Raw genomic sequence first — 57,671 nt, 5'->3', positions numbered from 1 at the left:
TGGCATGACGCCACATACTATGGTCAATGATGCACCTATTACCATTGGCAAATGGTCACCGCGTAACTCGGATGGACGTTATCTTGGCATGATCCCGTTACGCCGTGCCCTTTATCTGTCACGTAATACAGTCTCAGTGCGCTTATTGCAGACGGTCGGAATTGAACGTACACGTCAGTTATTTATGGACTTTGGTTTACAGGACAGTCAGATTCCACGTAACTATACCATTGCCTTGGGTACGCCGCAGGTTCTTCCAATTCAGATGGCCACCGGTTATGCTACCTTTGCTAATGGCGGTTACCGAATTCAGCCGCACTTTATTACGCGTATTGAAGATGCCTATGGCAACACCATCTTTGAAGCCAAGCCTGAATATGCGTGCATTTCATGTATTAATGAAAAAGAAGAACCCGTTCAAGTCACTGACCCCATTACCGCCGATGATGAAGTAATTGCAATCAACAATACGACCTTGGGCCAGAAACCCGAGACCCCGAAAATTTCAGATGAAGACAGCAATTATCGTCAGGCAGAACGTATTTTAAAATCCAGCTCTGCCTATGACATGGCCAATATTCTACGTGATGTCATTCAGCATGGTACCGGTCGTGCCGCATTAAGAATTGGTCGTAGTGATATTGGTGGTAAAACCGGTACCACCAATGATGCCAAAGATGCCTGGTTTGCCGGCTTCAATGGCAAGCTGGTAACGGTTACCTGGGTCGGTTTTGACCAGCCGACGACTTTAGGTCGCCGTGAATATGGTGGTGTAGCAGCTTTACCGATCTGGACCGATTTTATGGGCAAGGCATTAAAAGGCCAACCGGAAGCCTGGGTACGTTTAGACCGTAATGCCAAGGCACCTGTAAATCGCAACAAGGTGGTTCAGGGTGAGGAGCCGCAAAATCATCCGGCTTCTCCACCTCTGGCGACAGCACTTTACCGCCCCGCTCCAGTTGTCGTGCCAAAACGTCAGCAAAATGATTTTGAGGATTTACCGGATCAGCCAACACGCTTACCAGGTAATGAATCTGTATCGCCAGAACAGCCGCTACAGCCGAACCGGGTAGACTCCCTGGAAAACCTGATCGAAGAAGTCCAGTAATCTGCTGCTATATAAAAATAAAAGCCCTCAGTTGAGGGCTTTTATATATTCAATTTTTATTTCTTCTGGAACAAGAAAATCTGGAACTGTGCCATCAGTTCAAACCGGTCATGTTGCTCCAGAGCCAGACGGCGTTCCGGTTTGGCTTTATAGGCATAAGGGGTCATGGCAATCAGGTTTTTTAAATCAGCCTGTGGCAAAATCATTGGTGCATCAATTACCTGCTCACGAACCAGATCAAATTCATCTTGCAGTTGCTCAACAAACTTTTGTGGCTCATGTGGTTTGACTTCTCCAAACAGTGCTTCACGCATGGCATATAAATGTTGTGGTGCCGGTGTTACCACCATCAGATAAGATTTTGGCTTTAATACCCGCAGGATTTCCTGTTTTGGAATCGGACTGAATAAACTGGTACAGAGATCAATCGATTCATCCAGTACTGGCAAGGTTGCCCCGGTTCCCACCACCCAAGTAATGTCTTTATTCAGTCTGGCAGCCACCTGAACTGCATTCTTGGCAATATCGACCCCCACACATTGCAGCACTTCAGCCTGCATGGCATTGGTGTAATAGCCTTCGCCACAGCCGATATCCAGCAGGTTTTCAATCCGTAAGTCTCGGATTTTCTCGACCACAGCCTGCTGTAGGGGCACATAATGACCTGCACTCAGGAATGCACGGCGCGCCTGTACCGATTCAGGTGTATCACCCGGATTTTTACTATGCTTATGCTGAACTACATGCAGATTCACATAACCTTGTTTGGCCACATCGTAGCTATGATGATTCTCACATCGCCATGTTCTTTCATTTAAGCTCAACTGCTGGCGACAGACTGGGCACATGAGTAAATTCATCATTTTCTCCAAAACAAAAAAGCCGGCATGCGCCGACTTTTTCTCATGCATTTCTTAGCGCAATTTTAAGGTCATTAGGCCCAAAACTACCAGCATAATCGTAATAATCCAGAAACGGATCACCACCTGGGTTTCACGCCAGCCTTTCTTTTCATAATGATGATGTAGCGGCGCCATCAGAAATACGCGTTTATTACGCATTCTTAATGAACCGATCTGCAAGAATACTGAAATCGCCTCAACCAGAAATACACCCGCCATAATCGCAAACACGATTTCCTGACGAACCATGACAGCAATGGTACCCAGCATCGCACCGAGGGATAAGGCTCCAACATCTCCCATAAATACCTGGGCCGGATGGGCGTTATACCAGAGAAATGCCAGACCGGCACCGATCATGGCTGCACAGATCACCACCAGCTCAGACGAGTATTTCACATAAGGAATATGCAGGTAGTTGGCGAAACGCACATCACCCGCGAGGTAAGCGAATACGCCCAAACCTGCAGCCACCAGTACAATCGGCATGATCGCCAGACCATCCAGACCATCGGTCAGGTTCACTGCATTGGATGCCCCATTAATCACGAAGTAAGTGAAAATAATGAAGCCAATACCCAATGGGATCACCGACAAAGGAATGGTTAGATCCTTAAAGAATGGAATCAGCAGGTCCAGCATATTGGCGGTATGCACCGGATTGGCCTGCTGCTGTGCAATCACATACAAGGCAATACCAGCACCCAACGAACCCACTGAAGTCCAGAAGAATTTTTTCTTCGCAGGCAAACCGGCATTGTCTTTATAACGGATCTTAATCCAGTCATCAGCCCAGCCCACGGCCCCAAAAATTACCATTACCGCCAGCACAATCCAGACATAAGGATTAGACAGGTCCGCCCAGAGCAAAGTCGAAATCCCGATGGATAACAGGATCAGCACCCCACCCATGGTCGGTGTGCCCATTTTCTTGGCATGATTTTCAGGAGCAAACGAACTGACCGCCTGACCATATTTCAGCGCCTGCAGTTTGCGGATCATGATCGGGCCCAAGACCAAACCAATGGTCATTGCCGTCAAGACACTTAGCAGAGCACGTAAAGTTAAATAACGAACTACCTGAAACGTGCTATCAAAGCCCGCCAGATGGTCAAATAGCCATAACAGCATTTAGAGTTTCTCCATCAATGCAGCCATCAATGTTTCCATATGGGTATAACGCGACCCTTTGAACAGCAAAGATATCGGCTGGGGATGATGTGTTTCAATCAAATCAATTAAAAACGGTAAGGCCTGCTCCTGATTCAGGAAAGCCTGCATTTTCTTACCATATTGCGTACTACGGGCACCTTCTTGTGCGGCAGGAGCGAATTCACCCACAGCCACCACAAAATTAATACCTTTTACCGAGACCAGATCCCGACCGAGCTTGTAATGCTCGATTGCGGCAGATGAACCGAGTTCACCAATATCGCCGGTGACCATCACCCGGATGCCTTGCTGCTGTGCTAACACTTCAGCCGCTGCTCGCATCGAGCCCGGATTGGCATTGTAGGTGTCATCAATAAATAAAAATTCTTTGTGCGGAATAAAGTTTAAGCGACCTTTGGCACCGACTGCCTGTTCCAGACCAGCCACGATATCATCAAGATTAATACCGATCGCCAAGGCAAATGCAGCGGCAGCTGTGGCATTTTCGATATTATGCTCGCCGGCAAATGGTAACTGAACTGTTGTCGCGCCTTGTGGAGTATTCAGTGTAAAGCTTGAAGATTGAGCTTCAAGCACCATATCGCTGGCATAGACCTCACCACCCGTACCAAAACTCAAGCTTTTTTCAGTTCTTACTGCGGCACGAATGGCTTCAGCAAAATCATCGGCAGCGGGAATAATCGAAGTCTCAGAGATATGCGCATAAATTTCGGATTTTGCACGACAAATTCCGTCACGGCCGCCAAATTCACCCAAGTGTGCAGTTCCGATATTAATGATTCCGGCTACATGCGGCTGCACCATGTTTGAAGTGTAATCAATTTCACCCTGATGACTTGCACCGAGTTCCATCACCGCATATTGATGTTCAGGACGCAGCTCCAGCAACATTACTGGCACACCAAGGTCATTATTCAAATTACCACGCGTCACCAAGGTCGGCGCAAGACGCGACAGGATGCTCCCCAGCATTTCTTTAGTCGTGGTTTTACCACTGCTGCCGGTCAAGGCAATCACTTTGAGCTGAGGATTCTGCTGACGGCGATAAGCCCCCAACAATCCCAATGCCAGACGGGTATCTTCTACCACCAGCTGGCAAATCTCAGCATCCACCGGCCGGCTGACAATGGCAATGTCACAACCTTGAGCCGCCACTTGCGCAATAAAGTCATGCGCGTCAAAACGCTCGCCTTTCAGCGCCAGAAAAGCATCACCTGATTCTGCATCACGTGAGTCGGTCAAAATTCGCTTGATCTGGCCTGCAGGCTTTTTATCATTCAGCCAGTAGCCTTGGGTGGCCTGCTGTAATTGTTCTATGCTCCACGGCTCCAGCGCCGCAGTACTTGTTGTTGAGGTATGCATATCTGAATCCTAATGCGCTGAATAGGCGGTATCTGTGTTGCAATGCTGGGCATCAATCGCAGCCTGCACTTCGATCACGTCATCAAACCAGTGACGTACGCCATCAATTTCCTGATAATTTTCGTGACCCTTCCCTGCAATCACCACAATATCACCCGCCTGCGCCTGTTTAACCGCAAACTTGATTGCTTCACGACGGTCATGAATTTCATGATAGGTTTTGCCGGAAAAATCGATGCAATTTTTCATATCAGCAAAAATTTGTGCCGGATCTTCGGTCCGCGGATTATCAGAAGTGAGAACTGCGATATCAGAACCCTCTAATGCAGCTTGGGTCATCAGTGGACGTTTACCGCGATCACGGTCGCCGCCACAGCCGAAGACTGCCCAGAGATTTTGCGAGACATGCCGTTTCAAGGTCACCAGAACCTGAGTCAGTGCATCCGGGGTATGGGCATAATCCACCACAAACAGACGTTCGTCATCACGCAGCACCTGCATCCGGCCCGGTGCACCTTTAAGCTGGGGCACAGTTGCAATCAAACTTTCCAAGTCAAATTCGGCCTGCTCAGCCATGATCAGACTGGCGACCAGATTTTCAATATTAAAATGACCCAGCAATGGACTGTTAACAATATATTCAGCAGAAGCAGTTTTTAGTATAAAGGTTGCACCTGAAATGCTGTACTGAATATCCTGAACCTGATAATCCGCTTTTTGCTTGGTGGAATAAGTCAAAATTTTAGGCTGTGCCGGATTATTTTTCGCAGCATCCAGCATGATCTGTGCATGTTCATCATCGATATTGATAACAGCCACTTTTAAAGATTCAAACCGGAATAAACCTGACTTTGCTGCTGCATAAGCTTGCAGTGTTCCGTGATAATCCAGATGGTCACGACTCAAATTGCTGTAACCCGCAATCTCGATATCACAACCATTCAAGCGGCCTTGTTCCAGACCATGCGAACTGGCTTCAATCGAGGCAAACTCCGCACCGGCCTGCGCATAGCCATGCAAGGCATTTTGCAGTTGCAAGGCATCCAGGGTGGTATGCGATGATGCTTCCAGATTTGGCAAAATTCCGTTACCTGTGGTACCCATCACTGCACAGGCTTTATCTTGCAGCATGATGAATTCAGCCACCAAGCGTGAAATCGTGGTTTTACCATTGGTGCCGGTAACTGCCAGAATTCGAGCAGCTTGAACAGGTTGAGTCGCTTGCAAATACTGCTTTTGCCACTGCCCCATCAGATAACGTACATCTGCCACTACCAGATTTGGAGATACCTCCAGCTCAGTTTCTGAAATCACGGCCAATGCACCCTGCTCTAAGGCTTTCTGGGCAAATTGAGCAGTTTTTTCCGGTTGAGACAGACTGGTCAGGGCAATAAAAATCTGTCCCGGTTTGACTTTACGACTATCCAGCTCGAAGCCCTGAAAGGTTTGCTTCATCCAGTCAGCGGCCTCATGAGAGGTGTAGATATCTTGAAATGTAATAGACATTGATCACCTATTTACTGGACTTTGGGAGTTTCTAAAGGTTTGTCCAAAGGGACATTCAGAAGACGCAGAGATTCCTGCATCACCCGGGCAAAGACCGGTGCAGATACAGTACCACCATAGTAGGTGCCCTGTGGGTTTTCTACCACCACCACCATGGCGATCCGTGGATCACTGACGGGTGCTACACCGGCAAATAAAGCCCGGTATTCATTGGTCGAATAACCTTTACGGTCAGCACGCAGCTTATGTGCAGTACCGGTTTTACCTGCCACGCGATAGCCTGGAATGGTGGCGCGTGTCGCCGTACCACCTGGCAAGGTTGCGGTTTCCATCATCATCAGCACCTGATCGGCAATATTGGCATCGATCATCTGTTCACCCTGCGGCTGTTCTTCCAGCTTATACAGGCTTAGCGGCATTTTTACGCCCTTATTGGCCAGCATGGCATAGGCATCAGCCAGCTGAAGTACCGTCGCATTCAGACCATAACCATAGGACATGGTCGCCACTTCTGACACATTCCATTTGCTAGGAGGCAGAATCAGACCGGCACTTTCACCCGGGAATTTCACCGCAGACCGCTGACCAAAACCCAAACGTTTATAGAAGGTCGGCAAGGTTTCATACGGCAGCGACAAGGCCAGTTTAGCCACACCAACGTTAGATGATTTCTGGATAATACCACCCAGGGTCAACTGACCGTAATTATGGGTATCACGAATGGTATGATTACCTACCCGCATACTACCCGGTGTCGTATTCACCACTGAATTCGCCGTATATTTGCCACTTTCCAGCGCCATTGCCACGGTCAGCGGCTTCATGGTCGAACCCGGTTCGAAGGAATCGACCGCCCCGCGGTTACGCATGGCATCCTTGTTAAGCAGGCTGTTTTTGTCATTCGGGTTATACGATGGCCATGAAGACAGCGCCAGAATTTCACCGGTTTTGACATCTACAGCAATCGCAGTCGCTGAACGGGCATTGTTGGCAACTCCAGCCGCAGTCAGCTCACGGTACATGATATATTGCAGACGCGAGTCGATACTTAAGGTAATATTTTCGCCGGGTTCAACTTCTTTAATCACTTCCGGTTCTTTAACCCGGTTGCCTTTCTTATCGCGAATGATCTGCTGCTCGCCATCCTTGCCGGAAAGACGGGAATTCAGCTGCATTTCCAGACCTTCAATCCCTATGCCCTCACTATTGGTCAGGCCAATAATCTGAGAGTTCGGCTGCGGCTGCGGATAATAGCGCTTATAGTTTTTCTCGGTATATACGCCCTGAAAATTACGCTTCATGATCAGTTCGGCCTGTTGTGGCGGAACTTCTTTTTTCAGGATCAGATAACGTGAACGCGGACGTTCTTGCATTTTTTTGCGCAGTTCTGCCCGATCCATACCGACTGCATCAGCCAGCTCATCCAGATTCAGGTTTTTATCCGGCAACTGGCGTTTGAGTTTACGGCTATTCGGTTCTTTTTCCAGCGCCAGCATGGTTTCATCATAGAGCTTTTTATTGTCAAAATAATCACGTGGATCAATCACAATTTTCATGATCGGAGTACTGATCGCCAATGGAATCCCATTACGGTCATAAATCACGCCACGCATCGCCTTGATGGTATTGGTTCTTAAAATATTGGCATTGGCTTTATTCTGCAAAAAATCTTTATTAATAATCTGCACATAGAAGGCACGGCAAATCAGTGTCACGAAACACAGCAACACCACCGCCCACATGATGTAAAAACGATTGATATAAACATTTGAGGCATTTTTGTCGGTGACCGATTGTTTTTTACGTACCGGTTGCTTCTTTCTCTTGTCTACCATGTCCGAACGCTAGCCTTATTTTTTCTCATCTGAAGTTTGTGGTAAGGAAATCACCACACTCTGTGAAACCGGAGGGGAATACATACGCAACTGTGTCACTGCACGCGTACCGATCTGTGCCGTCGCGCCAAAAGTTTGCTGTTCAATCAGCAAACGGCCCCACTCCGCATTGAGATCATCGCGCTCACGCAGATAAGTACTTAGCTTTCTGTTGTCCTGACGGTATTCAAACACCTGAAATACCACAAATACTGCACTGACAAAGACCATCAGTATCAGCATGAGATAAATTGCAACTTTTTTCAGCCACAATTTTTCTGTTTTTTTATCAACCACTTCCGTTTTCATGATCTGCCTATTAAGCTAAACGTTCTGCTACCCGGAGCCATGCGCTACGTGAACGGGGATTGGCTTTAACCTCCTCCTCACTGGCTTTAACACGAGAAACTTTCTTCAAACGTCGCGTATCTTTCTGTTGTTGTGGCATTCCCCAGCCTGAATCCTCTTCAAGCGTTGACTCTTTTTGAATAAATTGTTTAATCAAGCGGTCTTCCAGTGAATGGAAACTAATCACCGCCAAACACCCTTGCGGCTTCAAGATTTCTACCGCCTGAGGCAAGAATATTTCAATATCTTCTAATTCCTTATTAATAGCAATACGAATCGCCTGGAAAGTACGGGTCGCAGCATGCTTGTTTTTTTCCCATTTCGGGTGCGCTACTTTTACAATCTCGGCCAGCTTGGCCGTGGTATCAATATATCCGGCAGCCTTAATGGCCTTGGCAATACGGCGACTATAACGCTCTTCACCATATTTAAAAATGATATTCGCCAGCGCTTCTTCTTCAATTTGGGTCAGCCATTCTGCTGCCGTTGGACCTTGCGAGTTATCCATACGCATATCCAGCGGGCCATCTTTCATAAAACTGAAACCACGTTCAGCCTGATCCAGCTGCGGTGAAGAAACACCCAGATCCGCCATTACCCCATCAACTTGTTCAATAGCCAGTTCAGCCAATGCCTCTTTCAGATCAGCAAAGCTGGCATGGATAATTTTAAAACGTGAATCTTCTTGTTCGAGTTCGGCCGCCACCGCCAGTGCCTGTGGGTCTTTATCAAAGGCATAAACACGTGCATGTTCATCTAATTTAGACAGCAATAAACGCGTATGTCCGCCCCGGCCAAAGGTTCCATCCACATAAGTTCCCGTATTGCGACCCGCCAACAAGGCATCAATCGTTTCGTGAAGTAATACAGAAATATGTGACATAAAAACTCAATCAGTAGGGGGAAAAATTTAACTGCACATTATCACCCTGTTTGAGCAAAGCTCCAAACGACTTTTTGTAGATAAATATTACTTTCCATAGAGAAAACCGTTTTAGCATTTTCTGCCACAAAAAAAGCCTCCAGTTCAGGAGGCTTTTTTTATCAGCAAGATGACTTCGCAGATCAATTAACGCTTGCTGTTATAAATCTGGTCAAAAATTGCACCATTGGCAAAATGGGTTTTCTGTGCATTGGCCCAACCACCAAAGACCTCATCAATGGTAAAGGTTTTGATTTTCGGGAACTGTGCCGAATATTTGGCCAATACTTTTTCATTACGTGGACGATAGAAATGCTTAGCAGCCATTTCCTGACCCAATGGTGAATACAGGTAATTGATATAACCGGTTGCTAACCATTTATTGCCATTTTTATCTACGGTACGATCCACAATCGCTACTGAGGGTTCAGTCAAAATCGTAATCGATGGATAAACGATATCAAACTTGTCTTTACCCAAGGTTTTTTGCGTGACCAAGGCTTCATTTTCCCAGGTCAGTAATACATCGCCAATACCACGCTCAGCAAAGGTGGTCATTGAAGCCCGTGCAGCAGAATCCATTACTTTGACGTTCTTATAAAGCTTGCCAACAAAATCCTGCGCCTTGGCTTTGTTACCACCCGGCTGTTTCTCGGCATAACCCCATGCAGACAGATACACCCAACGCGGTAAGCCACCGGTTTTCGGGTTCGGGGTAATAATTTTCACCCCTGGCTTGGTCAAATCTTTCCAGTCCTTGATGCCTTTCGGGTTGCCCTTGCGGACCATGAATACAATCGTCGAGGTATAAGGTGCCGAGTTATGAGGAAATTCCTTTTGCCAGCCTGGTTGAATCTGACCAGATTTCACAATTTCTTCAATGTCATTGGCCAGCGCCAAAGTCACCACATCACCTTTCAAACCATCGACCACAGAACGTGCCTGTTTGCCCGAACCGCCATGTGACTGCTTGAAATTCACATCCAGACCAGTCCGGTTTTTCCAGTAAGCGCCGAATGATTTGTTAAATTCGTCGTAGAACTCGCGTGTGGCATCATAAGACACATTTAGAAATTGACGGTCTGCGGCTTGAGCGGCAGTTGCAGTCATGCCTAAACCGACCACCAATAAGGCAGCACTAAACAACGATTTGAATTGAGTTTTCATAGTAACAGGGAGTTTATCTTCATTGGTTATAACTATATGAAATAAAATCATTTATCGCAATTCACCCGCTACTGGTGCAACACGATAGAATGAAAGGTTTTTCTTGATTAGTATTTTGTTTTTAAAAGAAAAAGTTAATTATTATTCTACTTATCTCTAATATATAGAATTTTATGCATTAGATATAAAGAAAATGGATAATAACTTGACCATTTTCTTTATCTCATTCTAAACCGCTGTTTAGCTATCTTTTTTCATTATAAATCTGATCATAAATCGCCCCATTGATAAAATGCGTTTTTTGCGCTTTGGCCCAGCCGCCAAAGACTTTATCAATGGTGAAGGTCTGGATGTTCGGGAATTGGGCTGAATATTTAACAGCGACTTTGGCGTCCCGCGGACGGAAGAAATATTTCGCAGCCAGCTCCTGTCCTTTCGGTGAATATAAATAGTTTAAATAGCCTTTTGCCAGATGGGCCGTGCCATTTTTATTCACGTTTTTATCGACAATTGCCACCGATGGCTCGGCCAGAATTGAAATCGATGGATAGACGATGTCGTACTTGTCTTTACCCAAGCCTTGTGTTGCCAGCAAGGCTTCATTTTCCCAGGATAAAAGCACATCCCCGATACCGCGCTCGGCAAAAGTGGTCAGCGAACCACGCGCACCGGAGTCGAGTACTTTGACATTGCTATAGAGCTTTTTCACCAGCTCTTTGGCCTTAGCATCATTACCGCCAGGTTGTTTCAGTGCATAACCCCAAGCAGACAGGTAGATCCAGCGCGGTGCACCCCCGGTTTTGGGATTTGGGGTAATAATTTCTACGCCCGGTTTGGTTAGATCATTCCAGTCTTGAATTTGCTTTGGATTACTTTTACGTACTAGAAATACGATCGTAGAAGTATAAGGTGCCGAATTGCTCGGAAACTCTTTTTGCCAGCCTTTCTCGATTAAACCTGCTTTGACAATTTCTTCGATATCATTGGCCAATGCCAAGGTCACCACATCGGCCTGCAAACCGTCGACCACTGAACGTGCCTGCTTGCCTGAACCGCCATGTGATTGCTTAAAATTAACCGTCTGTCCGGTTTTCTGCTTCCAGAACTTGCCAAATTCTTCGTTATACTCCTGATAAAATTCCCGGGTCGGGTCATAAGACACATTCAGGAAATCTTTGGCGATTGAATTCTGTACTGCTGTTCCTGCTATAATTGTCAAGATTGCTGATGCTATTATTCTTTTCATCATATGTAACTCATTGTTTATATGATCTGCACTATACAAATCAAAAATAAACCTAACAATCATATGCTTATAATAATATTTATAATCTATTTCTGATTTTGAGATATCTCCTAACAATTAAATCCGGATACATATTTCGCCATAAAATTAATCTTCTGCTACAATATAAGACAGTTCTTCACGTTGTCTTCACAGTTTTCTGTTAAAAATAGGCCACTAAAACAGGAAATTACGTTTTTTAGTAATTTTCCACAGAGTTATATAATTTCTTTTGTAAAAAATGTGACTTGGCTCTACTTCTTTATGAACAACTGTGATTAAATTATAGACAGAGTATTAAAAAAACATTTTTAACAAAATAAAACCAACCAGAAGTAAGGAGGAAGTTTGGATATGAAATTTACATTATTCACAACCAGCATCCTAAGCCTGATTATGTTGTTTTCGATTCAGCTCGGTCATGCCGTGGTTGTGAAGGCAGACTTGCCGAAAACAGTAGTAAGCACCGCTGAAAACAAGTCATCGCCGATTGAAAAAGCGATTCAGCAACAAAAAAGCGAAAAAACGCTCCATACAGAAGATAATTTAAAAGTCTTAACTGCTCTTAAAATTGCACCATCGCAAAATTTCTTGGCAGCACAGAATTATCGTTTTACCCGCTTCGTACAAAGTATTTTTTCGAGCGATCACTCTTAATCAGTACCAAAAGAGCTGAATACGTACAGATTTAAAAGCCACATTACTCAATGTTGAATAAAGCATTAAGTGATGTGGCTTTTTCGCTATAATAGTTACAATTTTATATTCAAGATTAGATCCGGCTATGACTGTTCGTACTCGTATTGCACCTTCTCCTACTGGTTTTCCGCATGTAGGGACCGCCTATATCGCCCTGTTTAACTTATGTTTTGCTAAACAGCACGGTGGTGAATTCATTCTTCGTATCGAAGATACCGACCAACTCCGCTCAACGCCTGAATCTGAGAAAATGATCCTGGATTCATTGCGCTGGTTGGGCTTAAACTGGTCAGAAGGTCCTGATGTAGGTGGTCCACATGCGCCTTACCGTCAGTCCGAACGTATGGATATCTATAAGCAATATGCACTTGAACTGGTAGAAAAAGGACATGCTTTCTACTGTTTCGCAACTGCAGAAGAACTCGATCAGATGCGTTCAGAACAGCAGGCACGTGGTGAAACGCCTCGTTATGACGGTCGCGGTCTACAACTTTCACAAGAAGAAGTTGAGCGCCGTTTGGCCGCTGGCGAACCACATGTGATTCGTATGAAAGTCCCAACTGAAGGCGTATGTAAATTTAATGACATGCTGCGTGGCGAAGTGGAAATTCCATGGGCGCAAGTAGACATGCAGATTCTGCTGAAAACCGATGGCCTCCCAACCTACCACTTAGCAAATGTGGTGGATGACCATTTAATGCAAATCACCCACGTGATTCGTGGTGAAGAATGGATTCCATCTGCACCGAAACATCAGCTTCTTTACCAATATTTCGGCTGGGAAATGCCTGTGCTGTGCCACATGCCACTTTTACGTAACCCGGATAAATCTAAATTATCTAAACGTAAGAACCCAACATCAATCAACTACTACAAAGATATCGGCGTACTGCCTGAAGCCCTGTTGAACTACTTGGGTCGTATGGGTTGGTCAATGCCAGATGAACGTGAAAAATTCACTTTGGCAGAAATGATTGAGCATTTTGATATTAAACGTGTCTCTTTGGGCGGCCCAATCTTTGATGTAGAGAAATTGAACTGGTTAAATGGTCAATGGATCAAGGCACTCAGCCCGGCTGAATTACTTGACACCTTATTGGCCTGGAAAGCAGACCGCGCAAAACTGGAAGAAATTGCAGCTGCGATTCAACCGCGTATTAACCTGCTGTCTGAAGCGGTGAACTGGTCGGCACATTACTTCAACCACCTCCCGACCCTGAGCAAAGAACAGTTTGTAAGCAAAAAACTGTCTGAAGAGCAAGTGCGTCAAAGCCTGCAATTTGCGATCTGGCGTCTGGAAAGTCTGTTCACCTGGAACAATGACACAGTGAGCCAGACCTTGATGGACTTGGCTGCACAAATGGAAATCAAGTTACGTGACTTCATGCCTGCGTTCTTTATTGCCATTGCCGGTTCGACAGCCTCTACCCCAGTCATGCAGACGATGGTCACCATTGGTCCGGATTTAACCTTTGCACGTTTACGTCATGCACTGGAAATTGTCGGCGGCCCGAGCAAAAAAGAGCTGAAAGTCTGGGAAAAACTCAATGAAAGCTTAAAGTTGCCGAAAAATGAAGCAGTTGATCAAGCTTAATTAATTTTTGTGTTGACGTGTGAGCGCGATATCCCTAATATAGCGCTCACACAGACTGGGGTCATAGCTCAGTTGGTAGAGCGCTACAATGGCATTGTAGAGGTCAGGAGTTCGATCCTCCTTGACTCCACCAAATCAAGTCTTGCTTTAGCTGTGTTATTTGCCTCAATTGTCCCTATCGTCTAGAGGCCTAGGACATCGCCCTTTCACGGCGGTAACCGGGGTTCGAATCCCCGTAGGGACGCCATATTCAAGATGACCATAATATATTATGGTGATCTTATAAAAAACCCAAGCATTGCGACTTGGGTTTTTTATTGCCTGTATATTTTATGTTGGGCAATATTTCGGTTTCTTCGCATCTTCCGATAAAATAATCAGTAATTTAGAATTTTGGAGTTGTAATGCAATATCGTTGCCCTAAGTGTCAAAGCCCGAAAATCATGCCGGTGGCCCAGCCAGGTCAAGCAGCTCCACGTCCAGTGGTTCCTAAAAGCCTAATGTTTCTGGTACCCGCCCTGTTCCTGTTGTTATTGCTGGTGATTATTAGCATTGCGATGTGGGTTTTTGGCGATGGTGCAGGTACGACTTTACAGACTGCAACTGTGATCGTTTTTATTCTTTCTTTGATCGCAGGTTTTATGTTCTATAAGGACTTACCTGATTTTAAAATTTCAATGCAGGCATTTATGCAAACACAAAAGAAATGGAAATGCCGTGAATGCAACCATGAATGGGAAGTCTAATTTACCCTTCAGCATGCAATAAGTATAAAAAAACCAGCCCTGAGGCTGGTTTTTTATTTACAAAATTTAGGGTTATTAAGCACCAATTTTGCGATATTTTTGACGCTTCGTGACCAAGTCATCACCATCACGTTTACGGCGATATGCTTCGAATTCAGCATAGTTACCGGTGAAGAATTCAGGTGTTTCACCTTCGAATGACAAGATATGTGTTGCAATACGGTCTAGGAACCAACGGTCATGCGAGATCACCATGACTGTACCCGGGAATACAAGAATTGCATCCTCAAGTGCACGTAAGGTTTCGATATCCAAGTCGTTTGATGGTTCATCGAGTAGGATAACGTTAGCGCCCATTTGCAGGATTTTCGCAAGTTGTAAACGGTTACGCTCACCACCAGACAATTGACCTACGCGTTTTTGCTGATCTTGACCTTTAAAGTTAAAACGACCGATATATGCACGTGATGCGATTTCGTATTCGCCAATCTTCAAGATATCCAAACCACCAGAAACTTCTTCCCAGACGGTTTTGTTGTTATCTAAGGTGTCACGGATCTGACCGACATACGCTACTTTCACTGATTCACCCAGTGTTACCGTACCGGTATCAGGTTGCAGTTCGCCCGTCATCATACGGAACAGTGTGGTTTTACCTGCACCGTTTTCACCCACGATACCCACAATTGCGGCAGGTGGTACCGTGAATGTTAAATCTTTGTACAGTAAACGATCACCAAACGATTTGCTGATGCCTTCAACTTCTACAACCTTGTTGCCCAGACGTGGACCAGGTGGAATGTAGATTTCAGAAGTTTCGTTACGCTGCTGGAATTCGCGTGAGTTAAGCTCTTCAAAACGCTCCATACGCGCTTTGTTTTTCTTTTGCTGGCCTTTGGCATTCGAACGAACCCATTCAAGTTCTTTTTTCAACGCCTTAGCAAAAGATTCTTCTTGCTTGTTCTCTTGCTCTAAACGGGCATTTTTCTGCTCAAGCCAAGAAGAATAGTTACCTTGATATGGAATACCCATACCACGGTCAAGCTCAAGAATCCATTCAGCCACGTTATCCAGGAAGTAACGGTCATGCGTAATGGCTACGATGGTACCCGGGAAGTCTTTCAGGAAACGTTCCAACCAAGCCACAGATGAAGCATCCAAATGGTTCGTCGGTTCGTCTAGAAGTAACATGTCCGGCTTAGACAGAAGTAAACGGCACAGTGCCACACGACGGCGTTCACCACCTGAAAGCTTAGATACATCTGCATCCCAAGCTGGCAGGTTCAATGCCGCAGCAGCCTGATCCATCTGGTTCGCAAGGTTATGCGCATCCCAGGTCTGGATAATTGCTTCAAGCTTTTCTTGTTCTTTCGCAAGTGCATCGAAATCCGCATCTTCTGCTGCATATTCAGCAAAGACTTCATCCAGACGCGCTAAAGCATCAAGCGGTTCACGTAAACCATCTTCGACATTTCCACGAACGTCTTTGGTTTCATCTAAAGGTGGTTCTTGCTCAAGATAACCGATTTTAATACCCGGCTGTGCACGCGCTTCACCAGAGAAATCTTTATCTACGCCCGCCATAATACGAAGCAAGGTAGATTTACCTGCACCGTTTAAACCAAGCACACCAATTTTAGCGCCTGGGAAAAATGATAAGGAGATGTCTTTCAGGATTTCGCGCTTAGGCGGAACCATCTTCGACACTCGGTTCATCGTGTAAATATATTGGGCCACGTAGGACTCCTCAACTGAAAAACCAAATAGGGTTAGAACAACGACCCCAGCTCAAAAATGAGCGAAAAAATAATCGGCTATTATACGCAGAAAGCAGCAAAAACATAAGCCATTGCCATGAACTTGCATGCATTGTTACAAGTTTATTGCTGATGTTTTTTTAAACAACCGTTTTCAGTAAAATAACCGGATTAAATCCAGACTGGTATATGAATATTTCATATATTCATTTCAATAAAATTGCACTTTTACTTATATGTAAAAATGCTACACTCAAGCCATAAGCTTAAACAAGAAGATCAAACAGAATGAGTTATAAAGCAGAAACTTTAGCGATTCACGCAGGCTATACCCCCGAAGCAACCACTAAAGCAGTGGCTGTACCAATTTATCAAACCACATCTTATGCCTTTGACAATACACAACATGGGGCCGATTTGTTTGATTTAAAGGTACAGGGAAATATCTATACCCGGATTATGAACCCGACCACTGCAGTACTTGAACAACGTGTAGCAGCGCTCGAGGGTGGAATTGGTGCACTAGCTTTGGCCTCTGGCATGGCTGCGATTACCTATGCAATTCAGACCATTGCTGAAGCTGGGGACAATATTGCTTCGGTATCGACGCTTTACGGAGGTACCTATAATCTTTTTGCCCACACCCTGCCCAAACAAGGTATTGAAGTCCGTTTCTTTGATTATGAAAAACCGGAAAGTCTGCATGACCTGATTGATGAAAAAACCAAACTGGTTTTTGTGGAATCGATTGGTAACCCGCTGGGTAATATTATTGATCTGGAAGAAATCTCTAAAATTGCGCACGAATATGGCGTGCCGGTCATTGTCGACAATACTGTTGCCACCCCAGTACTTCAAAAATCTTTCGATTTCGGTGCAGATATTATCGTGCATTCCCTGACCAAATATATCGGTGGTCATGGCAATTCCATTGGCGGCATCATTGTGGATAGCGGCAAATTCCCGTGGGGTAAATATCCTGAACGCTTCCCTGCCCTCAATACACCAGATCCAAGTTACCACGGCGTGAACTATGTTGAAGTTTTGGGGGAAGCAGCATATATCGCACGTGCGCGTGTAGTGCCGCTGCGTAATACCGGCGCTGCGATTAGTCCACAGAATGTGTTTCTGATTCTGCAAGGTCTGGAAACCTTAAGCCTGCGAATGGAACGTCATACCGAAAACGCACTGAAAGTCGCTGAATATCTGCAAAAACATCCTAAAGTGAAATGGGTCAATTACGCTGGCCTGAAAGATCATCCACAGCATGCCTTGGCACAGAAATATGTGAAAGGTAAACCGTCTGCCATTCTGACTTTCGGAGTGCAGCATGGCCTTGAAGGGGGCACACGTTTTATTGATGCCCTGCAACTGTTCACCCGTCTGGTCAATATCGGTGATGCCAAAAGTCTGGCCTGTCATCCTGCCACCACCACCCATCGTCAGCTGAATGCTGAAGAACTGAAATCTGCCGGTGTCAGTGAAGATATGGTACGACTTTCCATTGGAATTGAGCATATTGACGACCTGATTGCCGATCTGGAACAGGCATTGGCCGCCGTTTAAAGCAGTGCTTAGAACTGACCCGAAACCTCATCATTTCTGATGAGGTTTTTTATTTATTTTCTAAAACAGCCACTTGCTTTGCTTTTTATTTTCATGATAAAAGTTAAATGAAATAGCGAACACAAATAGAGCAATTACTCTAATTTTTATTTTAATTTCAATAATTTAATGTATAGATTTTCCTGAAGAATTAGTTATCATATCCGTACTCACCTTCGCTCTCGTCTTCTGTTAGAGCGCCATAGACCTTTAATAAAAATAATTTGAACGCAGACTTCAAATTAGGGATAACAAACGTGAAAACTAGACTACTCAAACAACTGGAAAAGTGTGTTGCAGGTAAAACCGTGCTGATTACTGGTGCATCCAGCGGTATTGGCCTAACCACAGCACATCAATTAGCCGATGCAGGTGCCCATGTTTTACTGGTAGCCCGTACTCAAGAAACCCTAGAACAAGTAAAATCAGAAATTGAAGCAAAAGGCGGTAAAGCCTCGATATTTCCATGTGATTTAAACAATATGGAAGCGATTGACGAAGTCTCCAAGCAGATCATTGCTTCAGTCGACCATATTGATATCCTGATTAATAATGCAGGCCGTTCGATTCGCCGTGCCGTACATGAATCGGTAGATCGTTTCCATGATTTCGAGCGTACCATGCAGCTGAATTATTTTGGTGCGGTGCGTCTGGTCATGAATATCCTGCCACAAATGATGATTCGCCGCGCGGGTCATATCATCAATATCAGTTCAATTGGCGTGTTGGCCAATGCGACCCGCTTTTCAGCCTATGTTGCATCAAAAGCTGCGCTGGATGCCTTTAGCCGCTGCCTGTCTGCTGAAGTACATGCGCATAAAATTGCAATCACCTCGGTTTATATGCCTTTAGTGCGTACCCCGATGATTGCACCGACCAAAATCTATAAATATGTTCCAACGCTTTCTCCAGAACAGGCGGCCGACCTGATTGCCTATGCAATCATGAAGCGCCCGAAGAAAGTCGCGACCGGTTTGGGTCGTCTGGCATCCATTACCTATTCCATTGCGCCAGATATCAACAATGTCTTGATGTCCATTGGTTTCAACCTGTTCCCAAGTTCAAGTGCATCTGTGGGCCAACCACAAAAATTGAACTTGGTGCAGAAAGCATATGCGCGTCTGTTCCCGGGCGAACACTGGTAATTTTTCATACGGATAATTGAATCGCAATACGAGCCGCCAACTAGGCGGCTTTTCTCTGTCTCATTTTTGCAAGATCTGAAATAAAGTGGACGGATTTAAAAAACCACGACACAGCCTGTCCTGATCAACACAGATTTTTGCCGCAAATGCTGCGAGATCACGTACACTATCAGCGGATATTTCCTATCCGTATTTTTATATTTTGATTGAAATGATGGAAACCCTTATGAACAATGTGCAATGGCTCGATGAAGTAAAATTTAACGAACAAGGATTAGTCCCTGCCATTGCCCAGCATCATCAAACTGGACGTGTGTTGATGGTGGCCTGGATGAACCGTGAAGCATTGGCTTTAACTGCCGAAAAAAATCAGGCAGTGTATTTCTCCCGTTCACGCAACAAATTATGGCATAAGGGTGAAGAATCAGGACATTTTCAGACTGTACATGAAATCCGTCTGGACTGTGATGCCGACGTGATTGTGCTGCAAATTGAACAGCATGGCGGTATCGCCTGCCATACCGGTCGCGAATCATGTTTCTATCGCAAACTCACGCCAAATGGCTGGGAAATTGTCGATGCACAGCTGAAAGATCCATCTGCGATTTATGGCGAAAAATCTACGAATCCGCATACGCTGGCGATGGAAGCATCAACCGCCCAATCTGAACAGGTCGAAGTCTTGTCTTATCTGGGACAAATGATGGCAGAACGCAAACAGGCCGATCCGGATTCCTCTTATGTAGCCAAGCTCTACCATAAAGGCCTGAACAAGATTCTGGAAAAAGTGGGTGAAGAAAGCTTTGAAACTGTGCTGGCAGCCAAAGACTTTGATCAGGATGCTTCGGCAGACCATAAAAATGATCTGATCTATGAAGTGGCAGATCTTTGGTTCCATACCATCGTCATGCTCGGTTATTTCGACCTGGATGTGCAATTGGTATTAAATGAACTGGCACGTCGCCAAGGCTTGTCTGGTCTGGTTGAAAAAGCCAACCGTCAGCATTAAGCCTTGAATTCATCTGTGTCTGATTTAAAAAAACCGACCGCGACCTATGAGCAGGCGACTGCCATTGATAACGCACGTCTGGGCAAATCCTTTAAGGTGATTGCCTATGCAGGTACAGGTAAAACGACTACCCTGCAAATGATCAGTGATGCCATGCCGCAAAGACGTGGCATGTATCTAGCCTTTAACAAAGCCATTGCCAGTGAAGCGCAGGCCAGGTTCCACCGGGGCGTGGATTGCCGGACTTTTCACTCGCTGGCATTTCGCAGTGTTCCACGTGGAGTGACCGACAAGCTGCGTCTGCCACGCTTGAGTCCGAGTTTTATTGCCAAAGAGTACCGGCTTGAACCGATGACTATGCGCCGCATGATGGGCGGACGCTATGAGAAATATGTCTTGATGCCATCAAGACTGGCAAGCTTGGTCGCCAATGCGGTCGGCTATTTCTGTTCGACCAGTTCGCAGTATCCTGCCCCGCGGCATATTCAGGCGCCAAGCTGGCTACATCCGGATGATATCGAGACCTTGCAGCAGAAGCTTTATCCGGCAGTCGAACGGCGCTGGCTAGAGTCGATTGATCCAAATCATCAGGCCGGCATTGGTCATGACATTTACCTGAAACTCTGGGCACTGTCTGAGCCGAATATTCCGGCCGATTATGTGCTATTCGATGAAGCTCAGGATGCCGATCCCTTAATGCTGGGAATTCTACTGAAACAGCGCAGCACCCAAGTGATTTATGTCGGAGATGCGCATCAGCAGATCTATGCCTGGCGCGGTGCAGTCAATGCCATGCAGCAACTGCCTCTGCCTGAATCACGTCTGACCACCTCATTTCGTTTTGGTCCTGAAATTGCCCTGAATGCCAATGCCATTTTAGGTGCCCTCAATGAGACTGTGCCTTTGCTGGGCAATCCGTTGTTAGATTCTAAAGTCGTGAATAAACCGCATACCAAAATGCGTGATGCAATTTTATGTCGGACCAATGCCCGGGCCATGGAATTGCTACTGGCCGGACTGGTACGCGGTGACAAAGTCAGCCTGCAGGCCGATCATGTCAAACTGAATCGCTTTGTCGATGCGGCTGCTATACTAAAACAGGGCAAGCGTGTGGTTGATGTGCCGGAACTGGCCTGGTTTAACTCCTGGCATGATGTCCATGAATACTGTGAAACCAATGAAGGCAGTGACATCAAGCCACTGGTCAAACTGGTGGACGAGCATGGCACCGATCCGCTGAAAAAAGCCCTGGCTAAAATTACCCCGATTGCCCAGGCTGACTATATTATTTCCACGGCGCACAAAGCCAAAGGTCTGGAGTGGGATCGGGTTCATATTGAAGATGACTATCAATTCAAGCTGAATGAAAAAGACCATAAAATTAGTGATGAAGAATTAAGATTACTTTATGTGGCCTGTACCCGTGCCAAAGTGAGTTTAAATATTCATCACATTTATGACCTGATTCAGCAACTGAAAATCAAAATGCCGCAGTCGCTCCGCCAGGCAGCCGGTTAAGATGTAAATATAGATGTGAACAACATGGGACTAAAGTAACGTCCATCGAAGTACTTTATTCATGATAATTACTCTGTTTAGCAAAAATAGCCTGGCCATTTTCCAGTCTGCTTAAGCTCATGAAACAGATTTAGGTAGGTACCTAGTAGCCATTAGAAAATGTTTATATAGATAAAACTCCCCGAAAACTCAAAAATAACCAAGTACATTTTGGGGACCTGATATAGAGAGGCTTGAAAAGAAAAATATCAAGTCAGGCAGTTTCCCCAGCATAAGAAACCCTGTTTTTATTTATATTTACAATCAATGGCTGAGATCTAATCTTAATTTTCGGTCACTTCTGGATGATCTGTTTAAGCATCCCTCTGCGGTTAAAACCAAGCTCACGTATAATTTATAAGTTCCACATAAAAACGTTGATGTTGTTGTTATCCTGTAATATGATCGGATTTATTTGCGAATTTCATTGTAAAATCGGAATTTGCTATCGTTCATAAGTTGCGCAATACAACTGTTTTATATTCTTTTTGAATATTCTTTTGGCTTTCAAGATTGAGAAGTTTGGATCGCTCCTTGTGATCCTGTAGTCCTTGGAAGATAAAGATTCACCCTAGGTTGGTCACAGCCTAAATCACGACAATGGATACGAGTGTGCTGCCGATTATTATATTGTTACCGTTAGTATTAGGCACAACCCTTGTCTCGTGGCTGAAGCAATTTTCGCGCGAGGTAACGGCTTTAGGGGCAATTGGTGTCAGCCTCAGCAGTTTCTTATTATTATTGAGTCAGGCGCCTGCCATATTTGATGGCGCAGTGATTACCCAGACCTGGTCCTGGCTGCCGCAGCTGGGTATTGATTTCAGTTTTCGTCTGGATTCCCTGGGACTGCTGTTTGCCCTGCTGATCAGCGGGATTGGTACGCTGATTTATATTTATGCCTATTATTATCTGAATCCCAAAAATTCGCTGAGCAAGCTGTATCTTCTGCTGATGCTGTTTATGGCAGCTATGCTCGGGATTTCATTGTCAAATAACCTGATTCTTTTATTGGTTTTCTGGGAATTGACCAGTATTTCATCTTTCCTGCTAGTGGGTTACTGGAGCAATTACGAAGCTGCGCAACGTGGCTCACGTATGGCTCTGACCATTACTGGACTGGGTGGTCTGGCCATGCTGGGTGGTTTTATCCTGCTTGGTCAAATCACTGGTACCTACCAGATTGATCAAATCCTGACGATGACCGAACAGATTCAGTCACATGCTTTATTTGTACCGGCTCTCTTGCTGATTTTACTCGGTGCTTTTACCAAAAGTGCGCAGTTTCCCTTCCATTTCTGGTTACCGAATGCCATGGCTGCGCCGACACCTGTCTCGGCCTATTTACACTCGGCCACTATGGTCAAAGCCGGTTTATTTCTGGTCGCACGCTTGCTACCGATCTTCGTCGGTGCTGCACTGTTTCATAATATTGTAACCTTTGTCGGTCTGTTTACCCTATGTATGGCCGCTTTTTTTGCCATTTTCAAGGAAGACCTGAAGGGCTTACTCGCCTATTCAACCATCAGCCATTTAGGCCTGATCATGTGTCTGCTTGGGATCGGTTCTCCTCTGGCGGTTGCAGCTGCAATTTTTCATATTATTAACCATGCCACCTTTAAAGCGGCCCTGTTTATGATTGCCGGAATTATCGACCATGAATCGGGCACACGTGACTTGCGCAAACTGTCAGGCTTATGGCAACTGCTACCCTATACCGCTACCCTGACCATGATTACGGCGGCGGCTATGGCAGGTGTGCCACTGACCAATGGCTTCCTGTCCAAGGAAATGTTCTTTACCGAACTGGTCGCGAACTTGAGTGGTCCGGTCATGGTCGTTTCAGCCATTGTCGCAACACTGGCCGGGATTTTTGCAGTCGCCTATTCTACTCGACTGGTGCATGGGGTATTTTTCGATGGTCCGCTAGGCAAGCAGGTTCCGAATAAAGATGCACATGAACCTCCGTTTGGCATGCGTGCACCCGCAACCTTATTGGCAATCTTGTGTATTTTGGTGGGTATATTCCCGGCACTTCTGGTTGAAAAAATTGTAAACAGCTCCACCCGGGCATCGACTCAGGATTTTGCTTTTGAAGGCACTCATCTGGCACTATGGCATGGCTTCAACCTGCCGCTGCTGATGAGCGTGATAGCCCTCGTTGGCGGAGTCATCTTCTATTTTTCTCTTGCCAAAGGTGGCACCTTACGCGAAATCGACCTGGATCCAAAACTGGGCCGCTTGCAGGGCCGGGTATTATTCGAGCTGTTTTTGAAAAATCTGCTGCTGAATTCACGCCGTTTCCGCCGTGCCACTGAAAATGGCAAATTACAAAGCTATTTATTGTGGATCGTGATTTTTACTGTCGCACTGGTCAGTTTCCCACTGGTGAACAATGCGGTGGGCACGGGTACACGTGAACTGACCCACGCCCCTGCTCTGGCGATTATCTTGTGGTTACTCCTGTTTTCTGCCTGCTGGATGCTGCTGTGGTTCCATCATGAGCGGATTAAAGCCGTACTGATTAGCGGTGCAGTTGGTCTGGTCGTCACCATGGTTTTTATCGGTTTCTCGGCACCCGATCTGGCATTGACCCAGATTACGGTTGATGTGGTCACCACGGTTCTGCTACTGATGAGTTTATCTTTACTGCCTCAGTTAACACCGTATGAATCGAGTCCGACCCGTCGCTGGCGTGATGCCATTATTGCAATAGGTGGCGGTCTTGGAATTGCGGCAATTGCCTGGCTGATCATGACCCGTGATCATAATTCCATTTCATGGTTCTTCCTGCAACAGTCGATTCCACTGGGCGGCGGCACCAATGTGGTGAATGTGATTCTGGTCGACTTCCGTGGTTTCGATACCTTTGGCGAAATTACCGTACTTGGAATTGCCGCGATTGGTGTACTTAGCCTGATGGATGGAATGCGTGCCCATGGCGCCACTATCACCCAGGGTCTGACCTATCGTTTTAATCCTTCACCCCTGATGTTACGTATTACTGCATCATGGATCTTGCCTGTAGCACTGGTGGTCAGCCTGTACATCTTTATGCGTGGCCATAATTTGCCAGGCGGTGGATTTATTGCAGGCTTGGTCACCTCACTGGCACTTATTATTCAATATATCGCAGTGGGGCAGGATAAAACCGAACAGTTGCTGGGGGCCAAATCTGGCCGTCTCTATGAAATCTGGATTGGAGTCGGCTTAACCATTGCCGGTTTGACCGGTGTCGCGGCCTGGTTCTGGTCACGTCCATTCCTGACCAGTGCACATATCTATGTCTCTCCGCCAATGATTGGAGAAATGCATTTGGCTTCGGCTGCGCTGTTTGATGTTGGCGTTTATGTCACTGTTGTGGGTGCAACGATGCTGATGATTTCAGTCTTAGGCGATTCACGTCACTCAAGCATGACTGGCCCTGTACCAAGAGGATAATAGAATGATCAGTTTAGAATTTTTATTAGCCTCTGCGATTGGCCTGCTGACGGCCACAGGCATTTATCTGATCCTGCGTGCCCGTACCTTCCCGGTAGTGTTGGGTCTCGCCATGATTGGTTATGCAGTCAACCTGTTTTTATTTGCCATGGGCCGAATTCAGATGAATTCGCCTGCAGTATTGACTGAAGCCTCGAAAGTGACCGATCCCCTTCCTCAGGCACTGGTGCTGACAGCCATCGTGATTGGCTTTGCCACCACTGCCTTTATTGTCCAACTGGCATTGCGTAGCCGCTACGAATCAGGAACAGACCACGTTGACTCCAAAGAAGAAATACCAAATCTTGACCCGCGCGAGGATGAGCCTTAATGACTGATCTTCTCAATTTCTGGAATCAACATACCCCTATTTTCAGTATTCTTTTACCGGCCTTTACCGCTTTTGTCCTGGTTCTTTTAGGCAACCCGGGTTCAGGCTCTCTGGTGACGGACTGGCGTCAGCCCTGGCGTCGGGGTATCAGCTATGTCTCGAGTATCTTGGGCCTGATCATTGCTGTCAGCTATTTAGTAGACAGTAATCAGGGTCAGATCAATGTTTATACGCTGGGCGAATGGGTCGCACCTTTTGGTATTGTACTGGTTCTCGATCAGCTCTCTGCGATGATGCTGGTTTTGACCTATGCCCTTGCAGTGCCGGTGCTCTGGTATGCCAGTAAAGAATGGGATATGCGTGGGCGTTATTTCCATGCCATGGTGCATTTCCTGCTCATGGGTTTGACCGGTGCCTTCCTGACCGGTGACCTGTTTAACCTGTTCGTGTTTTTTGAAATCTTGTTGATGGCATCCTATGTACTACTGCTACATGGACAAGGCAAGGCCCGTTTCCAGCTGGGAATCCACTACGTCACCATTAATCTGTTTGCTTCTGCCCTATTCCTGATTGGACTCGGGATGATTTATGGCAGTGTCGGCAGTCTGAATATGGCAGATGTGGCCCGCTTGATGCCTACCCTCGCTGAAGATCAGCACAAGCTGGCGGTTGCTGGTGGATTAATGCTGTTTGTCGTGTTCGGAATTAAAGCGGCGATGCTACCGCTTGGCTTCTGGTTACCCAAAACCTATGCCGTAGCCACCACACCTGTGGCAGCACTCTTTACCATCATGACCAAAGTCGGGGTGTATGCAATTTTACGGATTAATGGAACTGTTTTTGATGATGAATACAGCCACCAGATCCTGATGAATTGCCTGCTGGTGATTGGTCTGATTACGTCGGTTTATGGCGTGATTTGCGCAATCGGCACAGAACGTCTGCGCCGTTTTATCGGCTTTATGGTGCTGTCTTCAGTCGGAACAATTCTGGTAGCAATCGGCATGAATACAACTGCAGCCTGGGCCGGTGCATTGTATTATATGGTGCACAGTACCCTGATTGGCGCAGCCTTTTATATCCTGTCAGGCTGGATTACCTCACAGCGCGGCGAATTTAAGGATCACTTTAAAATCGCGCCACTGATGAAACAGAACAAGCTGGTTTCGATTGTCTATTTCATCATTGCCTTGATGATGGCCGGCCTGCCACCGTTTAGTGGTTTCTTCGGTAAAGTCTTTATTTTGCAGGCTTCTGCCAATTCAGACTATCAGATGATTATTATCCTGACCATTTTATTGGTAAGCTTCCTCAGTATTCTGGCCTTTACCCGGGTTGGTTTCGTGCTGTTCTGGCGTTCGACCAGACCTGAGGATGACCTTAATTCTGAAGATTTTCACAAATACGAAGCCCTACCAAGTAAGGCACCCGCACGTAATGATCGTGTAATCTATCTATTGCTTGCTGGCCTGACTGCCTATGTGGTGTTTGCCGGACCGATCTATCAATATAATTATCAGACTGCAGAACAGATTAAAAATAATCCGGTTTATGAAGCTGCCTTGTTAAAACGCGATGCAGAAGGCCAGTTTATCAGTGTGCAACCTTTTGATCCAAGCTATTTACCTGAAACCAAGTACGGTGGTGAGACAGTCGATCCGAATGCACATCTGGTTCCTTATACGATTTCGGAAGCCACTCTGGAAGGTGAAAACATTTCTGAATTCAAGCAACGCCAGATTGATCAGCAGTATGTTGAACAAAACAGATATGATGATAATCAACTTAAACCGGTGGAGGGACCTTAATGGCTGTATCATTCCTGCAACGTTGGTTCCCGCATCCGCTGGTTTCTGTGATCGTTGGGCTAAGCTGGATTCTGCTGGCACATAATCTGGAAGCTGGAACATTGCTTTTCGCGCTGGTTCTGGCGATTGTCATTCCGAAAATGGTTGCACCTTTTATTGACTATACCCCGAATATGCAGTGGGCTCCTGCCCTGCGCCTGTTCTTTGTCGTGGTTTGGGATATTGTAGTAGCCAATATTAAAGTCGCAAAACTGGTACTTGGTCCAACCAAGAACCTGCATCCGAAATGGTTTCGCGTGCCTTTGGAAACCGAGCATGAGGAAGTCAATGCCTTGCTGGCAATGATCATTACTACAACGCCCGGTACAGTATCTGCAGGCATTGATCAGGATCGTGGTGATATTCTGGTTCATGCCTTAAGCACAGAGGATGAAGCAGCAGAAATCGAAACGATCAAACAGCGCTACGAACAGCCTCTGATTGAAATTTTCAGCGCACAGACAGGAGAAAAAGCATGACTATTCTGCCTTATGCATTAATGATTTGCCTGGGTGCTATCACTGTCTCGATGTTACTCTGCCTGATCCGGCTCATCACTGGCCCTTCTATCGTTGACCGGCTCTTGGCACTCGATACCCTGTTCCTGAATGCCACCTGTCTGATTGTCATTTTAGGGATTTACTGGAGTAGCAGCTTCCTGTTTGAAGGGGCCTTACTGGTTGCGATGCTTGGCTTTGTTTCGACTGCAGCCTTGGCACGTTATTTCACCACTGGCCATGTGATCGACTAGGAGTTTTTAAATGTCCTTAATTTTAGAAATACTGGTGTCGATTTTTTTATTGATTGGTGCTTTCTTTATGCTGGTCGGCGGGATCGGTATGGTCCGTCTGCCCGATCTGTTTATGCGTCTGCACGCCCCGACCAAATCCAGTACTTTGGGCCTGGGCAGCTTTTTGATGGCTTCAATTCTGTTCTCGGCCATATATGGCCGTTTCGGTTTTGCTGAAGTGCTCATCACCCTGTTCGCCTTCATTACCGCACCGGTATCTGCCAATCTGATGGCACAGGCTGCATTGCATTTGCGTTTACGCTCTTTGAGTGGCGAGGTTCCGGAAACGCTGGAACGCCCTCTGCCTTGGCAGCGCTCACGTCGCCGTGCTTTTTATGAGAAAAAAATGAACCATAAAGATGATGATCTCACTTAATCCAGACTATTTTTAGATTGGTCTATCAGTAGCTTAATTTTTGATACAACCAGACAATAAAAAAGCCACCTTTGGGTGGCTTTTTTATTGTGTTAAGACTTATTCATCGTCTTTTTTTGCTTCTGCTTCAGGCAAGTCCTTCACAGCTTCAGCGATCAAACCAAACATATAGTTACCATATGCATTGGTCTTATCATAATGGAAACGTAGACGAGGCGTAATACGGGTTTTAATACGACGACTCAGTTCATGGCGCAGAAAACCGGATGCTTTGTTTAATACATCCAGAGTTTCTTTATTTGCCGCTTCGCTCTGTTCGTCGCCAAGTTCACGTCCCATTACAGTGACATAAACTTCCGCATATCCCAGGTCTGGGCTCACCTTCACCGCAGAGATGGTCACCAGACCACCTAAGCGTGGATCTTTCAGCTCCTGACGGATCAGTTCTGACAACTCGCGTTGTACTGTATCCGCCATACGCTTCAGACGTTGACTACCCGCCATTAAAGACTCCGTTTAATCAGTTGAACATCATACACTTCGATCTTGTCGAGAGGTTTGATGTCTTTATAGCCTTTCACCGCAAGACCACATTCCATACCGGCACGAACTTCTTCAACCACTTCTTTGTAGCGACGAAGAGATTCAAGCTCACCCTGGAACACAACCACGTCATCACGTAATACGCGAATCGGTTTGTTACGATGTAATACACCTTCAAGCACCATACAGCCTGCAGCCGCACCGAATTTACTTGAGTGGAATACTTCACGTACCTGTGCAACACCCAGAATCGTTTCACGATGTTCAGGTGCAAGCTTACCGCTCATTGCTGCTTTCACGTCATCGATCAATTGATAGATGATTGAGTAGTAACGAATGTCGATATTGTCCGCATCGGCTTTTTGGCGTGCTGCATTATCCGCACGTACGTTAAAGCCAAGCAGAACTGCTTCTGAAGATTCAGCCAGTGTTACGTCAGACTCGGTGATTGCACCAACGCCTGAACCGATAATACGTACTTTCACTTCATCTGTTGCAAGTTCAGCAAGTGCTACATGCAAGGCTTCCAGCGTACCGCGTACATCAGTCTTCAGTACCACATTGACGATAGGCACATCTTTCTTGCCCATAGATGCCATGATATTTTCAAGACGCATTGCAGATTGACGCTCAAGACGTTTTTGACGTTCACGGTCCATACGCGCATCAGCAACTTCACGTGCTTTCTTCTCATCGCTGACCACAAGAACTTCATCACCCGCCATTGGTGCTTCTGGAAGACCCAGAATTTCAACCGGAATTGAAGGACCAGCAGACTTGATACGTTTACCGTTTTCATCTGTCATCGCACGTACGCGACCATAAGACGAACCAGCAAGTACCAGGTCACCCACTTTCAGGGTACCGTTTTGAACAAGAATAGAAGTCACAGCACCACGGCTGTTATCTACACGTGCTTCAATAACCACACCTTGCGCAGCACCTTCTTCAGATGCTTTCAACTCTAACATTTCTGCTTGAATCAAAATCAGGTCCAGCAGCTCATCAATACCTTGACCCGTGTGGGCTGAAACCATGGCAACCGGCACATCACCGCCCCATTGTTCAGGCACGATCTGTTTAGCAGTCAATTCATTCAGAACACGGTCTGGATCAGCAGACTCTTTATCCATCTTGTTGATCGCAACAATGATCGGCGTACCTGCAGCACGCGCATGATCAATTGCTTCTGCAGTTTGTGGCATCACACCATCATCTGCTGCTACAACAAGTACCACGATATCAGTCGCTTTGGCACCACGTGAACGCATCGCAGTAAACGCTGCGTGTCCCGGAGTATCAAGGAAAGTAATAATACCTTTATCGGTAGTTACATGGTAAGCGCCGATATGCTGGGTAATACCGCCCGCTTCACCTTGAGCCACTTTGGCACGGCGAATACGGTCAAGCAGTGATGTTTTACCATGGTCAACGTGACCCATGATAGTCACAACAGGCGCACGAGTGGTTTGCGCACCACGTGCTTCTTCAGCTGCTTCCAGCAAGTTATCTTCAGCTTGTGTATCAGAAACCAGTACCGGATTATGGCCCATTTCTTCAACCACAAGTGCAGCAATTTCCTGATCAATCGCCTGGTTCTGAGTTACTAGCTCACCCATTTTCATGAGTGATTTAATCACTTCGCGAACCTTAACTGCCATTTTCGCAGCCAAGTCAGCAACTACAATCGTTTCACCGATTTCAACATCGTAAACCTGTTTTTTCACAGGTTTTTCGAAACCATGCTTGTTGCCCTGGCTGGTTTTTAAACCACGTTTAGGCTGTTTGCTGAAGCTTTGCTCTTCCTGACCACGACGGCCACCTTTTTTCGGTGCACGCGCGCTCGGCGTATTGGTACCACGTTTGATTTCGCGGTCTTCTTTGGCAAAAGAGTCTTCATATGCCTGGCCAACAAGACCGGCTGCCAGAGGAGAATCATCAACAACACGAATGGTTGCAGTGGTATCTTCAGCAGAGTACTTGGTCGCCATTTGACGCATTTGTTCAAGCGTACGTTGCTGCGCTTCTTCAGCCGCTTTACGACGTGCTGCTTCTTCAACAGCTTTTAATTTTGCTGCTTCCGCTTCACGTAGTTTTTTCTGTTCAGCTGTTTCTACTTGCTTAACCGTTTGTTTTACAATCGGTTTATTGGTTGATTTGCGTTTTACCACAACTGCAGCTTTAGAAACTTCCTGCTTGTCACTGGTTTGCTTTGCAGCAGCACGCATCGCTTCTAGCGCTTTACTGGCATTATTGACGCCAGTTTTTGGAGCTTCAGCAGCAGCTTGCGCTGTATTCTGCTCAGGCGCAGCTTTGGCCTGTTGCTCAGCCTTGGCTTTCGCCAATGCTTCTGCTTTGATCTGTTCTGGATCTGGCTTAACAAATGTATGCTTCTTGCGAACTTCTACATTAATTGTTTTTGCCTTACCTGAAGTACTGGCTACTTTAGCCGTACTGGTCGTTTTACGTTTCAACGTGATTTGCCCTGCTTGGCTCTCTGAACCTTGTGATTTTTTCACATGGCTCATCAAGCTATCTTGTTGTTCGGTGGTAATAATATCGTCAGCTTTACGCTGTGGTAAACCTGCCTCACGAACCTGCTCTAGGAGCTTCTCAACTGGACGACCCACGCTGAGGGCTAACTCTTTAATTGACTTGTCCGTCATATACTACCTCCTAGTTAAACCATGATTCGCGCGCTTTCATAATGAGTTGACCCGCTTTCTCAGCACCCAAACCTTCAATATCTGCGATATCGTCGGTTGCCTGATCTGCTAAATCATCCACGGTTACCACACCACGAGCTGCTAGAGCTTGCGCGATCTCTGCTGTCATGCCTTCCATTGCAACAAGTTCTTCACTTGGCGCTTGGATATTCTCTTGCTGTTGTAATGCATCAGCAAGTGCAATTTCTTTCGCACGGCTTTGCAATAATTCAACTAGTTCAGCATCAAGTTCGATTTCATCGAATGTTTCTGCCGGGACGTAAGCAATTTCTTCAAGCGAGGTGAAGCCCATTTCTACTAATGCCATCGCCAAATCTTCAGCGATATCCAGACGTTGTACAAACATGTCCAGATATTGTTGCGCTTCGTTTTGTTGACGGGCGTAGTATTCCTCTTCCAGCATCATGTCCAGCTTATAGCCAGTCAGTTCTGATGCCAGACGAACGTTCTGACCTTGTGAACCAATTGCACGTGCCAACTGATCGCTGGCAGCAAAGATAATATCAGCAGTACGTGCATCTTCATCGATGACAATACTCGATACATCTGCTGGTTCCAATGCACTTGCGATATATTGCGCAGGATCATCCGACCAGACTACGACATCAATACGCTCACCATTGAGCTCTTGCTGTACAGCCTGAATTCGGGTACCACGCATACCAATACAAGCACCCACCGGGTCAATACGGTGGTCATTGGTTTTTACTGCAATCTTGGCACGCACGCCCGGTTGACGAGCTGCAGCTTTAATTTCAATAATTTCTTCAGAAATCTCAGGGATCTCTTTCTTCATCAATGCGATCAGCATTTCAGGCTTGGCACGCGACAATAACAATTGCGCACCGCGACCTTCACGGTTCACGCTATAAAGAATTGCACTTACGCGCTGCTTCGGACGAAGAATCTCTTTCGGAATCATTTCTTCCCGGGCAAGATAAGCTTCGGCATTGTCACCTAAGTCGATAATAAAGCCATCTTTGGTTTGTTTTTTCACTTCACCGTAGATCAACTCGCCGACTTTAGATTCATAAGCATCTGCCACAAGTGCACGTTCTGCTTCACGAATTTTCTGTACGATCACTTGCTTGGCAATTTGTGCCGCAATACGACCGAAATCAATCGATTCAACTTCCAGCTCACGAATGTCGCCAATTGACCATTTTGCAGGATCAACGTCAGAAATCGCATCCTGACAAGCTGGCATTTCATGATCTTCATCTGCAACCACTTCCCACTGACGGAAAGTGCGATAGTCACCTGTCTTGCGATCGATTTCCACACGTAAACGTGCTTCTTCCGAATTTGTACCTTCGTAGAATTTTTTCTTTGTCGCTGCAACTAAAGCTTGCTCAAGCGCCTCAAAGATCGCTTCACGAGGTACACCTTTTTCGTTACTAACCGTTTCAACGACGGTCAGAATTTCACGTGCCATACGTCACCTATGCGTTCAAATTCTTATTTATTAAATTAATCTTGGAAGACCAAATTTGCTTTATCAATATTGTGACTGTCGATCTCCAATACCTGCTGCTTTTCCACTTCAACCTGAACCATTTCACTTTCCAGGTCGACAGCAACCAGTTTTGCCTGGAATTTGCGACGGTTATCTACTGCGCTGATCAATCGTAGTGCTACGGTTTGACCAATATAACCTGACATCTGCTCAAGCTGGAAAAAAGGACGGTCCCAGCCTGGTGATGAAACCTCAAGTGAATACTCACCTGAAATTGGATCATGAACATCCAGCATTGCACCCACTTGCTGCGTGACACGCACACAATCCTGAACGCCAATACCACGACCCTGTTCTTCTTCACCATCTTCATTGACGACTGGTGCAACGCTCTCATCGACTGGTTTGTCGATATAGATACGTAATAACGAACGTTTCCCTTGTGGCAGGAACTCAATCCCCCAAAGGTTTACATTACAGGCTTCAACTGCCGGTGCAATCAAGTCCTGAAGTGCTTGAGTTTTATTTGATAGCTTCATTTACTCTCGTCATCTGGTGCGATTTTATGATCTATTTGACCACTACAAACCAATACAAACTATAGTAGTAGTGAAACATGGAGATTTGATCAAATAATGTCGACACTACACGATAGCCAATAAAAAAGGGCGTAAATCGCCCCAATTACTGCACAGTTTAAGACTTTTTTCAAATCCCACTGTGCAAAAAGGCCCACCTTGTTGTGAGCCTCTTTTAGAAACTTGGTAGCGGGAGCTGGATTTGAACCAACGACCTTCGGGTTATGAGCCCGACGAGCTACCAGACTGCTCCATCCCGCATCAACGTGCAAAAATTATATACAAAAAATGAGATCTTTTCAATCAAAACCGCATCATTCTGTATATTTGTGATCTGTCGCTGAAAAAATGGTAGCGGGAGCTGGATTTGAACCAACGACCTTCGGGTTATGAGCCCGACGAGCTACCAGACTGCTCCATCCCGCATCAGCGTACAAAAAACTTTCAGCTTAATATTCCAAGCTGCTTTTAAAGTTTGCATCTTTAAAAGATTGGTAGCGGGAGCTGGATTTGAACCAACGACCTTCGGGTTATGAGCCCGACGAGCTACCAGACTGCTCCATCCCGCAACAACATGCAAATTATATTTCTCAGCTTAATACTGGTTTAAGCTGCCTCTTAAAAGTTTGCGTCTTTAAAAAGGATTGATTGGTAGCGGGAGCTGGATTTGAACCAACGACCTTCGGGTTATGAGCCCGACGAGCTACCAGACTGCTCCATCCCGCATCAATAGAAGTTTTTCAGCTGCATACACCAACTTAAATTTCTGGATTATAAGTTGGTGCGGAAGGGGGGACTTGAACCCCCACGCCCGAAAGCACTACCACCTCAAGGTAGCGTGTCTACCAATTCCACCACCACCGCAGCTGTGACGCATTCTAGTCGCATCACTCAAAAAAAGAAAGGACTAATTAAAACTATTCGGCCGTTTTTGGTGCAGTTGGTGAAGTTTCAACCGGTTGTACCGGCGCAGTCGGTGCGGACTGGACTGATGACAAACTATACGCATTTGTTGTTTGCTTCTTGGCAAGAACCGCCAAAGTCAGACTGGTTACGAAAAACAGCGCAGTAAAAATCGCAGTCAAGCGGGTCATGAAATTACCCGAACCTGATGCTCCGAATACTGTTGCTGCACCGCCGCCGCCGAAAGAGGCACCAGCATCTGCACCTTTACCATGCTGAACCAAAATCAAGACAATCATCAAAACAGCTAAGATAATATGTACTACCAGCACAAAAGTTTGCATGCCGAACTCCTAATTATTGTGTATTTGCAAATGCCTGAGCAATTTTATGGAATGACTCAGCATTGAGTGATGCACCACCGACCAATGCCCCGTTGATATCCGGGCAGGCTGCTAACTCTACTGCATTTTCCGGCTTGACACTACCACCATATAAAATCGCCATAGTCTCGCCATAGCCCGTAATCTGGCTTAAACCTTGACGGATTTGTGCATGCATGGCTTGCGCATCTTCAGGAGAAGCAGTTTTACCGGTTCCAATTGCCCAGATCGGTTCATAGGCAATCACGACATTTTTCCACTGATCAGCATCCACTACAGCAGCAATATCACAAATCTGCTGCAATACGACCGCTTCCGCCTGCCCTGCTTCACGTTGTTCCAGACTTTCACCTACACAATAAATTACCGTCAAACCAGCACTTAAAGCATGCTTGATTTTAGCATTTAAAATGTCAGTATTTTCAGCAAATATTTCCCGGCGCTCAGAATGACCTACCAGTACATACTGGATTTGGCTGTCTGCGAGTAATTCAGCACTAACTTCACCGGTGTAGGCGCCCATTCCTGAAATACGTGAAACATCTTGCGCTACAGTGTAAATAGGACGAGAAGCGGATGACAGTTCTGCCTGAATCTGGCTTAACGCAATAGCCATCGGCGCCACACCCAGATGACATTTACCCTCAGAGATTGGTGCTGTTTCCAGTAAACTCTTAAGACCACGCACCAAGCTCAATGCCTCTGCCTGCACCGGATTCATTTTCCAGTTACCTATCACCCAAGGGGTAATCGTCGAAACCGACATAATTAACCTATTTCATTTACATATTTTCAATTGGGCACATTCTACACGGAATTGGAAAATTAAAAGAATAGTTTTCTTATCACTCATTCTCGGTTTAGACTATCCTAAATGGTTATTTTTTGTTATCACTTAAAAAAATAGGGACTTCTTCTAACCAGTTCATAGTTTTACTGGATATGAGGAAGGTGGCAGCACTCTTTGCTATGGCATTTTTACGTAACAAACGTATAATTTTAATATAGTAATTAAAAAAATTTGATGAGTAGGCATTTATAGCATGACAGCTTTACAGGGGTCGCCGAGATTTACCGGATTTATTCGTCGTTTGGTCGAGGAAGGCGTAATCTCGGCTGAAGATATGCGCAGTGCTTTGGCGCATGCCAAGCAGGAAAAAATAGATATTGTGGCCGAGCTGATTAACCAGCAACAGCTTTCTCCCACCGTCATTGCCGAAACGATTTCAGTCGAATTCGGAGAACCGCTATTTGATATCAGTGTTTATGACCCTGCTCAAATCCTGCGGGATATCATTGACGAGAAGCTGATTACCAAGCATCGCATCCTGCCAATTTTTAAAAATTCCAGTATTTTATATATTGCCATCAGTAACCCGACCAATATTGAAGCAATTGATGCGGTCCGTTTTTCCACCAAACTCAACATTGAAACCATTATTGTTGAACACAATAAACTTGAAAAACTGATCGAGCAGAATTTTACCGAAGAAAGCACTTTTGAATTCGATGAAGACTTTGATCTGAATGTTGATGTCGAATCTGCTGATCCGAATAAAGAAGAGGATGACAGTAACAAGGGTGAAGAAGCCCCGATTGTCAAATATATTAATAAATTGCTGATTGATGCGATCCGTATGGGGGCTTCAGATCTACACTTTGAACCTTATGAAAAAATCTATCGGGTACGTTACCGGGTCGATGGCGTTCTACGTCAGATTGCAACCCCGCCCTTACAGCTCGCAAACCGCTTGTCTTCACGTCTTAAGGTTATGTCGCAAATGGACATTTCAGAAAAACGGGTACCGCAAGATGGCCGAATCAAACTAAAATTATCCAAAAACAAAGCCATTGATTTCCGTGTCAACTCTCTCCCTACCCTGTTTGGCGAGAAGCTGGTACTGCGTATTCTGGATCCATCCAGCGCGATGCTGGGGATTGATGCTCTGGGCTATGAACCGGAACAAAAAGAACTGTTTATGCAGGCGCTGGACAAACCGCAAGGGATGCTGCTGATCACCGGCCCGACGGGTTCCGGTAAAACAGTTTCTCTTTACACCGGTCTGAATATTTTAAACCGTGAAGATACCAATATTTCGACAGCGGAAGATCCGGTCGAGATTAACCTGCAAGGGATTAATCAGGTCAATGTCAATAATAAAGTCGGCCTGACCTTCTCTGCTGCACTAAAGTCCTTCTTACGTCAAGACCCGGATATCGTAATGGTCGGTGAGATCCGAGATCTGGAAACTGCAGAGATTGCGATTAAAGCGGCGCAGACCGGTCATATGGTGATGTCGACACTGCATACCAATAGTGCACCTGAGACTTTGACCCGTTTACGCAATATGGGGGTGCCTTCTTTCAATATTGCCACTTCAGTCAACCTGGTTATTGCACAACGGTTGGCGCGTCGGTTGTGTTCACAATGTAAAAAATCTGCCGATATTCCGAAACAAAGCTTACTGGAGATGGGTTTTACCGAAACCGACTTGCAGCAACCTGAGTTCCAAATTTATGAACCGGTGGGCTGCAATGAATGTCGCGAAGGCTATAAGGGTCGTGTGGGTATTTATGAAGTTATGAAAGTAACACCCGAAATTTCCAGAATTATTATGGAGGACGGCAATGCACTTGAAATTGCCGATGCTTCCGCACGTGCAGGTTTTAACAATTTACGCCGGTCAGGTTTAGTCAAGGTGATGCAGGGGGTGACTTCTTTACAGGAAGTCAATCGTGTCACCAGCGAATGATCGGGCGCTGATCTAAAATAAGGATAAAGGTATGGCAGCAGTAAAGAAAGGCCAGATGATGCCGATCTTCAGCTATGAAGGAATTGATCGTAAAGGGGCAAAGATCAAGGGGGAATTGCCAGCAAAAAATATGGCTCTGGCCAAGGTCACCCTTCGGAAACAAGGCATCAGCATAAAAACCATTCGGGAAAAGAAAAAAAATATCCTTGAAGGCTTGATGAAGAAAAAAGTCTCGACACTGGATATTACAATTTTTACCCGACAGTTGGCGACCATGATGAAAGCCGGAGTACCGCTGGTACAAGGCTTTGAAATTGTTGCAGAAGGTCTGGAAAACCCATCCATGCGTGAAGTTGTACTGGGAATTAAAGGGGAAGTCGAAGGGGGTAACACTTTCGCTGGAGCACTGCGTAAATACCCACAATACTTCGATAAATTATTCTGTTCGCTAGTGGAATCAGGCGAGCAGTCGGGTGCTCTTGAAACCATGCTTGATCGTGTTGCGATTTACAAAGAAAAAAGTGAATTACTCAAGCAAAAAATCAAAAAGGCCATGAAATATCCAGCTACAGTTGTTGTGGTCGCCCTGATTGTTACCATTATTCTGATGGTCAAAGTGGTCCCGGTTTTCCAGGATTTATTCTCTTCATTTGGCGCAGACTTGCCCGCTTTTACCAAGATGGTGGTCAATATGTCGGACTGGATGCAAAAATATTGGTTCCTGCTGATTATTGCCATTGGAGCCATCATTACTGCTTTTCTTGAAGCCAAAAAACGTAGCAAGAAATTTCGCGATTTTCTGGATAAAGCAGCGCTTAAGGCACCGATTTTTGGTGATCTGGTATATAAAGCGATTATTGCCCGTTATAGTCGTACTTTGGCCACCACTTTTGCAGCTGGTGTGCCCTTGATTGATGCACTGGAATCTACTGCGGGCGCAACCAATAACGTCGTATATGAAGATGCTGTGATGAAAATTCGTGAAGATGTTGCCACAGGCCAACAGCTGCAGTTTGCTATGCGGGTCACCAACAAGTTTCCTTCCATGGCCATCCAAATGGTCGCAATTGGTGAAGAGTCAGGTGCGCTAGATGCCATGCTGGACAAAGTAGCTACGCATTATGAAAATGAAGTCGACAATGCAGTGGACGGCTTAACTTCGATGATGGAGCCGTTAATTATGGCTGTTCTCGGTGTGCTTGTCGGTGGTCTAGTGATTGCCATGTACCTTCCAATTTTCCAAATGGGTTCTGTGGTTTAATGCAAGATCTTATTCAATATTTTATTCAAAACCCAACGGCGTTGTATATCGCAGTTGGGCTTTTTAGTTTATGTATCGGCAGCTTTCTAAATGTAGTGATTTACCGCACGCCCAAGATGATGGAACAGGAATGGCGTACCGATTGCCAGATGTTTTTGCATCCAGAACAGCCGGTGATTGATGAAGCGAAATTAAGTTTAAGCAAACCCGCTTCGACTTGCCCTAAATGTTATCAGCCAATCCGCTGGTACCAGAATATCCCAGTTATCAGCTGGCTGGTCCTGCGCGGAAAATGTAGCAACTGCCAGAATCCTATCAGCATCCGTTATCCTTTGGTTGAAATGCTGACGGCAGTTTGTGCACTGCTTGTCGTAGCAGTATTTGGCCCTACCCTACAAATGCTGTTTGGTCTGATCCTGACTTATGTACTGATTGCGCTAACCTTTATTGATTTTGACACCCAGCTATTACCTGACCGTTATACCCTGCCCTTGGCTGCACTAGGTCTGGGGTTAAATAGTTATGCACTCTATACCTCCCCAAGCTCTGCCATCTGGGGCTATATCATTGGTTTTCTGTGTCTATGGATAGTGTATTACCTGTTTAAAATCATCACCGGTAAAGAAGGCATGGGTTATGGCGATTTTAAATTACTAGCGGCTTTGGGTGCCTGGATGGGTCCATTATTACTGCCTTTAATTGTGTTGCTGTCTTCCCTAGTAGGTGCGATTATCGGTATCATTCTGCTAAAAGTCCGCAAGGAAAATCAGCCTTTTGCTTTTGGTCCCTATATTGCGATTGCCGGCTGGATTGCTTTTCTTTGGGGTGAACAAATTATGAAAGTGTATTTAGGTCAATAAATTGAAATTTGTACTCGGTTTAACCGGTGGGATTGGCAGTGGCAAGTCTGCTGCCAGTCAGTGGTTTGAAGCACAAGGGATCACGGTAGTCGATGCCGATGTGGTAGCACGTGAAGTGGTTGAAATCGGGCAGCCTGCACTTACCCAGATTCAGCAGGCTTTTGGCGATTGGGTACTGCTTGCCGATGGCTCACTGAATCGGCGTGCCTTGCGTGAATATATCTTCCAGTCTCCTGAAGCACGCAAGACCCTGGAAAGTATTACCCATCCAGCAATTCGCACTTCCATTATCCAGCAACTACATGCTGCGCAAAGTCCCTATGCCATTCTGGTTTCACCACTACTATTTGAGACCAATCAGCACGAACTCACCCAGCATACCTTGCTGATTGATGCCACCATCGAACTGCAAATTGAGCGAGCCTCACAACGTGATGGCCAGAATATCGAACAAATTCGCAATATCATTGCCGCACAAATGTCCCGCGAACAAAAGCAGACCATGGCCGATGATATTGTCCTAAATGATGGTCATCTGGATCATCTCTATGCTCATCTCAGACCATTACATCAAAAATATTTAAACATGGCAGCCAGCTGAAGCATAAAAAAAGCAGTCTGATTAAGACTGCTTTTTTTGTTCTGCCAATTTTCGGCTCAGACTGTCCTGATGCTGTAACCAGCGCCACGGCTGTAAGGCCCCAACTGCCATACCCATCAGGCCACAGACCATGGCCAGACTTAAAGTTTCATTTAATAAAGGTACAGCCAGAATTGCCGCAATAAAAGGTGCAAGATTGGTAATACTGCCTGCCTTAAATGCACCAAGACGCTTGATGGCTTCTACATAGCTTAAAGTGGCAATAATCACCACAAATATGCCGTGAAAAATGGTCTGAAACAGTAAATGCTTGGGTTCAGGCACACTCAAATTTTTCGGTAAAAATAGCAGATAAATCGGCACATATATCACTGCCGACCAGATCGCGACCCCACACATTGCCTGCCATGCAGTTAGCTGATATTTACGCAATAAAACGGTAAAAATCGCCCAAAGTATGGCACTGATAAAAAACAGCCCGTCCCCTGCCCCAAAGGCCACACCAGTTTCCCGATACATCAGCATACTCATGAGGCATAGTACTACGATCATAATGATCAGGCTGGCCCAGGTATGTTTATCAAAAGCCTGCCCCATCAGAAAAAAAGCCATAATCGCGGTACAGATCGGAATACAGCCATTCAAGAAAATTGCAGCATGGGCGGTAGGTGCGTAGTGAAAAGCACTATAGGCAAACAGGCAATAAATCACCCCGCCAATCATCGCTAAAATAAAAGGCTCTTTTTTCAGTAAAAAAGCGGCCTCTTTACGATAAAGCAAGATCGGCATCAGAATCAGGAATGCCAGAGAAAAACGCAAGGCCACGATATCCCAGGCACTGATCTGCCAAAGCGCATTCAGGCGGGCCGTTAAGGTAAAACCGCCCCAGATGCACATGGTAACAACTAAAAAAACATAGCCTTGCGTACGGTCTGACAATGTCATCATCAATTAAAGGTTACGCTGACGGCAGGCTTCATACAGCGCCATACCTGTAGCCACACTGACATTCAGACTTTGCAGATTGCCTGCCATCGGAATATACACGGTCTGATCACATTGGCTTTGCGTGATTGGACGCAGGCCAGTATCTTCCGCACCCATCACCACACAGACGCCGGTACCGGTGAAATCAAAATTCTGGATCGGTAGTGCTTTTTCATCCAGCATGGTACCGACCACACGAACATTAAAATCTTCTTTGATTTGACCCAAAGTACGCGCCAGATTGGTCACCTGAATGAATTTGACTTTGTCCGCACCACCTGCAGCCACTTTACGTGCTGTCGGAGTTAGGGTGGCTGAACGATCACGTGGCGCAATCACTGCCTCAACGCCCATTGCAGCGGCCGTACGGATACAGGCACCGAGATTATGCGGATCGGTAATATGATCAAGAGCCAATAACAACGCTTGAGGATTTGCGCTCAACAGTGATTCAAGATCTTTTTCATTCAGTGTCGGATGTGCACGTACCGCAGCGACCACGCCTTGGTGAAACGGCTGGCCGGCCAATTTTTCCAGTTTGTCACGGCTGGCTTGCTGCACACTGATTCCAAACGGTTCAGCCAGTTCCAGTACACGCTTTAAACGCTGATCATCGCGTCCTTTGAGAGTGAATAATGTCAAGACACGTTCAGGCTCAAGCTCTAACAATGACTCCACTGAATGTACGCCATAAAAATATTCAGGTTTTGCCATGAACGACCTCTAGATTAGTTATATACAAAAGAAAAATCCCGTAAAGCTGACTTCACAGGATTTCTGTAGCTGATTAGTTTAACCGATTCGCACTGAAATTTCTTGCCCGGTTTACACTGATCTTGAATCTGGACTTAACCTTCAAAATGGCAGACATAGTCCAGCACATCATCGGTTTCGATTTTAAAACGGCTATTGCCCGGTACATAGAAAGACTGACCGGCACGGAACAGCTCACTTTCTTCGCTATCGCCAATCTGAACACGGCATTCACCTGAAACAATTTCCATGCGCTCAGGAACATGTGTTTCAAAGGTCAAGGCATTTTCTGATGGCAGAATGACACCCAACGTTTTCTTGGTCCCGTCTTCAAATTGTACAATGTGACTAATACACAACCCGCCGAAATATACATTAGATTTTTTAAGTACCGATACATGATCAAACTGAGCTGACATGCGATTTCTCCAGATAAAGCATTTTGTAATATTTTGATTGCTGTAGTTTAAATGTGCACCCTCAACTAATCAATCGAAGTTTATCGACGTCGATAAAATATTCTGTATCGCTGAATCCCTTTTAGTTGCAGCATGTTTTGGCCTGTATTTTGCTGGCATATCGGCTTCAGTTTCGACTTAACCACCTTCTGCTGAAATAATTTTATTTCAACTATTAGCTTAGAGAACATTGATGGCAAAAATATGAAAATCAGCAATGAATTAACATACTTCTGAGTCAGCTTGTTGCGAAAATACAGTGAAATAAGCATATATGAATCTTTAAAATTTAAGATAGAATGAAATTGATTCGTCCTGATTTATAATAATCCCAGCCATGTTGCGACCCCCAATCCGACATCAGGCTATTTCAATCAAACTTTTCGCAGCCCGGATGCGTTTATGCTGACACATTTAACTCTGATCAATTTTGCTTTAGCTGAGCATCTTGCTATTGATATTGATAAAGGTTTTAACGTTTTAACCGGTGAAACCGGTGTAGGTAAATCCCTGTTACTAGATGCATTGTCTGCCTGTCTGGGTGAGCGAACCGATACCAATTATGTGCGTTATGGTACGGAAAAGGCAGATGTCACCGCCAGCTTCAGCTACCAAGAGCACAGTCCTGAAGCAGCCTGGTTGAAAGAGCATGAACTGGATGATGAATCAGGTGAAATTCATTTGCGTCGGGTAATTTTTGCTACCGGCCGCAGCAAGGCCTGGATCAATGGACGTCCGAGCAGCCTGTCAGAGTTGAAAGAAATTGGGCGTCTGCTGGTTCAACTTTATAGCCAGCATAGCCAGCAGCAACTTCTGGAACCACCTTATCCAAAACACTGGCTGGATCGCTATAGCAATTTTTATGCACCAGCTCAGGAAGTGCGGGACGCTTATAGCACCTGGCAGAAAAATATTCGTCAGCATCAGGCAGCGCTAGATGCACAAGCGAACCGTAAGCAGCGCATGGAAACCTTGGAACTGCAGCTAGAAGAACTGGAAGAAATTGTTCAGACGGATTATCAGGAGATTGAACAGGAATTTGACCGGCTTTCCCATCATGAAGCGATCATGCAGGACTGTGTCTATAGCCTGAATAGTCTGGATGAAGGCGAACAGAATATTTCCCAAGAACTGGCTTCCATTCTACGTCGCATGGAATCACATGCCGGTCGTAGCGAACAGCTTTCCCAGATTCATACTTCTTTACTAAATGCCCAGAGTGAACTCGAAGATGCAACGGCAACATTACGCCAGTTTATGGATCGGCAGAGTTTTGATCCGGAACGTATGGAAGAACTGAATTCAACGCTGGAAATTTTTCATCGTTTGGCGCGCAAATATCGCACCCAGCCGGAATTACTAAAAGAAGAATATGAGGCCTGGCAGCTTGAACTTGAACAGCTACAGCAACTGGAAGATCCGGAAACCTTGGCTGAGCAGGTCGAAGTCTCTTATCAGGAGTTCCTGCACAAAGCCCAGCATCTAGACCAGATCCGTCGTGATGCGGCTAAGCCACTCGCTAAAAAACTGACTGAACAGGTTAAACAGCTGGCGCTACCTGAAGCGCATTTTGAGTTTAAATTTGAGCCTCTGGAGCATCCGTCCAGTGAAGGTCTGAGCTTTATACAGCTGCTTTTCACGGCCAATAAAGGCATTCCGGCTCAGCCGCTGGCTCGCGTTGCATCAGGCGGTGAATTGTCGCGTATTGCGCTGGTGATGCAAGTCATGAATGCGGAAAAAACCGAAGCCGAAGTTCTGGTCTTTGACGAAATTGATGTCGGGATCAGTGGCGGTACTGCAGAAATTGTCGGACGTTTACTGGCCGGTCTGGGCCAGCATGTACAGATTTTGTGTATCACCCATCAGGCACAGGTGGCAGCACAGTCTGATCATCATTTGCTGGTGAAAAAACAGCAGACCGATCCTGCCAGCAGCACCATTATCAATCTTGAAGAAAATAATATTATTCAGGAACTTGCAAGAATGACAGGGGGTATGGAAATTAGTGAAACGACTTTACAGCATGCCCGTCAGTTACGTCAGTTGAAATTTCAGCAGGCTTAAAACTTTACAATCCGGACAAATAAAATTTGGTGAATCCAAAAAGCTCGAGTAACGTAGCAATTAGGATCATTGGATTTCTCTGCGAAGAAATTAATTTTAAGGAGAACTGCTCAGGTGACCAAACAGTTTCTGACACATCGTTGTCTGATTGCACCGCCGCATGCGAATAATGATTTTTTTGCCCGGACGGTCATTTATCTCGCGCGTCATGATGAAGATGGTGCTCAAGGCATCATTATCAATCGACCTGCCGGCATTCAAATTAAAGAATTGCTGAATGATCTTGATATTGAGGCAGACAACGTCAATCCGCATGAAGTATTGCAAGGTGGCCCTTTACGTCCCGAGGCCGGCTTTGTCTTGCATACTGGCCAGCCAACCTGGCATTCCTCCATTGCAGTCGGAGAGAATGTCTGCATCACGACATCCAAAGATATTCTGGATGCGATTGCACATAACGAAGGGGTCGGTCGCTATCAGATTGCCCTTGGTTATGCCAGCTGGGGCAAGCATCAACTGGAAGAAGAAATTGCCCGTGGTGACTGGCTGATATGCGATTCCGATATGGATCTGATTTTTAACTTACCTTATAACGACCGTTGGGATGCTGCCTATAAAAAAATGGGCGTAGACCGCAACTGGTTATCTTCCGAGATTGGACATGCCTGATGTAAACGCGCCACAAACGATTATGGCGTTTGATTTTGGTACACAAAAAATGGGAATGGCTGTCGGTCAATCCCTGATTGCAAGTACCAATCCCTTAGCTTTATTTCCCATGAAAGATGGGATCCCCAACTGGGATGAACTGCTTAAAATCGTAAAAAGCCATCAACCGGGCTTATTTCTGGTGGGTTTGCCACTGAACATGGATGATAGTGAATCTGAACTGTCGACACGGGCGAGAAAATTTGCCCGTCGTTTACGTCATCAGACCAATATTGAAACCTGGATGGTGGATGAACGTTTGACCACCCGTGAAGCACGCGATGAACTAGATCATTATCAGGCGCAAGGTCGTGGCAAAAAAATGTCTGCGGACAGTATTGCAGCTGCCCTATTGATTGAAAGCTGGTATCGACATCCTGCCGGAATCACACCTTAATTTACTTTGAAAGTTTAAAAAAAGTATCCTTTGGGGTACTTTTTTATGTCTGAATGCCGCCTAAGGATAAAAATAACGAAAAGTCAGATTAATTCTAGGTTGCAGCACTTTAGTGGTTTTACGGATACAGTGCTTCCAGTATTGCTGGGTCTGTCCACGCATTACAATCAATTGACCACTCTGCAACAGCAGATCGACTGTTGCCTGCTCGGTTTTATGTTTAAAGCTCATCTTGCGGGTGGCCCCCAGACTGAGCGAGGCAATAACATTTTCCCGGGATGTTCCCACATATAACGCAGCTTCATCATCACTGTGCCAGCCCAGACCTTGCGAACCATCTTCATATAAATTGGCCAGACAGGAATTAAACGAATGACCGACCAGCTTTTCAATATGCTGTTTTAAACGGAACAGACCCGGTGTCCAGATCTGAGCCTGCTTGAAACTTCCAGAATAGTGATACTGATAGTGTTCATCGCCATACCACACCACTTTGCGTCCCGTAATATAATGCTTGCCAAATAAATTCACTTCGTCCGGCTGCCAGACCAGATGAGCCAAAAAATGCTGTAGATATTGCTGGCTCTGCTTTTCATCCAAAATCTGGCCATAATCCTCCACGATCCCATCAAAGGGTAATAAATTGGCTTGAGCTTCAGGCGCGAAAAGATCCAAAGTCATTTTAACAGATGACCTAAAAGTACGATATTTGCTAAAAATCTTGGGACTTAAGCTGAAAAATTACAATTCGGTTTCACAAATAAATACAACATTTGCTCTTGTCGCCATTTTTATTCCTGCCTAGACTGAGTTCAACTTTGACAATAAAAATAATTACTTATGAACTTATGGCAGCTGTTTTTAAAACTTCGTCCCTTTGTACGTCCTTATCGGCTGCTGGTAATTGCCACCCTGATTTTAACCCTGATCGGCTCCTTTACTGCACAGGTCAATGCGCTGACCCTGCAATACGCTGTCGACAGCATCAATGCCCTGCTGGAAAAGGGCCAAGGACTGGAGCAAGGCTGGCATATTCTGATCACGATTTCGGCGATTTTGCTCGGCAAAGAAATTATCAATGCCTTTGTTCAGTTCGGGCAGAAGTTCTATGGAGAGAAACTGCGGATTTTTGTGTCTCAGGATCTGGCTCAAGGCATCATTGAAAAGTTTTTAAAATACCGGCTGGCTTTTTTTAATCAGGACAATAATCAGGCCGGAAAACTACAAACCCGGATTGACCGTGGCATCAGCTCCCTCACCCGGCTGGTACAGATTTTCTTTATTGATATTTTACCGTTGTTTACCAGTGCAATTGTGGCATTGGGCCTGATGTATTACGCCAATGTTTATGTGGGTCTGGTGGCCACTGCCATTGTCCCGATCTATTTCTGGCTGACCTACAAACAGGCGCAGAAACTGGGGGGCTGGCGTCGTAGTCTGCGAGATGGCCGGGAGAAAAAGAGTCAGGGCATTCTCAGCATCATCAATTCGATTACGGTCATTAAATCTTTTAACCGGGAATCGATTGAATCGGAAAAGCAGCTGAGCTTACAGCGTGAGCTGACCGATAACCAGATGAAAACCCGGCAGACCAGTTTCCTATTTGATGGCCTAAAAACCTTTATTGAACAGATCGGTATAGTCCTGATTATTATTCTGACTTCCTATTTTGTACTGGATGGACAGATGAGTATCGGCATGATCATGTACCATGTACTGCTCTTTAATAACGTCTCTGCACCGATTCGCTCTCTGCACCGGATTTATGATGAAGTAAATGATGCCATGATCTATTCAGAGAGCTTTTTCAAGATTCTGGAAGCCGATGATGAAATTGAACCAAGTGGCCAGCAAACACCACCCGTAAAAGGCCGGTTTGAGCTGTGTGGGGTGAATTTTTATTATCCAAATGGCTATCATGCCCTGAAAGATATCAATATGGAAATCCGGCCCAATACGATTACAGCATTGGTAGGCTTATCTGGTGCCGGAAAATCAACCTTGATCAGCCTGCTGGATAAATTTTATGAACCGCAGCAGGGCCAGATCAAACTGGATGGGATCGACTTAAAAGATTATGACACTCAATATCTGCGTGATCATATTGGATTGGTATTACAGAAAAACCATATTTTCCAGGGCACGATTTTTGACAATATCCGTTATGGCAAAACCAATGCCAGCAGGGAGGAAGTCATCGCTGCGGCCAAAAAAGCCTCGATTCACGAACAGATTTTGCAGTTGCCGGATGGCTATGATTCCGATGCTCTGCAACTTTCTGGCGGACAGCAACAGCGGATCGCCATTGCGCGGATGTTCCTGAAAAACCCGCCCATTATTTTTCTGGATGAACCGACCGCGAGTCTGGATGCGATTGCAACAGAACAGATCAAACAGAGTCTGGACCAGATCAAGCAAGGTCGTACCGTGATCATCATTTCACATAGCCTGTCGCAAATCATTGATGCGGACTATACCTATGTCATGAAAGAAGGTTGTATTGCCGAACACGGTGAACATGATGCACTTTATCATCAGGATGGCGTGTATAAGGAAATTTTTGATGCGATGGCCAAAAGTCTGAATATTGAAAAAATTGCCAAGACTTTTGAAGATGATGCAGAAGAAGAAACCCATAGCTAGCTTTTCTATCCTCATCAAAAAAACCTCCAGTACGGAGGTTTTTTATTTGAATTGGGGAGATTTAACGCTGCACTCTCTGTTCAATTTCTTCAACGCTGGTATGGCGCACATCAAAACCTTTGACCATATAAATGACCTGTTCCGAAATATTCCGGGCATGATCACCAATTCTTTCTAGCGAACGCAGTACCCATAAGACATTGATGACACGAGTGATATGCCGCGGGTCTTCAATCATATAAGTCATGAGCGTACGTGTCGCCGACTGATATTCACGGTCAATATCTGCATCTGCCAACATGACTTTCAGCGCCTGATCTACATCCAGACGCGCAAAAGCATCCAGTGCATCATGAATCATCACCCGCACCTGGTTGCCGATATGCCGGGTTTCCATATAACCGCGCGGTGAACCCCCTTCTTCACACAAGCTTTGTGCAATCCGGCCTATTTTTGAAGCTTCATCTCCGATCCGCTCCAGATCGGTATTGGCTTTCGACATGGCAATTACCATGCGCAGGTCAATCGCAGCAGGATGACGGCGCGCCAGAATCAGGGTCAGCGCTTCATCGATTTCACGCTCCATCTGATTTACGACATTGTCCTGGAACTGCACGTCTATTGCCATTGAAACATCTGTATCCAATAAGGCATGAATGGCGTTGGCTACCTGCTGTTCTACCAGTCCGCCCATTGTCATAAATTTGGTATTGACGTCCTGCAATTCATCATTAAATTGCGAAGAAATGTGATGAGTTAATACAGGATTATTTGGACACAAGGAAAGCTACTCCTGAACGGCAGAGAAAAAATGATCAATAATAAATCATATTAAAGCATATCTATGATGAAAGTTTGATGACAATCGTGATGCTATAGAGGCTGCGATGGATCATATTCAATCAGCCAGGCATTCAGCGCTGCCAGTTCCTTTTCAGTCAACTGCCCGACCGAGGCCTGCAATTGCAGGACATGTAGCAGATAATCATATTTGGCATTCAGATAATCGGTCTTGGCAGAAAAGGCATTGCGCTGGGCCAGCAACACATCAACCATGGTCTTTAACCCTTCGTCATATTGTGCTCTGGATGCCCGCGAGACAACTTCCGATGATTCCATCGCAGCTTGACGTGCATTCAGCTTGGCCTGATCGGTTTCTACCTGCATGAAGGACTGCTTTACATCAGCATTGGCTTTACGGATCGCAGCCTCCAGCTGGGCTTCACTTTTTTGTACATTTATGCCTGCCTGACGAATACTTTTTTGCGTGCGTCCCCCGGTATATAGATTCCAGTTCACTTCAACGCCAATCTGGTCAAAATCGCCGTTGCTGGACATAATCGTTTCCGGTGACTGTTTGAGATAGCCATAGGTGCCTACGGCTTCGACCTGAGGATATAACGCAGCCTGTTCGACGCGTTTGGCATCTTCAGAATATCGTCTTTGCAGACGTGCCTGCAGAATTTCCAGATTCTGATTTTGCGCCAAATCTATCCAGAACTGCATATTACTCGGAACCGGTTTCTGGAACTGAAAGTCGTTGCGTAATACTGCCAGATTTTCCCGATAAGGCCCAATTAACCGAGCCAGCTGCTCTTGAGCCAGAACCAGCTGGACCTGAGTTGAAATCCGGTTGGCTTGGGCACTTTGATACTGGGCATTGGCCTCACTCACATCACTACGGGCTACCAGACCTTCTTTCAGTTTGGCATTCATCATTCGTAGCTGTTCAGATAAAGCCTGTTCTTCCTGCAAATATGCTGTGGTCAAAGACTGCTGCCGTAAGACATTAAAATAAGCTTCAGCCACCTGTAAAATATGCTGCTGTTTTTGCAGCTGTAAATTTACTTCACTCAGTTCGACCGAGGTTTTGACCTGTTTATAGCCTTGCCAGGCATCCCAGCGGAATAAAGGCTGGCGTGCAGTGAGTGCGAGCTGACGAGTCGTGGTGCTGGAAGTCACCAAGCTGGAAAATTGGGGATCGGCAGGCGCATCCGTGGACTGGTTTTTACGGGTCACATTTCCTGAAAGGGTAATGGTCGGCAGCAAGTTGCCGCTAGCAACCCCCAGATTGAGCTGATCTGCCTGATACTGCAATACATTCGCCTGCCAGGTTGGATCATTTTGCTGGGCACGTGCATAGGCTTCTTGCAAATCCAAAGCAAAAACCGACGGGCTGCTCATCAATAAACTAGCCACGACAACGAGTTTTAGTTTCATTTTATAGTATTAATCCCCAACCGCGATTCAAAGCAAAAAATTGCTGGCGCTTTAAGCCAAATTATACTAAAGATATCTTTTGAATTTTTACGTATGATTTTTATTAATTTTTTAATATAAAGATCAATTTTTATCCATCATTCATTCAATTTCTGCCCAGCCCTATCGGCAATGTAACAAAGCAATTCACAATACTAAACATAGTATTTTAATTTGATCTATACAATATCTTCCTACAAGGCCGTTATTTTCTGAATTCACCTATACAGAGTCCTGAAGCATAGTGTTAATGCCATTCAAGTCGATATTCAAAGCCTGTTTAGTTATTGGTGGTGTGCTGTTTCTAGGAGGTTGCCAACAGCCCTCTGACCCACAGATCCAGATTGAACAGACTGAAGCCAAACAAAAGCAAAGTCCAGTCAATGACTTTAGCCTCATGTGCCAGAATATTGAAAAAAATATGTCCCAGATTAATGACCAGCGCACCACGTTCGCATTGGAACAGATTAATCAGGATCTTAAAGTGTGCCTGCCGTTGATGGATCTGGCGGAGCAAAAGCACCTGATGCTGCGTTCTACCGAAATGTATCAGCGCTTTTTAAAGGTAGACCGTACCGAGTTCCAGCAACGTGCTTTCGAGCAGTATGCACTGGAAATGGCACAGCATCCGACCATTCAGCAAGCTCATTTTCAACAGCTTACTCCACGGGACCAGTATCTGTTAAAGCATAAAAATCAGGCTTATGTAGAACTGCTGGACTTAGGCAATGGCAATTTGCAATATCGCCGTAGTCCGGAATATCTGGCCCGTATTTTTGCTCCGTATCTACCGGCTGCCGAAAAAGCCTTTATTGAAAATCTGGCAGAACAGAATAAGGACCCGGTACTGGTTGAAAAACGCCTGCAGATTGAAGCACCTGAAATTGCAGCTCGTAGTCTTTTCTGGGAAGACTATCTCAAGACTTATCCCAACAGCAGCTATAAACGCGATGCCGAATATCTGCTCAAGCAATATACCTATTTCCTGTTTAGAGGTACCGAACAGTCACCAGTTTCGGAAGACTATCGCGACCGTTATGCTGTGGATACCAGCCACCTGGAAACGATCATCGGGCTGGCAAACGGCCAGAAATCGAAGCTGTCTACACAGGCACGTCTATTCTTAGAGTTTCTGGACATGAATCCGGAACAGCGTCAGCAAGCCTTGCCTGCAGACTATAGAAACCGTTCAGCAACAGAACAGATTCTGTACTATGCCCAGATCAGTCCGCCCTCACAAAAATACGATAAAGACTGTTTTACCGATGCCATCTGCATCTAGTTCATCAGTGATAGATTCAGTTCATTTGACAAGGTCTGAATCACTCCTTGCTTAAAGTTGAGAGATTTAAACCTGTTTATTCTACCTAAACTGAGCTAAGCTTTAGCCTCGCTTGACGGAGCGCGAGTAAATCCTCGCTGAGATCATGTGATTCCTTTTATTGTTATCAGGAATTGAGCATGAGTACCGTTGAACCTGATCAGGTTAATACCTGCGTAGGAATCAAGCCAGCTAAAAACCCAGCCCTTGCTTTATCTGTTCAGGATAAATCTGCCTACGTTTTTGGTCGTGCTTGATTCGTTGATGTCATTCATAAGGATCATAGCCATGAACCAGTTAACGAATCTTTCTTCTGAAACTACCCTCTCCGCTCATGAACAGGAAGCCCAGGATCTAACGCGGATTCTGCCCGCTTCACGTAAAGTCTATCTGCAAGGTTCCCGTCCTGATATTCAGGTGCCCATGCGGGAAATTTCCTTAAGTGAAACCCCGACCAGTCTGGGTGGCGAACATAATCCGCCCTTAATGGTGTATGACACCTCTGGTGTGTATACCGATCCCAATGTGACGATTGACCTGAACAAAGGTCTGCCGAATGTTCGTGAAAACTGGATTGAACAGCGCAATGATAGCGAAATTCTGGATCAGCTCAGTTCTGAATTTGGCCGCCGGCGTTTACGCGATATCCGTACCGCCGCAATCCGTTTCGCGCATATCCAGAAACCACGCAAAGCCAAACGTGGCTGTAACATCACCCAGATGCATTATGCCAGGCAAGGCATCATCACACCGGAAATGGAATACATCGCCATTCGTGAAAACCTGCGTCAACTCGATGGTGTCGATATGCGCCAGCATCCGGGCCAGAATTTTGGTGCGCAGAATTTACGTGAAATCACCCCGGAATTTGTGCGTCAGGAAGTCGCTGCAGGACGTGCAATTATTCCGGCCAATATCAATCATCTGGAACTGGAACCGATGATCATCGGGCGTAATTTTCTGGTGAAAATCAATGCCAATATTGGTAATTCTGCACTCGGTTCAAGTATCGAAGAAGAAGTCTCGAAAATGACCTGGGCGACACGCTGGGGTGCAGATACCATTATGGACCTCTCGACCGGCCAGAATATTCATGAAACCCGGGAATGGATTATCCGCAACTCTCCTGTACCAATTGGAACCGTACCGATCTATCAGGCCCTGGAAAAAGTCAACGGGGTGGCCGAAGACCTGACCTGGGAGATCTTTAAAGACACCCTGATTGAACAGGCTGAACAAGGTGTGGATTATTTCACCATTCATGCTGGCGTGCTTTTAAGATATGTACCGCTGACTGCCAACCGTTTGACCGGTATCGTCTCGCGTGGCGGTTCGATCATGGCGCAGTGGTGTCTGGCACATCATCAGGAAAATTTCCTGTATACCCATTTCGATGAAATTTGCGAAATCATGAAAGCCTATGATGTGTCTTTCAGTCTTGGCGATGGTTTGCGTCCCGGCTGTGTGCAGGATGCCAATGACGAAGCACAGTTTGCAGAACTTCGAACCTTGGGTGAACTGACCCATCGTGCCTGGGAGCATGATGTACAGGTGATGATTGAAGGTCCGGGCCATGTCCCGATGCATATGATCAAGGAAAATATGGACCTGCAACTGGAGGTCTGTAAAGAAGCTCCATTTTATACCTTGGGACCACTCACCACCGATATCGCACCGGGTTATGACCATATTACTTCGGCAATAGGAGCCGCGATGATTGGCTGGTATGGTACCGCGATGCTGTGTTATGTCACCCCTAAGGAGCATTTAGGTTTACCCAATAAAAAGGATGTCAAAGACGGCATTATTACCTACAAGATTGCCGCGCATGCAGCCGATCTGGCCAAAGGTCATCCGGGTGCGCAAGCTCGGGACAACGCCCTGTCCAAGGCCCGTTTTGAATTCCGCTGGGAAGACCAGTTCAACTTGAGTCTGGATCCGGACACAGCACGCAGCATGCACGATGAAACCATGCCGAAAGCCGCACATAAATCGGCACATTTCTGCTCCATGTGCGGACCGAAGTTCTGTTCAATGAAGATTAGCCAAAATGTTCGGGATTATGTCAGTCAACAGGCTACTCCTGATCAGCAGGCCACCTCTCAGGCCGAAATAGAAGCAGGTATGGACCAGATGAAAGCCAGCTTCCATAATTCCGGCCAAAATTTATATCACAAACTTTAAAACTTTAAAAAAAACAGTTGTCTTCAAAAAAAACTCAGATAGGATGAAAATAAATCAATTTCTTCATTCTATCTGAGCATATGAATATTATTAAACAGGCCTCTTATAATAAAAAAGACTTTCACATAGAGGCACGTGAGTTCTTGTACCGGGGATTTATCCAGGTGGAAAAAGTCAGCCTGAAACATCGTTTATTTAATCAGGAAACATCGACTCCTGTTTTGCAACGCGAGCTGATTCACCGGCCAGAAGCCGCAGGGGTGCTGATGTATAATCACCAACAGCAGAAATTCGGCCTGATTGAACAGTTCCGGATTGGTGGACTGGACGATGTTGACTCTCCATGGCAACTCGAAGTAATTGCTGGTGTTCTGGATGGAGACGAAGCACCTGAAACGTGTATCCGCCGTGAGGCACTCGAAGAATCAGGCTGTACACTGGATGAGTTACAGCATATTTTCAGCTTCTATCCTTCAGCAGGTGCCTGTTCCGAGCTGTTCCATTTATATGTGGCCCAGACCGAATTGCCTGAACAGGGCGGTATTTTTGGCATGCCGGATGAAGGGGAAAATATCCAGCTGCATATTCTGGATTATGCCGATATTCCCGTCTTGCTCACCAATGGCCGCTTAAAAAATGCACCTGTCATTATGGCCTTGCAATGGTTGCAGCAAGATATTCATACTGCAGGAATCTGTCTAAGGGGAAAGACATGAGTTTCAAGCAGTCGAGCATCAACATACAGCCAGATTGGACCATTATCCAGATTTCTGATACTCATCTGATGGATCGGGAAGGACTGGAATTTGCCCGGATGAATCCCGAGCAGAGTTTTCATGAAGTGATGCAGCATATTCAGCAGCGCTTTCCCCAAATGGATGCACTGATTCATACTGGTGATCTGGCACAGGTTCCGGTCGAAAGCACTTATCAGCGATATCTGGAATATATCCGGTCTTTAAACGTACCGTATTACCAGATTCCGGGCAATCATGATGACACGCGGGTCTTCCCTTTTTACCAGAACACCAATCAGGCCCATGCAATTCATTTTGGTACCTGGACCATGATCCTGTTAAATAGTGCCGTTCAAGGCAAGGTCGATGGCTGGGTGGAACAGGACCAGCTCGACCAATTAGATCAATTATTGCTTGAATTCAAGCATCAGCATGTCATCGTTGCTTGCCATCATCATCCTTTTGCGATGAAATCGCACTGGATTGATCAGCACCGGCTCAAAAATGCTGAAGATTTGAAAGATGTACTGGCTCGACATCAGAATATCAAACTGGTTCTGTTTGGTCATGTGCATCAGGATTCCTGCAACGAATGGCACGGTATCTACTTTTTATCCACGCCATCGACCAGTGTGCAGTTCAAACCTGAGAGTGAAGATTTTGCGCTGGATCAGGCGGCACCGGGCTATCGTGTATTACATTTGCAACAAAATGGCGAGTTTGATACTTATATAGAACGGGTGGCACTGAGCCAGCAAAATATTAATACCGAAATTTCAGGTTATTAACTTTCCAATTTGTTTTTTTTGCATTACTTTATTGCAACCCAAGGAAATGTGATATGCATAGTCCATACATCAAAGACTATCAATAAGCATAAAAAGTCTATATGATGACGGCCCCCACAGGAGGATAATCCTTCTACAGGGTGGATAAAAATTGCATATCACCATATTTTTTGCGTAGCAATCATACGCATATGATGAGGAATGCCCTAAATGGCGAATGACAACCAAAATCAAGTCTTAGACAATCAAACTGAAGTTGTAGAAGAGAAAGCTGCAAAGCGCGTACGTAAATCTAAACCTAAAACGACTGATGGTGGTTCTACTGCTAGCTTATTTGGTATTGAACCTTATCAACCTAAAAAAAATGAAGAATATATGTCTGAAGGCCAGCTTCAGCATTTCCGCCAAATTTTGCTGGCCTGGAAAGCCGAGTTGATGTCAGAAGTGGATCGTACGCTGAATACGATGCAAGATGAGAATACTGCCCTGCCTGATGTCAACGATCGTGCCACTCAGGAAGAAGAATTTGCAATTGAGCTGCGTACCCGTGACCGTGAACGTAAACTGATCCGTAAAATTGAACAGTCGATCGAAGCGATCCAGAATGATGACTATGGTTTCTGTGAAACCTGTGGTATCGAGATTGGTCTGCGTCGTTTAGAAGCACGTCCAACGGCTACTTTATGTATTGACTGCAAAACCCTTGCAGAAATCAAAGAGAAGCAAAATAACGGTTAATGATGCTGTTGAATAATCCTCCCCTAACCCCTCCTTTAAAAAAGGAGGGGGACAATAGGATGGCTTATGTGGGTCGGTTCGCGCCATCGCCAACCGGCCCTTTGCATTTTGGCTCCCTCATTACCGCAGTTGCCAGTTACTGCGATGCCAAAGCCCATCATGGCAAATGGCTGGTCCGGATTGAAGACACCGATATTCCTCGCATTTATCCCGGCAGCGAAGAGCATATCCTGCGTGCCCTGGATGCCTTTCAGCTTGAACCTGATGCCGAAATCATTTTCCAGAAAGACCGTTTAGATATTTACGAAGACGTCATCCAGCAATTACGTCAGCAAGGCCTGGTCTATGCCTGTCAATGTACCCGTAAAATGCTCGGTTCCAACCATATCTATCAGGATACCTGCCGCAACTTGGGTCTGGCTTTTGAGCATCAGGCCATCCGTTTAAAAGTTGAAGATGTTGAAATCTGTTTTGAAGACCGGCTGCAAGGTCGGCACTGTTCAGAACTGAAAAAAGATCTGGGCGATTTTGTCTTAAAACGTCGTGATGGCATTATCAATTACCAGCTGGCTGTAGTGGTCGATGATTATCTGCAAGGCATGACTCATGTGGTACGTGGGGCTGACCTTTTAGATAATACTGAACGGCAAATCTATCTGGGGCAGCTACTCGGTTATCCGCGTCTAAGCTATATGCATCTGCCGCTGGCAATGAATGATCAGGGGCAAAAACTGTCAAAACAGAATCTGGCCCAGGCACTGGATTTGACTCAGGCGCCACAATTATTAAAACAGGCACTTCAGGCTTTGCATCAGGCTGAAGTTGATTTAGATGCTCCACAGCGGATGCTGCAACAGGCAGTGGCGCAATGGGATATCAAGCGGATTCCACATACAACTGAGCTACAAGGTCACTATTTATAAAAACAGCTTTTCACTTAAGCTAGACTTCTAGAATGAAAAATAGATAGGAAGAATAGTATGTTTTTTA

51 protein-coding genes, 7 tRNA genes and 1 riboswitch (2 of these 59 cut by a window edge) are annotated in these 57,671 nt (G+C 45.6%); of the genes, 31 read left to right on the top strand and 27 right to left on the bottom strand.

What is annotated here, in order from left to right; genetic code table 11:
- A protein-coding gene (gene ponA / locus VXP95_RS04780) for a penicillin-binding protein PBP1a (RefSeq protein ID WP_416680935.1) crosses the window boundary here: on the top strand, nt 1-1,108 show its 3' end. Its footprint begins 1,415 nt before the window's first position; 1,108 of the gene's 2,523 nt are visible here — the last part of the coding sequence; the start codon falls outside the window, past its left edge; it ends in the stop codon at nt 1,106-1,108.
- A 56-nt stretch (nt 1,109-1,164) separates the two neighbouring features.
- Here ponA and VXP95_RS04775 read toward each other — a convergent pair whose 3' ends face one another.
- The 9 genes from VXP95_RS04775 to VXP95_RS04735 form a co-directional block, all read right to left on the bottom strand.
- A complete protein-coding gene (locus VXP95_RS04775) occupies nt 1,165-1,968 on the bottom strand; it encodes a putative RNA methyltransferase (protein ID WP_416711577.1) in 804 nt (267 codons plus the stop codon).
- Nucleotides 1,969-2,022: 54 nt separating this feature from the next.
- A complete protein-coding gene (mraY, locus tag VXP95_RS04770) occupies nt 2,023-3,141 on the bottom strand; it encodes a phospho-N-acetylmuramoyl-pentapeptide-transferase (RefSeq protein ID WP_064094606.1) in 1,119 nt (372 codons plus the stop codon).
- Nucleotides 3,142-4,545, bottom strand: a complete 1,404-nt coding sequence (locus VXP95_RS04765) for a UDP-N-acetylmuramoyl-tripeptide--D-alanyl-D-alanine ligase (RefSeq protein WP_416711562.1) — start codon at nt 4,543-4,545, stop codon at nt 3,142-3,144.
- Nucleotides 4,546-4,554: 9 nt separating this feature from the next.
- Nucleotides 4,555-6,051, bottom strand: coding sequence for a UDP-N-acetylmuramoyl-L-alanyl-D-glutamate--2,6-diaminopimelate ligase (locus VXP95_RS04760; protein ID WP_416711561.1), 1,497 nt, complete (start codon nt 6,049-6,051; stop codon nt 4,555-4,557).
- Between the two features lie 11 nt (nt 6,052-6,062).
- Nucleotides 6,063-7,886, bottom strand: coding sequence for a penicillin-binding protein PBP3 (ftsI, locus tag VXP95_RS04755; RefSeq protein ID WP_144723596.1), 1,824 nt, complete (start codon nt 7,884-7,886; stop codon nt 6,063-6,065).
- Between the two features lie 15 nt (nt 7,887-7,901).
- Nucleotides 7,902-8,168 carry a cell division protein FtsL gene (ftsL, locus tag VXP95_RS04750; protein ID WP_404793807.1) on the bottom strand — a complete coding sequence of 89 codons (267 nt, stop codon included), beginning with the start codon at nt 8,166-8,168 and terminating at the stop codon, nt 7,902-7,904.
- Between the two features lie 76 nt (nt 8,169-8,244).
- Complete coding sequence (gene rsmH, locus VXP95_RS04745) at nt 8,245-9,156, bottom strand: 16S rRNA (cytosine(1402)-N(4))-methyltransferase RsmH (RefSeq protein WP_416711559.1); 912 nt, start codon at nt 9,154-9,156, stop codon at nt 8,245-8,247.
- A gap of 186 nt (nt 9,157-9,342) precedes the next feature.
- Complete coding sequence (locus tag VXP95_RS04740; RefSeq protein WP_416711557.1) at nt 9,343-10,362, bottom strand: sulfate ABC transporter substrate-binding protein; 1,020 nt, start codon at nt 10,360-10,362, stop codon at nt 9,343-9,345.
- 244 nt (nt 10,363-10,606) lie between these two features.
- On the bottom strand, nt 10,607-11,608 hold the full coding sequence (locus VXP95_RS04735; protein WP_064095167.1) for a sulfate ABC transporter substrate-binding protein: 1,002 nt from the start codon (nt 11,606-11,608) through the stop codon (nt 10,607-10,609).
- 393 nt (nt 11,609-12,001) lie between these two features.
- Between VXP95_RS04735 and VXP95_RS04730 the strand changes: the two genes are divergently transcribed.
- The 5 genes from VXP95_RS04730 to VXP95_RS04710 all read left to right on the top strand — a co-directional run bounded on the left by VXP95_RS04730 (nt 12,002) and on the right by VXP95_RS04710 (nt 14,686).
- A complete protein-coding gene (locus VXP95_RS04730; protein WP_416711556.1) occupies nt 12,002-12,304 on the top strand; it encodes a hypothetical protein in 303 nt (100 codons plus the stop codon).
- Between the two features lie 127 nt (nt 12,305-12,431).
- A complete protein-coding gene (gltX, locus tag VXP95_RS04725; RefSeq protein ID WP_191730924.1) occupies nt 12,432-13,940 on the top strand; it encodes a glutamate--tRNA ligase in 1,509 nt (502 codons plus the stop codon).
- A 57-nt stretch (nt 13,941-13,997) separates the two neighbouring features.
- Nucleotides 13,998-14,073 (top strand) — tRNA-Ala (locus tag VXP95_RS04720).
- 38 nt (nt 14,074-14,111) lie between these two features.
- Nucleotides 14,112-14,187, top strand: a tRNA-Glu gene (locus VXP95_RS04715).
- Between the two features lie 157 nt (nt 14,188-14,344).
- Nucleotides 14,345-14,686 (top strand): hypothetical protein, encoded by a 342-nt coding sequence (locus VXP95_RS04710; RefSeq protein ID WP_064094615.1) that lies wholly within the window; start codon nt 14,345-14,347, stop codon nt 14,684-14,686.
- 75 nt (nt 14,687-14,761) lie between these two features.
- Here VXP95_RS04710 and ettA read toward each other — a convergent pair whose 3' ends face one another.
- Nucleotides 14,762-16,423: an energy-dependent translational throttle protein EttA gene (gene ettA, locus VXP95_RS04705; protein WP_064094616.1), complete on the bottom strand. Its 1,662-nt coding sequence runs from the start codon at nt 16,421-16,423 to the stop codon at nt 14,762-14,764.
- A 308-nt stretch (nt 16,424-16,731) separates the two neighbouring features.
- Here ettA and VXP95_RS04700 point away from each other — a divergent pair, with 308 nt between their 5' ends.
- The 10 genes from VXP95_RS04700 (at nt 16,732) to VXP95_RS04655 (ending at nt 28,580) form a co-directional block, all read left to right on the top strand.
- A complete protein-coding gene (locus VXP95_RS04700) occupies nt 16,732-18,009 on the top strand; it encodes an O-acetylhomoserine aminocarboxypropyltransferase/cysteine synthase family protein (RefSeq protein ID WP_064102368.1) in 1,278 nt (425 codons plus the stop codon).
- A 296-nt stretch (nt 18,010-18,305) separates the two neighbouring features.
- Nucleotides 18,306-19,193 carry an SDR family NAD(P)-dependent oxidoreductase gene (locus tag VXP95_RS04695; RefSeq protein WP_064094618.1) on the top strand — a complete coding sequence of 296 codons (888 nt, stop codon included), beginning with the start codon at nt 18,306-18,308 and terminating at the stop codon, nt 19,191-19,193.
- Nucleotides 19,194-19,419: 226 nt separating this feature from the next.
- Nucleotides 19,420-20,202: a bifunctional phosphoribosyl-AMP cyclohydrolase/phosphoribosyl-ATP diphosphatase HisIE gene (gene hisIE / locus VXP95_RS04690; RefSeq protein WP_416680944.1), complete on the top strand. Its 783-nt coding sequence runs from the start codon at nt 19,420-19,422 to the stop codon at nt 20,200-20,202.
- A gap of 15 nt (nt 20,203-20,217) precedes the next feature.
- Complete coding sequence (locus tag VXP95_RS04685; RefSeq protein ID WP_144723582.1) at nt 20,218-21,720, top strand: UvrD-helicase domain-containing protein; 1,503 nt, start codon at nt 20,218-20,220, stop codon at nt 21,718-21,720.
- A 639-nt stretch (nt 21,721-22,359) separates the two neighbouring features.
- Nucleotides 22,360-25,197, top strand: a complete 2,838-nt coding sequence (locus VXP95_RS04680) for a monovalent cation/H+ antiporter subunit A (RefSeq protein WP_064094621.1) — start codon at nt 22,360-22,362, stop codon at nt 25,195-25,197.
- 4 nt (nt 25,198-25,201) lie between these two features.
- Nucleotides 25,202-25,567 (top strand): Na+/H+ antiporter subunit C, encoded by a 366-nt coding sequence (locus VXP95_RS04675; RefSeq protein WP_004281114.1) that lies wholly within the window; start codon nt 25,202-25,204, stop codon nt 25,565-25,567.
- Nucleotides 25,567-27,375, top strand: coding sequence for a monovalent cation/H+ antiporter subunit D (locus VXP95_RS04670; RefSeq protein WP_416680946.1), 1,809 nt, complete (start codon nt 25,567-25,569; stop codon nt 27,373-27,375). Before VXP95_RS04675 ends, VXP95_RS04670 begins: the two co-directional genes overlap by 1 nt.
- Nucleotides 27,375-27,893: a Na+/H+ antiporter subunit E gene (locus VXP95_RS04665; protein ID WP_416680947.1), complete on the top strand. Its 519-nt coding sequence runs from the start codon at nt 27,375-27,377 to the stop codon at nt 27,891-27,893. The genes VXP95_RS04670 and VXP95_RS04665 overlap by 1 nt, the downstream gene beginning before the upstream one ends.
- Entirely contained in the window at nt 27,890-28,165 is a 276-nt protein-coding gene (locus tag VXP95_RS04660; protein ID WP_064094624.1) for a monovalent cation/H+ antiporter subunit F, read from the top strand. The genes VXP95_RS04665 and VXP95_RS04660 overlap by 4 nt, the downstream gene beginning before the upstream one ends.
- A gap of 10 nt (nt 28,166-28,175) precedes the next feature.
- Entirely contained in the window at nt 28,176-28,580 is a 405-nt protein-coding gene (locus VXP95_RS04655) for a Na+/H+ antiporter subunit G (RefSeq protein WP_064094625.1), read from the top strand.
- Nucleotides 28,581-28,679: 99 nt separating this feature from the next.
- On the opposite strand, the gene VXP95_RS04650 is transcribed toward VXP95_RS04655, so the two are convergent.
- The 11 genes from VXP95_RS04650 to tpiA all read right to left on the bottom strand — a co-directional run bounded on the left by VXP95_RS04650 (nt 28,680) and on the right by tpiA (nt 35,935).
- Nucleotides 28,680-29,084 (bottom strand): ribosome-binding factor A, encoded by a 405-nt coding sequence (locus VXP95_RS04650; protein ID WP_064102366.1) that lies wholly within the window; start codon nt 29,082-29,084, stop codon nt 28,680-28,682.
- Nucleotides 29,084-31,789 carry a translation initiation factor IF-2 gene (gene infB / locus VXP95_RS04645; protein WP_416680948.1) on the bottom strand — a complete coding sequence of 902 codons (2,706 nt, stop codon included), beginning with the start codon at nt 31,787-31,789 and terminating at the stop codon, nt 29,084-29,086. Before infB ends, VXP95_RS04650 begins: the two co-directional genes overlap by 1 nt.
- A 10-nt stretch (nt 31,790-31,799) precedes the next feature.
- Nucleotides 31,800-33,284 carry a transcription termination factor NusA gene (nusA, locus tag VXP95_RS04640; RefSeq protein ID WP_064094628.1) on the bottom strand — a complete coding sequence of 495 codons (1,485 nt, stop codon included), beginning with the start codon at nt 33,282-33,284 and terminating at the stop codon, nt 31,800-31,802.
- Between the two features lie 35 nt (nt 33,285-33,319).
- Nucleotides 33,320-33,844 (bottom strand): ribosome maturation factor RimP, encoded by a 525-nt coding sequence (rimP, locus tag VXP95_RS04635; protein WP_416680949.1) that lies wholly within the window; start codon nt 33,842-33,844, stop codon nt 33,320-33,322.
- Between the two features lie 223 nt (nt 33,845-34,067).
- Nucleotides 34,068-34,144: transfer RNA gene (locus tag VXP95_RS04630), tRNA-Met, on the bottom strand.
- A gap of 88 nt (nt 34,145-34,232) precedes the next feature.
- Nucleotides 34,233-34,309 (bottom strand) — tRNA-Met (locus VXP95_RS04625).
- 66 nt (nt 34,310-34,375) lie between these two features.
- Nucleotides 34,376-34,452, bottom strand: a tRNA-Met gene (locus tag VXP95_RS04620).
- Between the two features lie 80 nt (nt 34,453-34,532).
- Nucleotides 34,533-34,609, bottom strand: a tRNA-Met gene (locus VXP95_RS04615).
- 53 nt (nt 34,610-34,662) lie between these two features.
- Nucleotides 34,663-34,747, bottom strand: a tRNA-Leu gene (locus VXP95_RS04610).
- Nucleotides 34,748-34,800: 53 nt separating this feature from the next.
- Entirely contained in the window at nt 34,801-35,130 is a 330-nt protein-coding gene (gene secG, locus VXP95_RS04605) for a preprotein translocase subunit SecG (RefSeq protein ID WP_064094630.1), read from the bottom strand.
- 13 nt (nt 35,131-35,143) lie between these two features.
- The gene (tpiA, locus tag VXP95_RS04600; RefSeq protein WP_416681618.1) at nt 35,144-35,935 is read right to left on the bottom strand and encodes a triose-phosphate isomerase; all 792 of its coding nucleotides are present in this window, start codon (nt 35,933-35,935) and stop codon (nt 35,144-35,146) included.
- Between the two features lie 277 nt (nt 35,936-36,212).
- On the opposite strand from tpiA, the gene pilB reads away from it, so the two are divergent.
- Genes pilB through coaE form a run of 4 tightly spaced genes read left to right on the top strand, consistent with a single transcriptional unit; the run spans nt 36,213 to nt 40,644 of the window.
- Nucleotides 36,213-37,922, top strand: a complete 1,710-nt coding sequence (gene pilB / locus VXP95_RS04595; RefSeq protein ID WP_416711555.1) for a type IV-A pilus assembly ATPase PilB — start codon at nt 36,213-36,215, stop codon at nt 37,920-37,922.
- Between the two features lie 31 nt (nt 37,923-37,953).
- Complete coding sequence (locus VXP95_RS04590; protein WP_416711554.1) at nt 37,954-39,183, top strand: type II secretion system F family protein; 1,230 nt, start codon at nt 37,954-37,956, stop codon at nt 39,181-39,183.
- Complete coding sequence (locus tag VXP95_RS04585) at nt 39,183-40,043, top strand: prepilin peptidase (protein WP_416711553.1); 861 nt, start codon at nt 39,183-39,185, stop codon at nt 40,041-40,043. Before VXP95_RS04590 ends, VXP95_RS04585 begins: the two co-directional genes overlap by 1 nt.
- A gap of 1 nt (nt 40,044) precedes the next feature.
- Nucleotides 40,045-40,644 (top strand): dephospho-CoA kinase, encoded by a 600-nt coding sequence (gene coaE / locus VXP95_RS04580; protein WP_191730922.1) that lies wholly within the window; start codon nt 40,045-40,047, stop codon nt 40,642-40,644.
- 21 nt (nt 40,645-40,665) lie between these two features.
- Here coaE and VXP95_RS04575 read toward each other — a convergent pair whose 3' ends face one another.
- From VXP95_RS04575 to VXP95_RS04565, 3 genes are all read right to left on the bottom strand, one after another.
- Nucleotides 40,666-41,589, bottom strand: a complete 924-nt coding sequence (locus VXP95_RS04575; RefSeq protein ID WP_413772523.1) for a DMT family transporter — start codon at nt 41,587-41,589, stop codon at nt 40,666-40,668.
- Between the two features lie 6 nt (nt 41,590-41,595).
- Nucleotides 41,596-42,345, bottom strand: a complete 750-nt coding sequence (gene rlmB, locus VXP95_RS04570) for a 23S rRNA (guanosine(2251)-2'-O)-methyltransferase RlmB (RefSeq protein WP_005101440.1) — start codon at nt 42,343-42,345, stop codon at nt 41,596-41,598.
- A 134-nt stretch (nt 42,346-42,479) separates the two neighbouring features.
- On the bottom strand, nt 42,480-42,803 hold the full coding sequence (locus tag VXP95_RS04565) for a pyrimidine/purine nucleoside phosphorylase (RefSeq protein ID WP_004281089.1): 324 nt from the start codon (nt 42,801-42,803) through the stop codon (nt 42,480-42,482).
- Nucleotides 42,804-43,244: 441 nt separating this feature from the next.
- Between VXP95_RS04565 and recN the strand changes: the two genes are divergently transcribed.
- The 3 genes from recN to ruvX all read left to right on the top strand — a co-directional run bounded on the left by recN (nt 43,245) and on the right by ruvX (nt 46,011).
- Nucleotides 43,245-44,906, top strand: coding sequence for a DNA repair protein RecN (recN, locus tag VXP95_RS04560; protein WP_416706299.1), 1,662 nt, complete (start codon nt 43,245-43,247; stop codon nt 44,904-44,906).
- Nucleotides 44,907-45,020: 114 nt separating this feature from the next.
- Nucleotides 45,021-45,575, top strand: coding sequence for a YqgE/AlgH family protein (locus VXP95_RS04555; RefSeq protein ID WP_064094638.1), 555 nt, complete (start codon nt 45,021-45,023; stop codon nt 45,573-45,575).
- On the top strand, nt 45,568-46,011 hold the full coding sequence (ruvX, locus tag VXP95_RS04550) for a Holliday junction resolvase RuvX (protein WP_064094639.1): 444 nt from the start codon (nt 45,568-45,570) through the stop codon (nt 46,009-46,011). Before VXP95_RS04555 ends, ruvX begins: the two co-directional genes overlap by 8 nt.
- Before the next feature lie 60 nt (nt 46,012-46,071).
- Here ruvX and VXP95_RS04545 read toward each other — a convergent pair whose 3' ends face one another.
- On the bottom strand, nt 46,072-46,692 hold the full coding sequence (locus VXP95_RS04545; RefSeq protein ID WP_416681631.1) for an alpha-ketoglutarate-dependent dioxygenase AlkB family protein: 621 nt from the start codon (nt 46,690-46,692) through the stop codon (nt 46,072-46,074).
- Between the two features lie 159 nt (nt 46,693-46,851).
- On the opposite strand from VXP95_RS04545, the gene VXP95_RS04540 reads away from it, so the two are divergent.
- Entirely contained in the window at nt 46,852-48,654 is a 1,803-nt protein-coding gene (locus tag VXP95_RS04540; RefSeq protein WP_416711551.1) for an ABC transporter ATP-binding protein, read from the top strand.
- A 61-nt stretch (nt 48,655-48,715) separates the two neighbouring features.
- On the opposite strand, the gene phoU is transcribed toward VXP95_RS04540, so the two are convergent.
- Nucleotides 48,716-49,435: a phosphate signaling complex protein PhoU gene (gene phoU / locus VXP95_RS04535; RefSeq protein WP_064094642.1), complete on the bottom strand. Its 720-nt coding sequence runs from the start codon at nt 49,433-49,435 to the stop codon at nt 48,716-48,718.
- A gap of 92 nt (nt 49,436-49,527) precedes the next feature.
- Nucleotides 49,528-50,874, bottom strand: a complete 1,347-nt coding sequence (locus VXP95_RS04530) for a TolC family outer membrane protein (RefSeq protein WP_064102359.1) — start codon at nt 50,872-50,874, stop codon at nt 49,528-49,530.
- Nucleotides 50,875-51,163: 289 nt separating this feature from the next.
- On the opposite strand from VXP95_RS04530, the gene VXP95_RS04525 reads away from it, so the two are divergent.
- The 7 genes from VXP95_RS04525 to VXP95_RS04495 all read left to right on the top strand — a co-directional run.
- On the top strand, nt 51,164-52,195 hold the full coding sequence (locus VXP95_RS04525) for a hypothetical protein (protein ID WP_416681639.1): 1,032 nt from the start codon (nt 51,164-51,166) through the stop codon (nt 52,193-52,195).
- Between the two features lie 106 nt (nt 52,196-52,301).
- A riboswitch (TPP riboswitch) is annotated at nt 52,302-52,434 on the top strand.
- A gap of 88 nt (nt 52,435-52,522) precedes the next feature.
- On the top strand, nt 52,523-54,418 hold the full coding sequence (gene thiC, locus VXP95_RS04520; RefSeq protein WP_416711549.1) for a phosphomethylpyrimidine synthase ThiC: 1,896 nt from the start codon (nt 52,523-52,525) through the stop codon (nt 54,416-54,418).
- A gap of 80 nt (nt 54,419-54,498) precedes the next feature.
- The gene (locus tag VXP95_RS04515; RefSeq protein ID WP_416681644.1) at nt 54,499-55,134 is read left to right on the top strand and encodes an NUDIX domain-containing protein; all 636 of its coding nucleotides are present in this window, start codon (nt 54,499-54,501) and stop codon (nt 55,132-55,134) included.
- The gene (gene cpdA / locus VXP95_RS04510; RefSeq protein WP_416711547.1) at nt 55,131-55,943 is read left to right on the top strand and encodes a 3',5'-cyclic-AMP phosphodiesterase; all 813 of its coding nucleotides are present in this window, start codon (nt 55,131-55,133) and stop codon (nt 55,941-55,943) included. Before VXP95_RS04515 ends, cpdA begins: the two co-directional genes overlap by 4 nt.
- Nucleotides 55,944-56,153: 210 nt before the next feature.
- Nucleotides 56,154-56,681: an RNA polymerase-binding protein DksA gene (dksA, locus tag VXP95_RS04505; RefSeq protein ID WP_216936760.1), complete on the top strand. Its 528-nt coding sequence runs from the start codon at nt 56,154-56,156 to the stop codon at nt 56,679-56,681.
- A gap of 2 nt (nt 56,682-56,683) precedes the next feature.
- On the top strand, nt 56,684-57,604 hold the full coding sequence (gene gluQRS, locus VXP95_RS04500) for a tRNA glutamyl-Q(34) synthetase GluQRS (RefSeq protein WP_416711576.1): 921 nt from the start codon (nt 56,684-56,686) through the stop codon (nt 57,602-57,604).
- Nucleotides 57,605-57,661: 57 nt separating this feature from the next.
- Nucleotides 57,662-57,671, top strand: the start of a protein-coding gene (locus VXP95_RS04495; RefSeq protein WP_071851147.1) for a zinc ribbon domain-containing protein. It continues 251 nt past the right edge of the window; the window shows 10 of its 261 coding nt (coding positions 1-10); it begins with the start codon at nt 57,662-57,664; the stop codon falls past the right edge of the window.

This window comes from Acinetobacter sp. 226 (assembly GCF_048147925.1).
GTDB classification, from domain to species: domain Bacteria; phylum Pseudomonadota; class Gammaproteobacteria; order Pseudomonadales; family Moraxellaceae; genus Acinetobacter; species Acinetobacter pecorum.
This window is presented reverse-complemented; position numbering and strand designations above follow the sequence as displayed.

Coding starts and splice junctions, on each gene's coding strand:
- VXP95_RS04585 (WP_416711553.1), top strand. CDS start 39,183: ATGCAAGATCTTATTCAATATTTTATTCAAAACCCAACGGCGTTGTAT.
- mraY (WP_064094606.1), bottom strand. CDS start 3,141: ATGCTGTTATGGCTATTTGACCATCTGGCGGGCTTTGATAGCACGTTT.
- pilB (WP_416711555.1), top strand. CDS start 36,213: ATGACAGCTTTACAGGGGTCGCCGAGATTTACCGGATTTATTCGTCGT.
- VXP95_RS04670 (WP_416680946.1), top strand. CDS start 25,567: ATGACTGATCTTCTCAATTTCTGGAATCAACATACCCCTATTTTCAGT.
- VXP95_RS04515 (WP_416681644.1), top strand. CDS start 54,499: ATGAATATTATTAAACAGGCCTCTTATAATAAAAAAGACTTTCACATA.
- VXP95_RS04655 (WP_064094625.1), top strand. CDS start 28,176: ATGTCCTTAATTTTAGAAATACTGGTGTCGATTTTTTTATTGATTGGT.
- VXP95_RS04680 (WP_064094621.1), top strand. CDS start 22,360: ATGGATACGAGTGTGCTGCCGATTATTATATTGTTACCGTTAGTATTA.
- gluQRS (WP_416711576.1), top strand. CDS start 56,684: ATGCTGTTGAATAATCCTCCCCTAACCCCTCCTTTAAAAAAGGAGGGG.
- VXP95_RS04730 (WP_416711556.1), top strand. CDS start 12,002: ATGAAATTTACATTATTCACAACCAGCATCCTAAGCCTGATTATGTTG.
- VXP95_RS04575 (WP_413772523.1), bottom strand. CDS start 41,589: ATGACATTGTCAGACCGTACGCAAGGCTATGTTTTTTTAGTTGTTACC.
- VXP95_RS04740 (WP_416711557.1), bottom strand. CDS start 10,362: ATGAAAACTCAATTCAAATCGTTGTTTAGTGCTGCCTTATTGGTGGTC.
- recN (WP_416706299.1), top strand. CDS start 43,245: ATGCTGACACATTTAACTCTGATCAATTTTGCTTTAGCTGAGCATCTT.
- thiC (WP_416711549.1), top strand. CDS start 52,523: ATGAACCAGTTAACGAATCTTTCTTCTGAAACTACCCTCTCCGCTCAT.
- dksA (WP_216936760.1), top strand. CDS start 56,154: ATGGCGAATGACAACCAAAATCAAGTCTTAGACAATCAAACTGAAGTT.
- nusA (WP_064094628.1), bottom strand. CDS start 33,284: ATGGCACGTGAAATTCTGACCGTCGTTGAAACGGTTAGTAACGAAAAA.
- VXP95_RS04710 (WP_064094615.1), top strand. CDS start 14,345: ATGCAATATCGTTGCCCTAAGTGTCAAAGCCCGAAAATCATGCCGGTG.
- VXP95_RS04760 (WP_416711561.1), bottom strand. CDS start 6,051: ATGTCTATTACATTTCAAGATATCTACACCTCTCATGAGGCCGCTGAC.
- VXP95_RS04650 (WP_064102366.1), bottom strand. CDS start 29,084: ATGGCGGGTAGTCAACGTCTGAAGCGTATGGCGGATACAGTACAACGC.
- VXP95_RS04700 (WP_064102368.1), top strand. CDS start 16,732: ATGAGTTATAAAGCAGAAACTTTAGCGATTCACGCAGGCTATACCCCC.
- infB (WP_416680948.1), bottom strand. CDS start 31,789: ATGACGGACAAGTCAATTAAAGAGTTAGCCCTCAGCGTGGGTCGTCCA.
- VXP95_RS04660 (WP_064094624.1), top strand. CDS start 27,890: ATGACTATTCTGCCTTATGCATTAATGATTTGCCTGGGTGCTATCACT.
- gltX (WP_191730924.1), top strand. CDS start 12,432: ATGACTGTTCGTACTCGTATTGCACCTTCTCCTACTGGTTTTCCGCAT.
- ruvX (WP_064094639.1), top strand. CDS start 45,568: ATGCCTGATGTAAACGCGCCACAAACGATTATGGCGTTTGATTTTGGT.
- VXP95_RS04765 (WP_416711562.1), bottom strand. CDS start 4,545: ATGCATACCTCAACAACAAGTACTGCGGCGCTGGAGCCGTGGAGCATA.
- VXP95_RS04590 (WP_416711554.1), top strand. CDS start 37,954: ATGGCAGCAGTAAAGAAAGGCCAGATGATGCCGATCTTCAGCTATGAA.
- VXP95_RS04775 (WP_416711577.1), bottom strand. CDS start 1,968: ATGAATTTACTCATGTGCCCAGTCTGTCGCCAGCAGTTGAGCTTAAAT.
- hisIE (WP_416680944.1), top strand. CDS start 19,420: ATGAACAATGTGCAATGGCTCGATGAAGTAAAATTTAACGAACAAGGA.
- VXP95_RS04665 (WP_416680947.1), top strand. CDS start 27,375: ATGGCTGTATCATTCCTGCAACGTTGGTTCCCGCATCCGCTGGTTTCT.
- ftsL (WP_404793807.1), bottom strand. CDS start 8,168: ATGCTGATACTGATGGTCTTTGTCAGTGCAGTATTTGTGGTATTTCAG.
- rlmB (WP_005101440.1), bottom strand. CDS start 42,345: ATGGCAAAACCTGAATATTTTTATGGCGTACATTCAGTGGAGTCATTG.
- VXP95_RS04540 (WP_416711551.1), top strand. CDS start 46,852: ATGAACTTATGGCAGCTGTTTTTAAAACTTCGTCCCTTTGTACGTCCT.
- VXP95_RS04735 (WP_064095167.1), bottom strand. CDS start 11,608: ATGAAAAGAATAATAGCATCAGCAATCTTGACAATTATAGCAGGAACA.
- tpiA (WP_416681618.1), bottom strand. CDS start 35,935: ATGTCGGTTTCGACGATTACCCCTTGGGTGATAGGTAACTGGAAAATG.
- VXP95_RS04525 (WP_416681639.1), top strand. CDS start 51,164: ATGCCATTCAAGTCGATATTCAAAGCCTGTTTAGTTATTGGTGGTGTG.
- VXP95_RS04565 (WP_004281089.1), bottom strand. CDS start 42,803: ATGTCAGCTCAGTTTGATCATGTATCGGTACTTAAAAAATCTAATGTA.
- cpdA (WP_416711547.1), top strand. CDS start 55,131: ATGAGTTTCAAGCAGTCGAGCATCAACATACAGCCAGATTGGACCATT.
- rsmH (WP_416711559.1), bottom strand. CDS start 9,156: ATGTCACATATTTCTGTATTACTTCACGAAACGATTGATGCCTTGTTG.
- VXP95_RS04545 (WP_416681631.1), bottom strand. CDS start 46,692: ATGACTTTGGATCTTTTCGCGCCTGAAGCTCAAGCCAATTTATTACCC.
- VXP95_RS04675 (WP_004281114.1), top strand. CDS start 25,202: ATGATCAGTTTAGAATTTTTATTAGCCTCTGCGATTGGCCTGCTGACG.
- secG (WP_064094630.1), bottom strand. CDS start 35,130: ATGCAAACTTTTGTGCTGGTAGTACATATTATCTTAGCTGTTTTGATG.
- ftsI (WP_144723596.1), bottom strand. CDS start 7,886: ATGGTAGACAAGAGAAAGAAGCAACCGGTACGTAAAAAACAATCGGTC.
- rimP (WP_416680949.1), bottom strand. CDS start 33,844: ATGAAGCTATCAAATAAAACTCAAGCACTTCAGGACTTGATTGCACCG.
- VXP95_RS04530 (WP_064102359.1), bottom strand. CDS start 50,874: ATGAAACTAAAACTCGTTGTCGTGGCTAGTTTATTGATGAGCAGCCCG.